The following is a 57,671-nucleotide window of genomic DNA, read 5'->3' on the forward strand; positions in this document are numbered from 1 at the left end:
GCTAGCCTCGTAATCAGTTCACCGGCCACTACCAACGTCTCTTTATTGGCCAATGCGATCTGTTTGCCTGCGTTGATCGCACTGATGGTAGGCAATAGCCCTGAGTAACCAACAAGGGCAGTCAGTACCACATCAATGGTCTCCATCTCCACTACCTGCGCCAACGCCTTCTCACCAGCATATACTTTTACGTAATGAGGCTCCAAAGCCTCTTTTAGTTGCCGATAATGGGTTTCATTGGCGATGACCACGGCATTGGGCTGAAACTCCAAGGCCTGCTGAATCAATAAATCTACATTATTTTGGGCCGTCAATACTTCTACCTCAAAATGCTCAGCATGGCTCTTGATCACCTCCAAAGCCTGTGTACCAATACTACCGGTAGAACCCAATAGGGCCACGCGTTTTTTACTTGACATTGATGTCTTGTTTCTCCTCTATCTCTATAAGCTGACAAATTTACAAGCTTCAAAGACTTTTCCTTGGTTTTTTTGCCACTTTTTCAGCCTTGATACGTTTGGCACTTTTTTGGACGAGTACTATAGCTAAAACCATCTGTCTTCAAAAAGGTTATCTATTTTACATATCAATGTGATTTTGACAGATATCAACGACGATAATAGCATAGTTTCCACTGCCAAAAAATCCCCTCGATGGATTTATTAAAAATTGTTAAATGGGTGACCAGAAACAGGATTTAAACGTAAATTGATCAAAAAACATTTCGTCTCATGCAAAAAAGCTTAACCACTTTCATGCTGGCCTTTGTAGCCGGACTGCTTGGCGCTTGGGCCTACCAGCAGTTTTTTTATCCCCATCTATCTATTGCCGAAGTGCAAAAAAGCCATCAGGAGTCATTTTCCCACCAGGTCAATAACTTCACAGAATCAAGCCCCTCCCCGACGAAGGCCACGGAGTCCCCACTCCCTATTTCCTTTGTAGAAGCTTCCGAGCGGAGTACCGAATCGGTGGTATTTATCAAAAACTTCTCCGGAACAGACTATCGACGATATAGTATGTTTGACTTCTTCTTTGGGCCTCAAGGCGGGTCAGGACAGCGTGTGAGCACGGGATCTGGGGTCATCTTTAGTAAAGACGGCTATATCATCACCAACAACCATGTCGTCGAAGATGCCGAAACCCTCGAAGTGATCCACCATAAAAAAACGTACAAAGCCAAACTCATCGGCACTGACCCAAACACGGACATCGCGGTGCTTAAAATCGACGCAGAGAATCTTCCAGCCATCGAAAAGGGAAGTAGCCGTGATCTCAAAATCGGCGAATGGGTCATTGCCGTAGGCAATCCATTTAACCTTACCTCCACCGTCACAGCTGGCATTGTATCTGCAAAAGAACGACAAATCAACATACTAGGAGGTGATTTCCCGTTGGAATCCTTTATTCAGACAGATGCGGCCATCAATCCGGGCAATTCCGGTGGAGCACTCGTTAATGTCAAAGGAGAGCTTGTAGGCATCAATACCGCCATTCTCTCCAAGACAGGCACCTACACCGGCTATGGTTTTGCTGTCCCCGTCGACATCGCTGCCAAAATCGCCAATGATCTCATCAATTACGGGGAGGTACAAAAAGCCATTCCGGGAGTAGGAACAGAAGAGATCACCCCTGAAATAGCTGAGGAAATGAACCTCAATTCCCTGGATGGAGTCATTGTCAACCATGTCATCCGTAACGGTGCGGCTGAAAAAGCAGGCTTAGAAATCGGTGACGTCATTATCGGCATCGACGACACCGAAATCAAGGGGAAAGGCAGTTTTGAAGAAGCCCTTTCCTACCATTATCCCGGAGATCAAGTGACCTTGTATTACCTACGTGACAATCAGCAAAAGAACGCCGACATCACCCTCCAAAATCTCCACGGAGGCACTGGTGTCATCGAAAAGGCTTTTTATTCTTCCACACTGCTGGGCGCAAAACTGGAAGCTGTCAATACGGTGGACAAAGATCGTTATGAAATCGACTATGGCGTAAAAATCACCGCACTTACACGTGGATACCTCAGTGAACTGGGATTGGGCAACGGCTTTATCCTGACAGAGGTAAATGGAGAGCCGGCCGAAGAGCCGGATGAAATCGGCACTTTTCTGGAAGAATACAGCGGAAGGCTCGTCTTAGAAGGAATCACCCCACGAGGCAGGGTATTCAGACAATCCTATAGCGTAAGATGACCTTAATTTAGACAGAAATTAAATTTGGAAAGCACCGGAAAAATCGGTGCTTTCTTTGTTAGATTTTTGTAGATTTAGAAAAAGGACACCCGCTATGAAAACACAACCATTATCCTGTGAACAATGCTTTGGAAACTTTCAGGAATCACTTACTGAATTGCAAGAAGTGATCGAAGAGATCAACCTAAAAGGCATCAGTCAAAAAAACGAACAGCACTTACACCGGTCATTTGAGTTAACGCACGAACTCGCCCTTAATGCCATGACTGCATTTTTTAAGCAACAGGGCAGGCCGTCATACAGTGGATCCCGGGACATCACACTCGACGCCTTCAATGAAGAACTCATCGATGATGGCAAAGGCTGGCTGGACATGATCATCTGCCGGATCAAAGCCACCCCTGTCTACACTGAAGATGTACAGAACAAGGTCACACAGAACATTCTGAAAAATTACATTCATCTATTCGAAAATTTCGAAAAAAAAATGAACATGACACTTAACCTATAGCATAAAGACAAATATTATCATTTTTTTTCAGTCGACCTGTAGCGCTTTTATTATGGTTGCCGTCTAGGGGATAAATGGATTTTTAACCTAACCACATTTAGCCATGAAACAGCCTTTACTCCCAGCAGCAGCCATGCTTCGAACACTGCTTTTGTTTGCGATCATACTTGGCTTTAATTCTTGCCAAGATCAGGTAGAAAGCACCTACACTTATCAAGCAAAAATTCCTGTATCCATAAAGACCGAGGTATTCAGGAGCAGCTATGTCGGGCCTGTCGCCCCAAAAGACATCAACAAGACCGGTAAGATTTATGTTTTTGACGACTACTTGTTTATCAATGAGCCCAACAATGGGATCCACGTCATAGACAATTCGGACCCTGCCAATCCCAACAACATCAGTTTTATAGAAATCCCTGGAGCTGCAGACTTGGCCATCAATGACAACATCCTCTATGCAGACAGCTATATTGATCTACTCTCCTTTGACATTTCAGACCCCCGTGACATTTCTCTTGTAAACCGTGAAGAAGACGTCTTTACCAATTATTATACTAATCATGAAGAGGGATTGTTTACTATCCTAAAAGACACGGTCATCACCTCAGAAGAACCCATCAGAACTTGGGATGGAGGAGGAATATGGCTAGATGCCATGAATTTCTCTAGTGCAGAAGCTGGTGGTGGGCAGGGAAATTACGGCCAAGGAGGCTCCATGGCCAGGTTCACCCTTGCCAATGGCCACTTGTACACCGTGGATGACTACGATCTTCGCCTCTTTGACATCAGCGAAAAAGCAGATCCAGAATTTGTCAAACAGATCCAATTGGGCTGGGGAATCGAAACTATTTTCCCTTTTAAAGACAAACTTTTTATCGGCTCCACTACTGGCATGCATATTTATGATATATCGGTACCTGCAACCCCTCAGCAGCTCTCTGTTTATTCGCACATTACCAGCTGTGACCCCGTAGTCGCCAATGATGACTACGCCTTCGTTACACTACGGTCTGGTAATTTTTGCCAGCAGGGTGTAAACCTATTGGAAGTACTGGACATCTCTGACCCATCACTGCCAAAACTGCTAAAATCCTACCCCATGGACAATCCTCACGGCCTTGGATTAGCGGAAGATTACCTGTATGTCTGTGAAGGAGAATACGGGCTGAAGAGTTTTAATGTATCAGATGTCCTTAAAATCGATCAAAACCAATTGGAACACCTCCAAGGGCTGAACGCCATCGACCTGATTCCTGGACCAAAATCACTGATCGTCATTGGCAGTAAGGTCATAACCCAATACGACTACAGCACTCCCAGCAAACTCAAACAACTGAGTTCCATTTCGATCGAATAAACTACTTTCACTGCTTAACATGCACAATATGAAATTGACTTTTACAGCTTTTAGTTGGATTGTTTTGACTGTGGTGATGATACTTTTTGTAGAAGGAAGTGCCTATGGACAGGCACTTCCTTATGTTAACCACACAGAAATTGGCGTGCTCCAAAACAACCAGGCCATCGGTCCACACACTTCATTTACACTCCAGACATTTAATGGTGTCAGAGCGAACCAGTGGCTGAGCTTGGGATTCACCACTGGTGTGGATAGCTACCAACAAACCGAGATCATACCGTTTGCGCTAGGAGCAAGAGGAGAGTTACTATCCAAAACCACTTTCTCAACACTGTTTGGGCTCGATATCGGTATGGGGACGGCATTATTCGAAAAGGACACCGACACGGCTTGGACGGAAGGCGGGTTCCTTATCAATCCAATGATAGGCCTATTGATAAAAACTGATAAAAACACCAAACTGAGCCTTTCTGTTGGCTACAAAAGACAGGTCATCTCCGAATTCACTGGCGTACTTGCCCCCACCAATACATCTGGCGAAAATGGACTACCCCCCGGATACCACTCCCTTAATCAGGATAAATTCACTTTCAACAGAGCCTCTATCAGATTGGGAGTATTTTTCTAATTAGTTGGTGGGTAAAAAGTCACAGGTTATTTTTGAGGGATAATTTGAAGTAATTTATGTCATGCCCATTTACGCAATGTAATCGGGCCATCCCTACAATTTTAACATTCCATGATAAAACGCTCCCTATTCTTGGCATTTGCCCTGCTGCTGGCATGGGCCTGCTCAAGTCCCAAGAATGAAAAAAGCAATCCTGAACTCCAAGAAATCAAGCTTGACTATGCCGTAGGCTTCCGTCTTTATCAAGGAGATGGGTATAAAGTGATCGAAGTCACCAAGGGCTTTCCAGGAAACCACCAGCCTTTCAGGTACCTGGTAAAAGAGGATTCAACCATTGACGTCCCCGAAGGGAGCTATGATGCCATCATTAGCACCTCTGTCCAGAAAATTATCCTGACCTCCACCACCCAGGTCCCTCACTTGGATGCGCTTGGGCTAACCAAACGACTCATTGCTTTCCCAAACCTTGAACTGGTTTCTTCAGCTCCGGTTCGTAAACGTATTGATGCAGGACAAGTCGAAGAATTGGGCAGTGGAGCCAACTACAACACCGAAAAAATCATTGACATCTCCCCTGACTTGCTGATGATTTCGACGCTAGGAGACAATCTCAAGGACCTACAACTGCTCACCAAGGCCGATATCCCCACCGTCATCAATGGCGACTACGTCGAACAGCATCCTTTGGGAAGGGCGGAATGGATCAAGTTTACCGGAGCCCTCACCGGCACCTACCAAGAAGCAGAAACACATTTTGATAATATAAAAAACAATTATCTCTCCCTGAAAGAAAAAGTCCAAAACGCTTCTTTTACTTCCCTCCCGACCGTACTGAGCGGAAACATGTACCGGGACATTTGGTACGCTCCCGCAGGCAATAACTGGGGCGCCATCTTTCTGGAAGACGCAGGGGCCGACTATGTTTTTAAGGACCAAGAAAGCACGGGAAGCCTCCAACTCAACTACGAAGTAGTGCTGGACAAAGGACTGAATGCAGCTATTTGGATCAGCACGGCTGAATTTGGCACTTTGCAGCAAATGAAAGAAGCTGATTCCCGCTATACCCAGTTTAAGGCATTCGAAACCGGAAACGTCTATACTTTTGCCAACACTAGGGGAGCCACGGGCGGATTGGAATACTTTGAATTGGGCTACACCCGCCCAGACATCATTCTCAAAGACCTGATAAAAATCTTCCATCCTAGTCTAATCCCCGAATACAAGCCTTATTTTTACCAAAAGCTAAACTAAACAGCGCCTTTGGACAAAAAGCCCATTCATACCGTCATAAAAATACTGCTATCGATCGGATTGCTTCTGTTGCTATTTCTGGTCAATATCAGTATTGGTTCCGTACACATCCCCATTGGCGATGTATTGGATGCATTGACAGGTGGCGATATGGTGAAGGCAAGCTGGCAGACCATTCTCTTCCAATACCGGATACCAAAAGCCTTCACCGCCCTGATCGCCGGTGTAGGTCTTTCTGTCAGCGGTCTCCAAATGCAGTCGTTTTTCAGGAACCCCTTGGCAGGCCCTTACGTCCTGGGGATCAGCTCTGGTGCCGGATTAGGCGTGGCCCTGTTGATCCTAGGGGGAAGTGCCTTTGGTTGGTCCCTTACCAATAGCACGGGAACTTATCTATCTTGGGGCATCTGGGGAGTGATCATTGCCGGCAGCGTGGGAGCCATCTTGATACTTTTATTGATGAGCTTTACCGCTTGGAAGGTAAAAAACAGCGCTACCCTGCTGATCATTGGGCTGATGTTTGGGAGTGCTTCGGGCGCCATTGTGAGTGTACTCTCTTATTTTGGCAATGCGGAAGATCTTAAGCTTTTCACCATTTGGTCCATGGGAAGTCTTGGAGGGATCAGCGGGGGACAGCTCCAGGTCTTTGCAGGTGTCGCACTTCTGGGCATGATCCCAGTCCTCCTCCAAATCAAATCCTATAATGCCATGCTGATGGGCGAGCGCTATGCCAAGAGCATGGGAATCAACATCAATGCGCTGCGATGGACCATGATCCTGAGCACAGGCATCTTAGCAGGAAGCGCCACGGCCTTTTGTGGCCCTATAGCCTTTATCGGCATTGCGGTGCCTCACCTGGCCAGAATTCTCTTCAGAACCAGTGACCACAAAGTCCTCTTCCCCGCCACCGCACTGATCGGCGCAGCCTTTTTACTCGTCAGTGACGCCATCAGTCAATTGCCCGGTTTTGCAGAAACCTTGCCTGTAAACATTATCACCTCGCTTTTTGGAGCACCATTGGTGATCTGGTTGATTTTAAAACGAAATTTTATCAGCGATTTTTGATGGATGTCCCACAATACATATTGGAAGGAAAAGGTGTCAGCATTGGATACCACAAAGGAAAACAAGCGGTCAAGGTGGGAGAATCCCTGTCTTTTCAGCTTTCTAAAGGCAAACTCAACTGCCTGCTAGGACCTAATGGAGTGGGAAAATCCACCTTGGTAAAAACCATCATGGGGCACCTCCCCAGTATGGCCGGGGAAATCATATTTTCAGGAATACCCTTGCATGAACAACACCCACGTCAGCTTGCCCAAAAAATCAGTGTCGTCCTAACGGACAAAATCACTGCCGGCAACCTCACCGTCACACAACTGGTCGCATTGGGGCGCACACCATTTACCAATTGGCTGGGAAAACTATCTGCGGAGGACAAGCGCATCATCTCCGAAGCCATGCGGGCCACCAAGATTTACTACCTGAAAGATCAGCTGATCAGTGAAATCAGTGATGGGCAGCTTCAGAAAGTGATGATAGCGCGGGCCCTTGCCCAAGACGGCCAGTTGATCATCTTGGATGAGCCTACCGCCCATCTGGACCTGATCAACCGGTACGAGATCATGCACCTCTTACGCGACATCACTCAGCAGCAAGGAAAATCCATCTTGGTCGTCACACACGACCTGGAAATCGCCATCGAAACAGCCGACCATCTTTGGATCATGCAGTGCGGCGAGCCACTGACCACGGGAACCCCAGAAGACCTGATCATTTCCGGCAAAATCAACCTGCTTACTACCGGATCAGGCCTTACTTTTGACCCCACCTTGGGAAAAATCCGCCCAGCTGCTTCACAAGACCACACCAATATTCATGGCCCCGACCACTTGGTCCAATGGCTGAAACTTGCCTTGCAAAAAAGTGGAACGTCACTGCCTGAAGGCTCATCTATCGAAGCATCAGACGGTCCTCCCACTTTCAGCGTCAAGAGCCAGGGTTCGGAGGAAAAATTTCATGACATTCTTTCAGTGGTTTCATGGCTAAATCAACACTGAAGCAAGAAGAGAAAATGATTTTCTTATCGTCTTATTACTAGTATTTTAAACGACAATACCATTAACCCTATCTTTTTTATAGGGTTTTATTTTTCCTGAAACATTTTTCCTTTATATTTGTCATACTAATAATTGCGATGACAAAAGAACAATTTAGTCAATATTCGTTTTTGCTGGACAGGACAGCCAGAAGGGTCAAACAATATGCCCAGCAAAAATTCAAGTATGGGGATTTTGACGTGACGGTGGATCAGTGGTTAGTACTCAAGCACTTGGCGGAAAACGAAGCCTTGAGCCAAACGGAATTGGCCACGTTGGTATTTAAGGATCAACCTACCCTTACGAGAATCATTGATATACTGTGTAAAAAGGGCTATGTCCAGCGGGTACAGCATCCCGGTGATCGAAGGAGTTTTCACCTATTGCTCACCACCAATGGGGAAGAAAAAGTATCCGAACTAAAACCCAAGATAAGTGGAATCCGGGAAAAAGCCTGGGAAAACTTAGGGCAGAAGGACTTTGAGGAATTCAAAAGAATCCTCAATACCATCTACAGTAATTTAGAATAGTTTTAAATAAAACATGGAATTACCTGTTTTCCTCTTTATATTTGCACGGAAAAGCGATCAATTCCAATTCACTTAAGGAAAGTAACTACATATTTATACCATGATAACAACTGACATTTGCATCGTCGGAGCAGGACCTGTAGGATTATTCACTGTATTTGAAGCAGGTTTGTTGAAAATGCGTTGTCACCTGATCGACGCATTGCCACAGGTAGGAGGACAGCTCTCTGAAATATATCCGCAAAAACCAATTTATGATATTCCTGGCTACCCAGAGGTAAAGGCTCAGGAATTGGTCGACAATCTGATGAAACAAATCGAACCGTTCAATCCCAGTTTCACCTTAGGTGAGCGCGTGGATTACCTTGCCAAGCAGGATGACGGCTCATTTGTGATCACCACCAGCGACAAGACCAAAGTGCACGCACAGGTGATAGTCATAGCAGGTGGACTAGGCTGTTTCGAACCGAGAAAGCCCGTCTTGGAAAACCTGGAGAACTTTGAAGGTAAAGGCATCACCTACATGGTCAAAGACCCCGAGCAGTTCCGAGACAAAAAAGTCATCCTTGCCGGTGGTGGAGATTCTGCATTGGACTGGACAATCTTCCTTTCCGACGTAGCCGAAAAGGTAACATTGGTACACAGAAACGAGACATTCCGTGGAGCCCCTGACTCTGCCGCCAAGGTGTTTGACATGGCCAATAACGGAAAAATCGATCTTATCCTAAGCTCCAACCTGACCAAAATCGCAGGAAATGGCCACCTACAGAGCGTGTCCATGAAAAACAAAGCCAAGGAAGAAATCACCGTAGATGCCGATTACTTAATTCCATTGTTCGGTTTAAGTCCAAAATTAGGGCCAATTGCCGAATGGGGACTGAATATCGACAAAAACGCTATTGAAGTAGACACCACAGATTACTCCACCAACGTGGAAAGAATCTATGCTGTTGGCGACATCAATACCTATGAGAACAAGCTCAAACTGATCCTTTGTGGCTTTCATGAAGCGGCCTTGATGTGCCACAGTGCATTCAAATATGTGTACCCAGATCAAAAATTAAGCTTTAAATATACAACCGTTAATGGCGTAAATGCATTTTAATTATAAATTTGCGGTATGGTAACATTTGAAGTAGAAGATCACGACGGCAACCGTCAGCCGATAGAGGCTCCGGATGATATGGGGCTGAGCTTAATGGAAGTACTGAAAGCTTCCGAATATCCTGTTTTGGCCACTTGTGGCGGCATGGCACTCTGTGCCACCTGTCACGTGGAAGTCCTCGAGGGAAAAGATGGCCTTGGCGACGCAACCGACCCGGAACTCGACCAACTGGAAGGTCTGCCGGAGATGTACGACACCAGCAGGCTTGCTTGCCAAATCAGGATAAGCGACGAACTGGAAGGTGCCGTCTTCAAACTTAGAGGAGAAGATCAGTAACCAATATTCAAATAATATTAAAAGGCGAACCTTAAATCAAAGGTTCGCCTTTTTTATTAATCCTTTCTTTTCATGTAGAAACAGGAAAGGACGGATCAGGCAATATTTCCGAGGGAGATAATTGCTGCTAAAACAATGTGATTATTCTTGATGTTTACCATGGGCGTTGTCCATGACTAAGGATGCTACGCCCTTTCAGGGCTTTTTTATACTACTTGGCTTTTCCAGTTTAACCCGGATTATGCGTTAGGAATCGTAGTGAGAGCTGAAATTGCAAGAAAATCAGTTAGTTTGGAGGCATTAGCGTAGCACCGCTACGGTTATGCCAAAAACTAAAGTGAAACGGCTGATTTTGAAGCAGTTTAAGGTCGCAACAGATAGGCTAACGCATATTCCGGGTTAAAGAAAAAACTTTGCTGTTCGGGATTTGTAATCCCGAACCGATATAATGGGGATTTGAAATCCCCCTAGGCCTTTTGTAAAGAGCACAAACATCAATAAGAACACAGATTTACAGCGACTTACATGCATTACCCTGACAGCGATGATCTACCGTCAAGTGGAGAAGAATGACGAAGCGATCACATTTTCAAAAGAAAGATGGTTTGACCCGAAAGGGCTAATAACCTCAGCTCGATTATAAAACCGTTTCCGTACAGTGGTCGGAACATGCACTGCGAGGCTTAAGGGGAGATTTGAGGGGTGGAAGCCGTGGCAGTCTTCGTATTTGGGGATTGCCACACCCTTTTCCAACCCACATCCTTCTAAAAAGGGTTCGCAATGACGCTTTTTATACTAAAAACAAGTCGAGCTCAGGCTAATACACTTTCCTATTTAGAAAACAGCCTGTACTCATAACCGATCGTAACCGCCCAATAATCACCTTTGTATTCATGACGAAAACCTGAATAGACCTGCTCATCATATTTCACTTCCTTAAACTCCCTCACGACCAACGGATCTCCTGGGTTAAACCCATACATAGCATCTAAGGTAAGTTTGCCATTTGATCCCAGCTTATAAAACAAGCCCAGTTCCGGTCGGATAAACACACTAACTTTCCGCTCCACATAGGTACCTCCATCCACCTCCATTACCACAAAAGGCTCACCTGTTTCGCCATCAAAAACCATAGCAAATGGGTTCGTTATATATTTATGATCACTCGCCTCTATTAAGTTTATCGGTAAGCTCACCCCGAGTTTTACCCCTAGTTTATCACTTAACCCAAACTCTTTAGCAGTCATGGGACTGATAGACCAGATAGGCATAGAGAAACCACTTCCCAACCCAAACCCTTCGCTTTCAGGCTCATAACAAAGCATTGAATTCCGGGAAACGAACCCTAGCCCTAAGCCGCAGGAAAAGTCTTTCGACATGTAACGGTTTGCATATACTTCGAAAGCCCAGCTTTCTGCACTTGAAGATTCTGACCTTAAAAAGTCGGGACCTGAAACATTATTCCAATCGGAATAGAATCTACCAATCCGCCCCCCAAATGAAATATCCTGAGCGAAAGCATTTTGCATTAATGCTACCAACAAAACCATCAAACATACTAAACATTGCTTTTTCATAGTTTCTTATTTTATAAAATCAATACCCATCTCTTATTTCATCGAATCTTGGTGCACTAAACGATCCATCGACCAACTGAAATTTATACTCTGTCATTAATAGTGTTTTAGCCAATCCTCTTGTACTTTCATATAGCCTGATTGTCAAACCATTAGTTTCGACAGCATATTCTCTGTACCCATCTAATTCTCCATCTTTACACCTCTTTTTGATTTTATAATAACAATTCAGCTCCATATTGGTTTTATGGCTAAAATACACCCCACTACTTGATTTCTTCATATGCTTCATTTCAGTCATTAGTGAAAAGTATATGCCAGCCTTCTGATAAACAAGTTGTCCTTTAAACCTAAATTCCCCATCTCCTGAATTGTAATTTTTCACAATGGAGATTCTTTCCCCATCAGCCTTCCTATCACTACAGAATAACATTGTCCTAGCATTAACAGAAGCTTCAGCACCTTCTTCTAAAAGGCTCAACACATCATCATCAAAACTAAAAAGCTTCACTTCGGTAGCATCATAATCTCCCCTGATTACCCGGTCCCTTATTGAGAAATTATCGGTCACTGCTACGATTCGATTTTCAAAATCCAGGCAAAATAAGTTTTCTCCGATGATGACCGTACCGTCTTCATCCAGTATGTCCAACAACTTGGAACCGTCATACTCTTCCAGACAGGCTTTCCCTTGGTCTGAAAGCCTACTTAGTACAGCTCCTTTCTTGTTTTTGGCATCTAATACCCTTGCAAGGGTATTGAATTCCGGAAGTTCTGGTCTATCTTCTTTTTCAAAAAAACCATCATATGCGTCCACCGAGGCAAACACCAATGTGCCGTCATTTGCCTCCATAGGTGACTTATCGGTACTCGTTTCAGAATCTATTGGCTCCTGTCCATGGTCTTGACAAGCAGTCCCTAATCCAACCACTAAGGCAAAAACAAATACTCTTTGGACATTGCTCCAATGTCCCATCTTAACATGTAATTTCATAAAAGTCTTGATCTTAAAAAGTTAAACATCTACCTAAATAACTGCTTTTAAACGTCAATTTCAACCACGAAAAAAAGGAGGTACGCAAAAACAGGTATAATTCACGTGATACAAGAAGTATTCAACTAAATCAATAAAATATTACCAAAAAAACACTAAACATGACAAAAATCACATTCATACAAGGAGTATTTACGGTTTCATCAACCGTTCTACCATACGAATAGCCGCCTTTGGCAGAACCGTTCCTGGCCCGAATATCTCCATCACTCCTGCTTTTATTAAAAAATCGTAATCATGGGGTGGAATAACACCTCCAGCCACCACTAAGATATCCGGTCGCCCCAGGGTCTTGAGTGCTTTGATCAGTTGGGGAATAAGCACCTTATGCCCCCCGGCCAGTGAAGAGGCGCCTACCAAATGAACGTCGTTTTCCACTGCTTGCCTCGCCACCTCTTCAGGGGTCTGAAACAGCGGACCGATATCCACATCAAAGCCCATATCGGCCATCCCGGAAGCGATCACTTTGGCCCCACGGTCATGGCCATCCTGTCCCATTTTAGCCACCAGAATCCGAGGCCTTCTTCCCTCCATTTCATCAAATTTGGCCGTCAGAACCCAGGCCTCCTTAAACAATTCACTGTTTTGGGATGCTGAAGAATACACTCCAGAAACGACTTGGTTTTTTGCTTGATGACGTCCAAAAGCTTTTTCCATGGCCATTGATATTTCTCCTAAGGTAGCGCTTTTCCGGGCAGCTTCCACGGCCAGTTCCAGCAAATTCCCGGTACCGGATTCCGCTGCCTTGGTGATGGCTTCAAGGCTTGCGGCTACCGCTTCACTGTCGCGATCTGCCTTCAGTTGCCTAAGCCTTAAGAGCTGCCGATCCAAAACCATTTCATTGTCCACCTCAAGAATATCGAAATCCTCATTTTCTCCTACCACAAACCTGTTTACACCGACGATAACTTCTTTTCCCTGATCAATCTTTGCTTGCCTACGTGCGGCAGCCTCCTCTATCTTACGTTTTGGCAGCCCTGCCTCAATGGCCTTGGCCATACCGCCCATGTCCTCCACTTCCTGAATATGCCTCCAAGCCTTTGCCACCAGTTCTTCTGTCTTTTGCTCCAGCAAAAAGCTTCCCCCCAACGGATCCACCACCCTTCGCAGACCATATTCATCGCGCAGAATCACTTGTGTATTTCGCGCAATACGAGCTGAAAAATCAGTTGGCAACGCAAAGGCTTCATCAAATGCATTGGTGTGCAAGGACTGGGTGTGCCCCAGCACTGCAGCCATTGCCTCCACTGTGGTTCTGGCTACATTATTATAGGCATCTTGCTCGGTCAGCGACCAGCCCGAAGTCTGACAGTGGGCACGCAGCTTGAGGGATTTGGGGTTCGCTGGCTGAAATCCCTTCATGAGTTTCGCCCAGAGCAACCTTCCTGCTCTAAGTTTGGCAATTTCAGTAAAATGATCCATTCCGATCCCCCAAAAAAAGGATAAACGCGGTGCAAAATCATCAATCTCCAAACCTGATTTCAGGCCTGTCCTTACGTATTCGAGACCATCCGCCAGCGTATAGGCGAGCTCCAATTCCGGAGTAGCTCCCGCTTCAAGCATATGATAGCCAGAGATAGAAATAGAATTGAATTGGGGCATGTTTTTGGCCGTATAGGCAAAGATATCAGCAATAATTCGAAGTGATGGTACCGGAGGATAGATATACGTATTGCGCACCATAAACTCTTTTAGGATGTCATTTTGGATAGTTCCTTTCAGCTGCTCCGGCCTGACGCCCTGCTCTTCTGCGGCCACGATATAAAAAGCCATGATCGGGATCACTGCGCCATTCATGGTCATGGACACGGACATTTTATCCAGTGGGATACCGTCAAAAAGCACCTTCATATCCCTCACCGAGTCGATGGCCACACCTGCCTTTCCTACATCTCCCTGCACCCTGGGATGGTCGGAATCATAGCCCCGATGTGTGGCGAGGTCAAAAGCAACCGAAAGTCCCTTTTGTCCCGCTTTAAGGTTTCTTTTATAAAACGCGTTGGAATCTTCAGCAGTGGAAAAACCTGCATACTGCCTCAGGGTCCAAGGACGGGTACGGTACATGGTACTGTAGGGTCCCCTCAAAAATGGCGGAATCCCGGCCACATACTCAGTATGAAAAGGAGCTGCTTTCTCCGACTTCTCCTGCCTAGTGGCTTTTAGTTGGGATAATCCAGTTAAGTCAGGCCTCATTGTTCATTGGTTTTAGGTCCTTTATTCAAGTGAGGGAACACCTTCCACCACCCTCCGTCCTCTTCTAGCTGAACCAACGTTTTCTCTACCTTTTGTAGTAGGGTTTCGATCAAATACTCCAAATAGTACGAACCATCGACTGCATCACCCAGCTTATCAAAATGGCTTTCATATCGCAACAGATTGGAGACATTGGCTGCTGTCCTGCGGGAAAACACAGCAGAAGCATCTTCGCTGTGCCCCTTCACCCAAAGTGCATCACTACCTCCCAAAATCACCAACATGGCCTCTAAAGTATTTCTGACCATGTTGTTTTCACTATCCTTGTCATCGTGGTTGTCATCACTTGTACTGGCAAAAACATACAGCGCGTGCGATACATCCTCGACTTCATACAACAGAAGTAACTTCCGGAACATTATCCTCAGTACTTTTATCTTTGCCAAGTGCAAGAAGAAATCATTTCCTGCCGCAACAAAAACGAAAAAGTTATCCAGGGCCTCCTCCACTTCCTCTCCCTCGTTGGTCAGTACATCTAGCACTTCGATCATTACTCCTAACCCGTATGTAATCTCTTGGGTAATATTAAATTGGGGGCGTTGATAGCATGAAAAATCAATGCATACGCCCCTATATTCTGGATAGTCCTTGGTCAAGGCATAAAGTGATGACATCTCCTTCGCCACCTCCTCTCTTGCTTCTTTTCGTGATAAGCTCATCACCAAAACATCCCACAGCACCCCTCCACGTAGCTTGGACTTCTCTGAAACAGTGGCATCAGCCCATTGTAAAAACCGCTGAACCACTTTTACCGCATGTTTTTTGGGCTTTAACCATATTGTTAAAAAATCGGGTTTTACTTCTCGCAACAACACACCCAAGTCTCCTTCACCAGACCAGTGCATGACCACACCATCAATTCCAAATGCTAACACCTTCCCAATCACTTCAGGAGGATCCTTGTCCAAATCAATATAAGAGATATTTTCCCAGAGCCCGGGACGGAACATAGAGGAATTGGGTAAGGCTGACATACTGTTTTGCTCACTGTCCTCGGCAGTAAAAAAAGGCGGAATCACCAAACCTTCAAATTCATCATTGGAGATCAACTCCTCATAATCACCAGCGCCGGTTTCTTTCAGTGCCTGTCTGATCCAGCCTTTTTTAGAAGAGGGTGGATATCCATAAAAGTGTTCATCGGTCATATCTGGGTGCCACTTGGGCGATATATCGGTTAATACCTACCCTAAAAATAAGGATTTCGGTCAAAATTCCTATTCATTTTTTCATCCAATAACTTCCTAAGCTCTTTACAATTAAGTGTTCCTATTCCCATAATATTTTTGTATATTCCAAATTAGAATCCAGACTGGACAAAGGACCAACTCCTTACCAGAAATCCTGTAACTAGAGGAAGAAATATCGATGGCAGCAATGGTTTTGTCTGCCCTGAAAATTACTTTTCCAAATTTGTAGCAGGAACATGACTTAAAAACAGGCAATCGTACTCACAAAAAAACAATATGCACAATGACCTTAACAGAAAACTCTAGCTAAGTCAAGCAATTTTCGATTTTTAATTTAGATATATTTTCCCCAAATTTGTTGCCCTTCAATGGTGAAGCGGAGCATCTATAATTCTTTCTTGTAACCTATTATAAATGAATTCAGAGGCCAAAGCAGTATGGGACGAGTGTTTGCGTATCATCCAAGAACACGTGAACGAACAAAGCTTCTCCACTTGGTTTAAACCCATAAACCCGGTGAGATTGGACGGTTCTGTACTTACCATTCAGGTACCCAGTCAATTTTTCTATGAGTGGCTGGAGGATAATTATGTGCAGGTGTTAAAGCTTGCCATCAAAAATATCCTAGGCCCAAATGGCAAGCTGGAATACGCTGTGGTAGTGGACAGGGGAAACTCCCAAAACCAACCTTATGTGGTCAGCTATCCACAAGGCAATATCAATCCTAACAAGAAGAAAAACGAAAAACAGGTAAAGGAAGAGCGGAGAAGTCCTTTTGAAATGCAATCACTGGACGCCCAAGCGCTCCTAAACTCCAACCTTAACCCGAACTATTCCTTCAACTCTTACATCGAAGGAGACTGTAACCGTTTGGCCCGTTCGGCAGGCTATGCCGTAGCCACCAAGCCTGGAGTAACCTCCTTCAACCCGCTGATGATTTATGGCGGTGTTGGCCTTGGCAAGACCCACTTGATCCAAGCCATAGGCAATGAAATCAAAAATGGACCTGAAGACAAGTTTGTCCTCTATGTCTCTTCAGAAAAATTTGTCAATCAGTTCATGGACTCCATCAAGGATGGAAATGTAAAGAGCTTTACCAATTTTTACATGCAGGTGGATGTATTGATCATCGATGACATCCAGTTTTTGGCGGGCAAGGACAGGACACAGGAGATGTTCTTTCACATCTTTAACCACCTCCACCAAAGCAAAAAGCAGATCATCATGACTTCCGACTGTCCGCCCAGAGACCTAAAAGGTCTTGAAGAGCGATTGCTTTCCCGCTTCAAATGGGGATTGACAGCAGATCTGCACATGCCGGATTTTGAAACGAGGGTGGCCATTATCAAAAGAAAAATGCAATCTGAAGGAATCTACATACCTGATGATGTCATCGAATACCTGGCCTACACCGTGGACACCAATATCCGGGAACTGGAAGGTGTTTTGATCTCGTTGATTGCCCACGCCTCGCTTAACCGGGTGGAAATTGATCTGGGACTGGCCAAGACGATCATGAAAAACATCGTCAAGGACATCGAAACAGAGGTAGGCATTGACTTTATCCAAAAAACGGTATCGGACTATTACGGCATCAAGCTAGATGACCTAAAAGCCAAAACCCGTAAAAAAGAAATTGTGGTGGCCAGACAAGTAGCCATGTACTTTTCCAAAGAATTTACCAACCACTCCCTAAAGTCTATTGGCTACCATTTTGGAGGACGTGACCACAGTACCGTCATACACGCTGTCCAAACGGTCAATGACCTGATGGAAACAGATACTTCCTTCCGAAACGCTATCAATGAACAGCGCAAAAAATTCAAAATGAGGTCCTACTAATTCGTAGGATCTTTCTTTTGCCCTGGCATCCAAACGATTCCCTCCAGCTCCTCCAAGGGAAAACGTAGCTCGGTCAATCCCATGGAATATGGACCGATCTCGTAACTATTGTACACCATTACGAATTCATCGCCTTCGTATCCCATGGCTGCTGGCAAAAAGAACTTCCCATCATCCAGAAAAAACCTTCCATCTTCCTTTAAGCTCACTTGGGAATCCACTTCATGGAATCCCCTAAAAGCTATTTTGGCTTTTTGCAACAGTGCCGGCTGGTCCAACACCAGGTCATCATTTTTCAGTAGACGGGGTGCTTCCAGGTCAATGTTCATAAACAAAACCGTATAATTGGGGTGAGCCCCTCCCGTAAAACTGCTATTGGTAAACATCAGTGAAATTGCCTCACTGTTTTCAAACACTACTTCACCATCCGTTTTCAAAAACCAAGACAGCGAAGTTGCTGGATATTCCCTGGCCATGTCCTTAAACCCCTCCAAAAACATCTCAGCGGCTACCTCCACACTATCGGTTTGGGGCGAAGCTTCACCCCACTGGAGATACATTAACAGCTGCTCTTTCACATGCAGATTAAGCCAAGAAACCAATTTTCGGTCTTCCCCTGAAAACTGGGGGAAATTCATACCTACCTCCGCACAGGTACTGTCTTTGCCTACGCAGGCTTGACGCTGAATGGAAGCTTGCTTATGGACAAAGCCCCCCTGTTCTTGGCTTTCACTATTATTTTTATTACAGCTTACAAGGCCAAATATCACTAGCCCGATCACCAGAAAATGCTTAAACATACTATCTGTTTTTTGATGATAATTTTTTAAAGAACTCCTCTACCAAACCTCTTGCCACAGCGGCTGGGGAAGTCTCTGCCTGCCGAACTTCATCCAGGGATTTTACCATTTTTTCTTTCACCGTTGGATTCTGATAAAACTGCCGCTCCAAAGCCTGCTGAACATGGGCATAAAACCAATAAGCGCGCTGATTCGACCGATTTTGCTCCAGAAAGCCCGACTGCTGGATCAGGGCAAAATAATCATCTGTAGCTTTCCATATTTCCCCAAAACCACTTCCCTCCAAACTAGAAGCCAACATCACCTTACCCTGCCCATGGATTGCTTCTTGGTGTAAAAGATGAAGGGCACTCTCCAGTTCTTTTTGTGTTTGCTTGGCCTTCTCCAAGTTAGAACGGTCAGCTTTATTAACGACAATGGCATCCACCATTTCCATCATCCCTCTCTTTACTCCTTGAAGCTCATCCCCCGATTCCGGCTGCACCAAAAGCATAAAAAAATCCACCATTTCCTTCACCTGCACTTCAGACTGCCCCACGCCGATGGTCTCTACAATGACCACCTCATAGCCTGCCGCTTCGCATAGCAGCATTGCCTCCCTGGTAAAAGCCGAAACTCCTCCTTGATGACCACTTCCTGGAGACGGACGGATAAAGGCCTTTTCAGTTTTGGAAAGCTGCTCCATTCGGGTCTTGTCCCCCAAGATACTTCCTCCTGACTTGGCACTTGAAGGATCCACACTCAATACGGCTAGCCGGTGGTCCATTTTTATAATCTTTTGCCCAAGCTGCTCTATAAAAGTGCTTTTACCTACGCCTGGCGCCCCCGTTATACCTATCCGCTTAGCGTTTCCTGTATGGGGCAGCAGCAAGTTGATGACTTGGTCTGCTACAGCCCGGTCTGCCTCCAGCCTGCTTTCTACCAAGGTAATCGCCCTACTCAGCATCGCACGGTCTCCTGACAAAACCCCGTCCACGTAAGTGGCTGCATTCCATCTATTTTGCTTGTTTTCAGGCATTACTGTCAACGGGTTTTAGCGGTTACCTAAAAGGATACTTGCTGAAGTGCTCTTCTCCCATTGCCTTTTTTTCATACTTTCCGATGCAGAAAGGATTCAGTGAAGCGTCAAAGTAAGGTGATTGGGCATTGATTTTTTCAGGCGCATTGGCAATATCCTCAAAAAAATACACCTGGGTATTACCGTATTTCGTGTGGGGCATCAGCTTACCGTATTGCTCCATTTCATGCCAAAGGGTATCCGATACCACCACGGCATAGATGCGCTTAATTGGCCCGGTATTATTTTCATTTCTGTACACTGCCACTTCCTGAAACTCCATTTCCAAATCATCGACACCGGGCTGGGTGAACGTATCATTCACCATCCAAACCAGCAGCACCAGCACCAGAATTCCGATCAAATAATAAAGCTTTTTGGTGTTTTTCATAGTTAACGCTTATTCGTTGTCAAAAATCATTTGACATATCATTTTTATTGGCCATTCTCTTAAACCCTCCTAACCTTCCCGCCACAGCGCGGAAGATTTGTCTCATGTCTCAAGACTCATATCTCAAGACTCACATCTCAATACTTTTTCACTTTCCCCTTTCCTCTTCCTTAGTTTACCCTTAATTTAGGGGAAAAATTTGGATATGGTGTTCGAATATGTAAAAGCACTGCATATAATCTTTATTGTCACCTGGTTTGCGGGTTTGTTTTACATTGTAAGGCTTTTCATTTACCAAACGGAAGCATTGGAAAAATCCCCTGAGGAGCAAAAAATCCTTAAACCCCAATTGGACATCATGGCCAAAAGATTATGGCTGGGCATTACTTGGCCATCCGCTATCTTAACGCTGATTTTTGGAACTTGGACACTTACTTATCGTTTGGGATATTTGGAGCTTGGCTTTATGCATGCCAAACTGGGGTTTGTAGTCCTGCTGTACATTTATCACTTTATCTGCCACGGAATCTATAAAAACCTTCAAAACGGCATAGCCAAATGGAGCTCTACCAAGCTGCGGATATGGAATGAAGTAGCAACGGTTTTGCTCTTTGCCATTGTCTTCCTTATTGTTCTTAAGAGCCTCCTGAACATGCTTTGGGGGGTAACAGGACTCATCGGGCTAAGTATTCTTCTAATGCTCGCCATCAAATGGTACAAGAAAAAACGACAACAACATTAAAAAAAACCAACATCATGGTTAAACACAACCTTATCATACTTATTCTACTCAGCAGCATTCTGACCGTTTGGAATTGTACTTCCAAGTCCGAAAACCAAGAAGAACTTCCTTACCTAGGATTCAAGCAAGCTGAAGAAAAGACCGTCGATGGCAAAACCGTTACCGACACCCTTTACCACACCATTGCCCCTTTCTCCTTTACTGATCAGGATGGTGCCACCATTACCAATAGTGACGTGAAGGGCAAGGTCTACGTAGCAGACTTTTTCTTTACCAGCTGCCCCACCATTTGTCCCATCATGAAAACCCAGATGCTCAGGGTATATGATGCATTCAAGGACAATCCGGACTTCCAGATCTTAAGCCACTCCATAGACCCTACCCATGACACCGTGGCGGTGCTAAAGGACTATTCGGTAAAACTGGGGATAGAAGACGCTTCCACTTGGCACTTCCTTACGGGGGATCAAGAGAAGATTTTTGAAATTGGCCAAACAAGTTACCTGGCCACGGCCATGGAAGACAAAAACGAACCAGGTGGTTTCTTGCACAGTGGGGCATTTATCCTTATCGACCGTGAAGGACATATCCGTGGTGTCTATGATGGTACCAAAGAAGACCAAGTCGATGAATTGATGAAGGACATTCCTAAACTACTGCACAATGCTAAAGAACAGTCTTAAATGGCTACCAGTCAGGTGTTTTGTTCTCATCATCGCAGTGGTCGCCTGCAATGCCAAAAAGGAAAATAACGACGGACTTATTTCCCTAAATGAAATCGAAGACATCAAAACCCGCCAGTACGCCATCGAAGGCCAATTACTCTATGCCAACTACTGCGCAAACTGTCATCAAAAAGATGGCGCTGGGCTGGGCAAGCTCATTCCTCCCTTACAAAATGCTGATTTCATGTTAGCAGATACTGGCAGAACCATTCGCCTTATCAAGCATGGCATCAAAGGAGAAATCACCGTAAACGGCGTCAACTACAACCAACCAATGCCGGGGAATCCCCAACTGACCAACTTGGAAATTGCCGAAATTGCCACCTATATTTACACGGTCTTTGGAGGCCATGAAAAACGGGTGGAAGCCAGTGAGGTAAAAAAAAACCTAGAGACAACTAAAGAAACCGACTAAACGCTTCGCAGTGCCTGTTCCGACTCCTGTACGGAGATGGCTTCCTAATCGACCTCTGATTATTGCGCCGCTCAATAAGACTTAGCTTCTTCTAGTGCAGTGGTAATATCATCATTCACTTTGGTTACTTTCTCTTTTTGTTCTTGCAGGTATTCGATTACCTGCTCATTGGTCATACCTTCAAAATCCACCTTGTACTGGCGCATCCAGACAAACATCCCCTCATAGGCATCCTCCAGCCCCTTAGCTACCTCGTTCATTTCTTCCGCAATGGCTCCGTTAGCTACAGAATCGTCCAACAACATCTTCCCGGAAGACGTCATCAACCGACTTTGTTCTTCTTTCAACTTCCCCATCAACGGCATGACTTCGTCGTGAATCCCGATCACCTCGTCCTTTAGCTGCTTCACCTCTTTTTGGTGATTATCACAGGATACCAATAGACCAGTCACAAGAACCAATACAAACACATTTAATAACAACCTCATATACTTATTTTTTTATATTTAATCGAAACCATCAATAATCATAACAACAATAAAAAAACACTCAAAAACCATATATAGAATCATAAAAGTAACAATAAACAAATATAACCTATTATTATTCCTGCATATTTTTTTCCATTTGGTTTGATAACATCAAAATGGTCTTCATTGTAATAGTAAAACACGAATCAAAAACCTATTTTTACTTCTATAATTTGATTATACGCTTTCTTGCCAGTAGATTTTATTTCTCACTGACCACCCAGAATGAAATAAGGCTTTTCTGAGATTTCCGTGGTTTCAGTGAGAACCTATTCACTATTTCTATGATGACTGGTATCATTGCGGATACACATATTCTACAATTAGCAAACACCTAAATCAGCCGACTCTTTAAGAATACTCACAAAACTATCAATTATTCATCCCAAAAATGAAAATATGAAACCATTTTGTTATGCCATTGATAAAATCATCACTAGCGATAAGGCCAGTTTACACCCAATTGACATTGGACTGATCAGGGGATACGCGGTATTTGATTTTTTCAGGACGGTTAATTACCACCCCTTGTTCCTGGATGATTATCTTGATCGCTTCATTAAGTCTGCAGCCAAAGCCCACCTTACCCTTAAGGTAGGGAACGATGAACTCAAAGATATTATTATGGAACTAATCCATAAAAACGAGCTCAAACAAGGCGGAATCAGGATGGTTTTGTCCGGTGGAATTTCAGACAATCATTTCTCTCCTTCGGAAGGCAGCCTCTTTATATTTTGTGAGGAATTAATGATGCCATCAGATGAAAAATACAGCAAGGGTGTGCATCTATTGACCACAGAGTACATCCGCCCGATCCCCGAAATCAAAACCACTAATTATGCCCTCCCTGTCTTCTTAAGTGCAGACTGGAAAGCCAATGGCGCCGAAGATGTACTCTATCACGCCAATGGCATCATATCAGAAAGTTCGAGAAGCAATATCTTTATCGTAAAAAACGGCACCATCAGCACTCCAAAATCCAACATTCTACACGGAATCACCAGAAAAAACATCGTGGCACTTGTTCCTGACCTACAAATCCGTGACGTCACACTGCAAGAAGTCATGGAAGCCGACGAGGTATTCATGAGCAGTACGACCAAAAGAATTTTGCCCATTACTAAAATCGACCATCAAAACATCAGCAACGGCCAGGTAGGGACGCATACGAAAAAACTTATAGAAGCCTTTGAGAAAATGGAAAAAGAAAAAGCCCTTTGATCGGGCTTTTTCTTTTAGAGCACCAACTCTGCGTCGGTGAGAATATACATTAGTTTTTCGGGGTCTTTGGCATTTAGCTTGAGCGTTCCCTTGACCTTTACACGCTTAGATGTATACTCGATAGGATCAGCCATCATCACTTCCATGACCGTCTCAGGCCCTCCTGAGCCACAAAAGAAACACTCCGCCAAAGGCAATGAGGATAATATAATGTGCTCAGGCTTAAACATCCCCTCAAATGGAATGATATAACCCTCTGCCGAAATTTCTTTCCCTTCGAGCTCTTGAATATCATCGCTAAAAACCGGCAAGTACAACTCCCCATATTCATCCTCTCCCACTTCATAGGTCACACCTGTCAATGTCTTCCATACATTCGCATCTTGTGCCTTATTGATTCCGCAAACAGCCATCAGGACTACCGCTATTACACTAAATTTTAATTTCATGGTATTTTATTAATCTCTATGTTATTTCGTCAGTTGTTTGGCGATATCCGTCTTGTAAGCTCCCATGGCCGGGATCAATGACGCTACTATCCCTACAGCCACCGCATACACGACAATCCAAGCTTCTTCCTGCAGGAATACCCAAGCGGATATATTGCTCAATGCCCCCTGTTCTTGACCTATAACCAAGAACGATAGAAAAAGGTGCCCGATCATTATCCCTGCTACCGCTCCAAGGAACGTTAAAATAATCCCTTCTAAGACAATATGTACAAATAGCTGTACCTTGGAAGCACCAATGGTACGCATGACGGCCAAGTCATACTTGCGCTCCTTCAACGAATTGTACAGCGCAATAAAGATGCCCAGCCCAGCAATGAAAATAATGATAAAGGCAAGTCCCTTGATCAACTTGATCCCCACTCCCAGCAATTCAAACAAACGCGCTATCTCAAATGATGGAGAAGCTGCTTGAAGGGAGCTCCGACTATTGATAAAACGGGGAAGTTGGACTGCTGCCATTGGGCTCCTGTATTGAACCAAAAGCGTCGTCACTTCGCGATCCTCGTCCGTTTCTGGGAAGCCATGTTTAGCCACTTCTTTTTCCATGGCGGCATGATCATGCTCCTCCCCTTCATCATGGGTAAACCATACAGACTCCAAGGACGTAAGGATGAGTTTGTCCACCACCTTACCAGATGGAGCCAAGACTCCGCTTACGACATAGTGATGGTGGTCATGTTCATGACTACTGGTCCCGATTCCGTGTGAACCCATAAATTCATCTCCTACTTCCAGGTTTAGTTTTTTGGCTACCTCACTGCCCAGCACGACATCAAATGGACGCTTCCATCCCTGTCCACTATCAAATGTTGTCTGGTACAATTCCAAGTAATCATAATTGGTTCCTACGATTCTATATCCCTGATAATTATCTCCCAAGCTAAGTGGTATTACCTTCTTTATCAGGCGGTTTCTGGAGACGCCTTTGGCTTCTTTCAGATCGATGTTGCCCGTAGGGAAATCAATATGATAGACGCTGGACAAAATCAACTGTAGCGGACTGCCCTTGGCCCCGACTACTAGGTCAATACCCTTCGCATCCTTGCTCATTTGGTTTTCGAATTGATCCTGCATCAGCAGTAAAACCGTAATGATCGCCAGTCCCAATGCGAGCAAAAGAATATTAAGTCCTGTATTGAGCGGCTTGGACACCAAGTATTTCCAGCTGAGTTTTAGCATATTCATTGGTTACCTCCCATCATGATTTGGTTGGATACATGTTCTTTCACACGGTGGTCATGTGTCACGATGATCAATGCCGAATGCATTTTTTTTGCTTGTTCCTTTAATAAATGGATGACCATTTCTGCATTTTCATCGTCCAGACTGGCAGTAGGTTCATCTGCCAATACCACTTTGGGATTGTTTACCAAGGCCCGGGCGATGGACACCCGCTGGGCCTCGCCTTCGCTGAGTGCTGTTACTTTTGATGCTGCTTTGTGCGAAATGCCCAGATCCTGCAAAAGCCGGTCAATTAAGCCATGATCTGGTTTACCCGAAAAATACTGCGCTAACCGAAGATTTTCCTTAACGGTCAACGGGGCAAGGATATGGGGCTTTTGGAAGACCATTCCGATATTGGCTCCACGAAACTTGTCCAACGCTGCTCCTCTTAGGTCATAGATGGCGGTTTCATCTATTTCCACAGTCCCCTCAAATGGCCTCAACAGGCCTCCAAGGATATTTAATACCGTAGTTTTACCACTGCCCGACTTGCCCAACACCAAGAGTTCTTCGCCTCCTTCCAACGCTATGTCCGGAAAAGGTATTCGTGCCGCCTTATCGTAGTAAAACAAAATATTTTTCGCTAAAATCATATCAATCAATTGGTATTTTCACGGTAAAGGTAGACCCTTTGCCTGCTTTACTCTGAACAGTAATCTCTCCTTTCAGTACTTCCACACATTTCTTTACAATAGACAGGCCAAGCCCCGACCCTTCAGTAATCCCCACATTCTTTGCTCTAAAAAAACGATCAAACAACTGGGATTGTTCTTTTTCGGGGATACCAATACCATCATCTTGAATGGTCGCTACCATAATATCATCCTTTACTTTTACAGCAAACTCCACATGTCCTTTATTCTTCGAGTATTTCACCGCATTGCTGAGTAGGTTTTCAAAAACCTGATAGAGCAGATCTGTGTCCGACTTCAGCGTCTTGGGGACGTTTTCAAAAGTAGTGTCAATAGCTACATCCTTATCGTTATTGGCCTTGACCACATCGATGACCTCGTTAAAGAATGCTGCCGTAAAAAACCGAGATGGCTTATAGTCGATCTTATTGGCGTCTGCCTTACCAAAAAACAGCACGGATGTAAGTAAGTTGTTCAGGTTACGGACAGAGTTTTCAATTTTTCGGGAGTGTTTCATTAGCTTCCCTTTCATGGGATGGTCCTTCTCTGAGTAGATCTGTAGCAATTGGGCAGAGCTGAGAATGGATGTCAAGGGCGTCTTGAACCCATGGGAGACATTCTGGACGATCTTGGATTTCAACTCGCCGATTTCACGTTCTTTTTCCAGCGCCTTTTTCAGTTCTTTATTGGCCTCGTTAAGGTCTGCTGTCCGCTGCCGGACTTTCTCTTCCAGTTCATTATTGAGTTTTTGAAGCTCCTTTTCTTTTTTATCCTTAAAGATCGCCAGCTCTATCATCATGTTCAGTTCCCGGATATTAAAGGGCTTGATCACATAGGCGCTGGGATTGGTTCCCGCTATCTTCTGAAGCGTCTCTTCATCCGAACTGGCCGTAAGGTAGACAACAGGGACGTCAAATTTCTCATTGATGATTTCGGTTGTTTTGATCCCATCAAGCTCTCCGCCCAAGTTGATATCCATCATGACCAGCTCGGCAGGCTCTTCTTCCATGATATCCAATGCCTCTTCCCCCGTGGCTGCCACCCCGATGATTTCATGGTGGTTTTTCTCCAATGCTTTTTTCAACAACAATGCAGATACATTGTCATCTTCTACTATGAGAATCTTAAGTGCGAGCATAGCTATTCGTTAATAGTCAAAAAAGGTGACGTATATTCTTTCACAATAATAAGCATATTTTAATGGATAGGAAGAATTACCAAAACGGTAGTGCCTGCATTTTTTTTACTCTTGATCTCAATGGATCCTTTCAACAGTTCGATCAGGCTTTTGGTAATCGAAAGTCCCAACCCGGTTCCTTCAAACTGACGGTCATACCCGCCGCTCTCCTGCTCAAACGGCGCATAAATTTTTTGGACAAACTCTTCACTCATTCCAATACCATTATCATTTACTTCCAGCTGCAGCTGATCCTCCACCCTTTTAAGCGTGACCTTGATCAGTCCTTCATCGGAATATTTGATGGCATTGCCGACGATATTATTGACTATCATCTCAAAGTAGCGTTTGTCCACTTTCGTTATAAAAGGCTTAGTTTCAAAACGTGCTGTCAATAACAGGTTCTTTCGAATAGCCAGGGTCTTCAGTGGGATTAAAATATGCGACAGTAAATCATTTGCATTAACTTCCTCATAAGCTACTTCCATTTTGTTGGCCTCGATCTTGGCCATACTGAGAATACTGTTAATCGTGTTTAAAAGACGTTCGCCACTCTCCATAATAATCTCTAACTGCCCCACCAACGCATGATTTTCTTTATTCTGGAACATAATATTTTCCGTACTTCCCAATATCCCATTGAGCGGCGTTCTGATCTCGTGGCTCATATTGGACAGAAAATTTGTTTTTATCCGGTTAGCTTCCTCGGCACGTTCCTTGGCATCTTTCAGTCCCTCTTCGTATATCTTCTTGTCAGTAACATCCCTAAACACCATCAAAACAATATTATCGTCTTCTTCTGGGTTTACTTTGGTCACAAAAAGATCAATGTTCTTATCCCCATTATGAAAGGGCACATAGGCCTCCATCGAGCCACTTTGGCCCTCGGAAAGCAACTTCAGAACCAAATCCTTATGTTCATAAAAATACGCTGGCTTTCTAAAAAATTCCTTGACATGCCTTCCATTGTACAGGCGATCGGGATCCAATCCGGCCAGCTTGATCATAGACGGATTTACAGCGACTACACTGCCTTCTAGATTGAGAAGCATAAATCCGTCTTGGGAACTCTCCCATACATTCTTGAATTGGTCCTCTGCCGTTTTAATCTCTTGGTTTTTTTCATCGATGCTCTTTTGTAGGACCCCCCGCTGCTTAAACTGATTGATCAACACACTAAACCCAAAGCCCAACATCAACAAGAAAAGAATAACGACACTAATAAACCAAGACTGCAGGTACACCGGCTTGATGATAGAAAATGCCTCAGAAGTAGCGATTTCAGAAGCAAACTGACCTCCCAGACTGGCTTGTAATTTCAGCTGATAGTCTCCAGGCGGCAAGCTATTGAACTGCAATTTGTTCGTTCGGGGGTTTTGTAAGTGTTGCCACTCTTCATGAAAGCCCTCCAGTTTATAACTGACCGTAAAGTTGGCCAACTGCAAAAAACTGATCGCACTAAACTCAAACTCCACATTATTGAGTTCATAAGGAATCGTCCCCATGGACATCACACCTCCATCGTCCACTCCAAGGACTTTGGCACTGGTCACACTTACTTTCGGCTCCACAAAGGAAACCTCATCCTCTTCCGGCACAAAAACAGACAAGCCATTTTGGGTTCCAATATGAACACGGCCTGTTCCGTCAACGGAAAAGGCCCCTCTGTTCACCTCATTACCGGACAGTCCACTAAACTCATTAAAATTCCGAATAGTCCCATTTCCAATAATGGCCACACCTTCATCTGTCCCAACCCACAAATTCCCATTATGATCTTTCTCGATTGCATAAACGGGCCGATCTACACGTTGCCCATTGACGACATGATAGCTAAGCCCCTCATCACCAAAGAACTTCAACCCTTCATGGGTAGCCAATAAAAGCCCCTCATCGTACCGCATCCAATCATACCCACAAAAAACCATGACCTCATCTGCGGAATAAACGGTCCCTATCAACTCCTGCCAGTTACCAGCCATAATGACCATTTTTCCATCCTCCATAAAATCAATCTTTCGGATTTTATTTACTGGCATATCAAGTTTTTCTTTGAAGATATGTCCGGTGATTTCCTGCTGGAAATGCCGCTCTCCCCGTCTATTAATATCGCTGAGATAAACATGGTTACCTGCCACTATAAACAGGCTGTCACCTTTGGGCACCGCATGCATCACAAATGACTTGTCTGGCACTTGGACAAATGACACTTGCTTTCTTTTGGGATCGTATCTTCCAAGCCCTCTCATGGCCGATGCGATCCATACTGTTCCGTTTTGATCCCTATGAAGAGTGGTCACCCTATTTTTGGGTTCCCCCAACATTCCTTCGCCTCGTGACTCAAAAATCACTTCTCCGTTTTTCCAGTGCTGGATGCCATTATTGAACCCATAAAGCAGTTCACCTTTACCCAGGGGCAAAACAGCCGAAACCTCATGTTCAAGTAACCCTTCGGATTTGTCATAATTCTGAAAACGTAACGTAGGTAGATTCACCACACCCCGAACGGTACCGATCCAAATGATATTTTCACGGTCCACAAATGAGGTATTGATGTAAAAGGATTTTAATGCATCATAAGTGGAAATTTCCAAAATGGTACCACTATCAGGATTATACTTGAACAGTTGGGAGTTAAAAAAATAATAGACCTTTCCCTTCTTGACCTGAAGACCAAACTTCCTCCCAAGGTTATAGTCCACTTGAGAAAAACCACTGTCGATGATCGTGTCCACTTCAAGCAACTCTCCTCCAGAGGCCAAGAAGTTTTTACCCAAGTAATAGTATCTATCATCATCTTTACTATAGCGAATGACCCAAACCTGTCCCGGCAACTTATCACTGGCCATCTCTATTGGAATAAGTGTATTTTCCGCATAACGAACGATCTTATTATCCAACAGCAGCAGCATTTCTCCTTGGGTCGTACAAAAGGTGGACCGTAGCTTCCCCCATTCTTCCAGCTTGTACCCATGAAAATCCCATGCAAAAGAGCGTACATGAGACATCGCTAAAAAACCACTCCCTGAAAGAAGAAGTTGCTTCCCCTCACCTTTGCCCAAAACATGCAGCTGAAGTCCATCACCATTTATCCGAGACTTGATTTGATGTGGAATTTCATATACGGACCACGTCTTTTTTTCCAGTCTAAAAATTACAGGATTCCCCTTTGTAGCATACACCCACACTACTCCGTCCGGATCTATCTCAAAAGAAGCATCTTTCCCCAGCTTGTCGGCCACTTCCTCTGGCAGCCCATAGGTATTGATTCCGTCAGAATAATGAACCCCCCTGGCAGTAGCAAACCAAACCTTGCCGTTATTGTCCTGATCAATGGATAAGACAATTCCGGAAGGCAAATCCAATCCTTTGATTTGCTTGTTCATCTGAAAGGACTGGGCCATTATTGTTCCGTTCAGAAAAAATAAAACGAATAGGAAGATGTAGAATTTCGGCATAGTTCGAGTTCTAAGTTAGAAAAAGAATCCCATCAGATAAATTAAATTTGACATTGTTTCTTATTTCTTTTTGTACTAGCCCTTAATCTTTTATTTTTGTATCCAAACTTTAAAAATCGCATCATGAGTGTTTTAGTAAATAAAAATTCTAAAGTAATCGTTCAGGGCTTCACAGGATCTGAAGGTTCATTCCACGCACAGCAGATGATAGAATACGGCACTAATGTCGTAGGTGGTGTCACTCCGGCCAAAGGGGGAACTACTCATCTGGGAAAACCGGTTTTCAACTCCGTAGAAGAAGCTGTTAAAGCCACTGAAGCAGATACTTCCATTATTTTTGTCCCCCCTGCTTTTGCTGCTGACGCCATTATGGAAGCTGCTGATGCCGGCATTAAAGTGATCATCGCTATTACTGAGGGCATCCCTGTCAAGGACATGATGGTAGCCAAACCTTATATCAAGGAACGAGGCGCTACATTGATTGGCCCTAACTGCCCTGGTGTAATCACTCCAGGAGAAGCAAAAGTGGGCATTATGCCGGGTTTTGTCTTCAAAAAAGGACGAGTAGGCATTGTCTCCAAATCAGGAACGCTTACTTACGAAGCTGCTGACCAAATCGCCAAAGCTGGACTAGGAGTTTCTACGGCCATTGGCATCGGCGGTGACCCCATCATAGGCACCTCCACCAAAGACGCTGTTCAGCTGTTGATGGAAGACAGCGAAACAGACGCAATTGTCATGATCGGCGAAATCGGAGGCAACTACGAAGCAGAGGCTGCTACATGGGTAAAATCAAACGGAAACAAAAAGCCTGTTGTTGGTTTTATCGCTGGACAAACAGCACCTCCTGGCCGAAGGATGGGACATGCCGGCGCCATCATTGGTGGGGCTGATGATACAGCTGCTGCCAAAATGCGCATCATGAAAGAAAATGGTATACATGTAGCCGAATCTCCTGCCGAAATCGGTGAGGTGATGGCCAAGGCCTTGAATGTAGAAGCATAACCGCCTACATCTTATTCATAGAAGACACAAAAAGCATCCGCCAAGGCGGATGCTTTTTTAATGTGTAATCAGAAAGTGTTTGGTCTTTCAGGTGGCCATTTCCCTTACTAAGTGATTAGCTTCGGGTTTAATATTCAATATCCCTTAACCATCCGGTAATGCTAATTCGCTCTTTTTTGGTCGGCAAGACCTCATGTGGAATCTCGCCACTGAGAAACACCACCATTCTACCTCCCACTGGAAACACATCCATTTTCTCTTCCACTTCCCCACTTCCCGGCAAATACATCCTTAACGCCCCTCCATCTTCTCTTGTCCAGGTATCATTAAGGTATAGGATAGTAGTCACCACCCTATACTTTACATGTTGGAATTGATCCAGGTGACGTAAGTAAAAAGATCCTGGAGGGTACATGGCAAAGTGAGCCTCGAAGGACCGCAAACCAAGAAAACAACGTTGGTTAATCGCCCCTCTAATCGCCTCTATCTTTGCCCAATATTGCGACTGTAGTGGGGTAAGCACGGTATGATCCATCCAGCTCACTTTATCACTTCTGATTTCTGGTTGTATTTTAAAAGCATCTCCTTTACCGATGCCAGCATGCCTAAACTGCCCATGAGCCAAAATATCCTGTTGCTCTTGCAACAATTCCCTCCGGAAGTCCTCTGAAATAAAACCATCAATAACACACCATCCCTGCTCATAAAGGGCATTGGCTATAGCCTGATTTTCCATGCCATATATTTTTAGCTACAAATGTAGATGAATAAATTTCAAGAAAACCATAATTTTGCATGAAATTGGTTACTATACATGCAATACATAAACATAACATCCATAAGCAAAAAGTACCATGAAGTAAATCCCAACTAAACTCGCAATAGGCATTCGGAAATATCTCGTGGTCTTCAATAACATAGCATCGCTAAACTTCTGAATTCTGTGATAGTTAAGCCCGTCCCGAAAGTAGTTGGAAAAGGCCATAACGAAGCCTTAAAGTAAAATACGGATAAAGGAAGGCATGAAAACATGTCTTGCTCTATCTCCAATTGGTAAAAATTAAATCAAGATATGTTATTAAAATCTGACGATATAAAAAGAATTGAAATTGATTTTGATTCAGGAATGTTACCCCCACCATTCAGTCATGTATTCAAGTTGAAGATAAGTTTTGAAAAAGGATTCATCAACACTCAATTTACTGTGCACTACACTGACAGGGATGAGCTGACCGAGGACGAGATTTTTTCGGAAGGATTTACCCAAGACGATGATTATAGTTTTATTGGCGAGGTTCCCAAGGTCTGGGAGCAACCCTTAATATCCCTCTATGCCCAGACTAAATGGTCCAATAAACGGGAATTGGACGAAAACGGTGGCATCAAGGTCTTTGCTAAAGACACCCATGGAAAAATCTCCAGGAGCATTCCCATGAACCAGGAAGAGTGGCACATGCTCGCCCAAGAATTCATTCAGGCCATTTATGAAATCAACCAAAAAGAAGCCCCGCTCACCATTAGGTATAAATCCATCACGAAAGAAACCGTGGACGAATACGCATTAACGGTAAAATTTTCGGTACGAAAAGTAATTATTGAAAAAAACGGAGAAATTACCGAATGGAACTGGGACGAAAGTCGTCAGCTCCTTTCTTATATTTACCTGCCTGACTATGACTATGAGGTAGCCAGCGATAGCCCTCCCAAAAAACGTGGGCAATATATTGATTGCGGAGATGGTTTTTGGCACAAATTTGGCAAAGGTGTTAACAATCTCGATGAATCGTTTGATGCAGTTTCAAAAATTCAGGAGGGATTTGAAAACTTAAACCAAAAATAAAGATTTTTACAATGAGAACTTTAAAATCAGTACTTGCAATTGTATTGAGTACAACGGTATTGTTTAGTTGTGCAGACTGGAGCAGCACAGGAAAAGGAGCTGCCATCGGCGCTGGTGCCGGAGGTGCTTTAGGCGGCTTGATCGGAAACAACAAAGGCAACACAGCGGCTGGGGCAGTCATCGGGGCGGCCGTTGGCGGAGCAGCTGGTGCGGCCATTGGCAAGTACATGGACAAACAAGCCGAAGAAATGGAACAAATCGAAAATGCAGAAGTAGAAAGAGTGGGCGAAGGCATTCAAGTAACCTTCGATTCAGGTATTTTATATGGATTTGACTCTTATGAACTCACTCCCCAAGCGCAGGAAAATGTCATGGAAATGGCCAGGATATTAAATGAATATCCTGACACCAACATTATGATCGATGGCCATACAGATAGCAAGGGAAGCGAGGAATATAACCAGAAGCTTTCTGAACAAAGGGCATCCTCGGTAGCCAACTACCTCAAAATGCAAGGAATTGATTCATCGAGATTGACCACAGTAGGTCACGGCGAGTCCATGCCTGTGTCTTCTAACGACACCGACGCTGGAAGAGCAGAAAACAGACGTGTGGAAGTAGCCATTACCGCCAACGATGAATTGGTAGAAAAAGCTGAAAATGGAGAACTAGACAACATGTAATTCTTCGCAACATCCCAATTATAAAAAAACCATCCGCGGTAACGGATGGTTTTTTTTGTTCCTTGACAGGAAGCACTATTGCTTTCAAATAAACTTTAACCCAGAAAATGTATTAGCCCATCTATGCCACGGTCCACAGGTATTGCGATCTGTCCGCCGCGGCAGACGCTCAAATCTCCAAACTTACTGATTCTCTCGTGCTTTCAGCTCTTCCCGACACCCACCGAGACAGGCTCTAACGATTCCTAATGCATAAATCGCATTTAACCCAGAGTCCCAATAAGTAACCCTGCACCGAACCATAAAACAGCAGATACTTTTAGAGATTTTTTCTTCTATAAGGTCTAGATACTAACGTCCCACACGTGACTGCATTTCAGGGATCAAACCTTCATACTTTCTTAAAATCCTATCCCATTCCCTAAAAGCTTCATCAGTTTTGACAGAAGCTCCTCTTGCATTGGTGTATTCACTCACCAATTTTACTTTATATTCTAAAGGACTGGTATTACCGAGCTTCACGATGCACCTTGACCTCACTATCGAGCCATTAAAGTTTTGTGCCACCCAAGCAGTACGAAGGTATCCTGTTTCACGATCAGTAGTCTCTATTACATCAAAATAAGACGTCACAATCCTAGACACCAATTGCCAAGCTTCCAGCTCTTCTTTTGAGGGCTTGATACTAATGTCTACGTTGGCTATATCAGAACTGGAGGAAGCAGTATACGCTTCATCTACGGCAAGCTTGATATATTCACTTTTGTTGGGCTTGGGTTGGTTCTTTTGGTCACAAAAAGTCCGTTCCTCTACGACAAACCCCACTTTCTCAACCCGCACATTTATACAGGTACGCTTTTCGATTTTCAATTCTACGCTACCTGTACCGGCCAGCTGGCCATCCACATAGATAGTAGCATCTGGTTCAGAAGCAGATATTTTCACCTTCTTGTCGAAAGCCATCGACACGGATGCTGTCAAAACCAATAATGTCAGTAAAGTAGATAGTTTCTTCATAATAAAGTTTTATTGTTTTAGTTAATAACAAAGATCCTTGCGGACACAAGCACCTTACAGATGGTAATATTAAAACACTTTACTGTACTCTACAATACTCTAAAAGTAGTATATTTAATATTTACAATAAAAATATATATTTTATCAATATAATTATAAAAAACTAAACAACAACCGTTAAAAAATCATTTATAACCTAATTTAGGCAATTTAACGACAACAATAAATCATACACACCAAAAAAAAGGGATAAAAAAAACCGTGATCCACCAAGGCTCCTGATATATCCAACCAGTTTCCCCTAATAAATCACGGTTATAAAATATAAGCTATATCGCTCTTAACGATTATTTCGCATAATTGACAGCACGCATTTCCCTGATCACAGTCACTTTGATCTGTCCAGGATATTGCATTTCCTTTTCGATCTTTTGCGAAATGTCAAAAGACAGTTTACCTGCGGTAGTATCATCGACATTCTCTGCGTCCACCAAAACTCTCAACTCGCGTCCTGCCTGCATTGCAAAGCATTTATTCACCCCATCAAAGCTCAAAGCCAAGTCCTCAAGATCTTTCAAACGCTTGATATAGCTGTCCATGATTTCCCTTCTTGCCCCTGGGCGTGAACCGGAAATAGCATCGGAAGCTTGGACAATGGGAGAGACCATGGATGTCATCTCGATCTCATCGTGGTGAGCCCCGATGGCATTGCAAACCTCAGGATGCTCTTTGTATTTTTTAGCGAGCTCCATACCCAAAATTGCATGGGGCAGTTCTGCCTCTTCTGGGTAGACTTTACCGATATCATGTAGTAGTCCAGCCCTTTTGGCAAGCTTGGCGTTAAGGCCCATTTCAGCAGCCATGGTCGCACATAGTTTGGCCACTTCCCTGGAGTGCTGGAGCAAATTCTGGCCATAAGAAGAACGGAAACGCATCCTACCAACCATCCTGATCAATTCTGGGTGCAATCCATGCACGCCGAGATCGATACACGTCCTTTCGCCGATTTCGACAATCTCTTCTTCGATGTTCTTTTCGGTCTTGGCGACTACTTCCTCAATTCTGGCCGGGTGAATCCTTCCATCTTGAACCAATCTATGCAATGACAACCTTGCTATTTCCCTTCTCACAGGGTCAAAGCCTGAAATAATGATCGCTTCTGGGGTATCATCTACAACGATTTCGACACCAGTAGCGGATTCTAGCGCACGGATATTCCTACCTTCCCTACCGATGATTTTTCCTTTGATATCATCACTTTCGATATTGAAGATAGAAACGCAGTTTTCGACAGCATGCTCGGTAGCTGTTCGCTGAATGGTATCCAATACGATTTTCTTGGCTTGCTTGGTAGCAGATAATTTCGCTTGGTCCAAAATATCCTTGATATGAGAGGAAGCCTTGGTGTGTGCCTCGTCTTTCAGCATTACCACAAGCTGATCCCTTGCTTCTTCTTTGGTCAGCAGTGCTACTTTTTCCAAGTCAGAGATTCGCTGATTGGTCACACGATCCAGTTCATCCTTCTTCACTTGCACCGAATGAAGCTGGGCATTAAGGTTTTCCTTTTTGCTGTCCAGCTCAGCTTCCTTACGCTTGATCTGCTCCATTTCCTTAGAAAGGATCTGCTCACGTTGCTTCAGCTTACCTTCATTGGTAATAAGAATATTCTTTTTCTTATTTACCTCTTCTTCAAAATCGGCTTTCAGCTTTAGGTATTTCTCCTTTGCTTCCAGCATACGATCCTTTTTGATGGATTCGGCTGTAATTTCGGCTTCTCTAACGATGCCTTTCGCCTTTTCCTGTGCTTCTTGTTCTAGCTTTTGATTGTTTTTCTTAAGAAAAAAACCAACTACTAGTGCCCCAATTGCCAGGCCGACAATGCCTGCTATTATTGTGTATATTACCATAGGTATTTTAGGTTAATAAAAGACCTACCGGTATCCATAGAACCTCGTCTGGAGCACGAAGAATAAAATAATTACAATATGGAATTCAATTGGTTGTTGATACTTGAAAGTGCGGCAGTGATCTGTTCACTGTCTTCTGTATTCACCTCATTTACTTCCATGGCTTCTACCATGCAGTCAAAGGCCACCATCGCTAACAGGTCCTGCCTGTCATCTAAACCAAATTCTTCTCTATATCTTTTCAGCTTATCATTAATCAGTTTACCGGCCCGTCTGATTTTCGCTTCATCCTCCGCCTTCACTTTCATAGGGTATTCCCTATCTCCTATTTTTATTCTTATCGAAAGCGTATCCATAACTATTCAGACAGGTAAGTAATGATCTTGTCGATCTCTTTTATATAATTATCTATTCTATTCCGTAATTCAGCAGACGCAATATTTTCTACCGGTATGTTGTTTACAATTTTACTAATTTTAATTTGATTTTTAAAATGATCCAATGAAGTCTCCTTTTCTTGCAACTCACGCTGCAAGGCTCCCAGCTGTTCCTCCAAAGACTGCTTTTCCAGTTCTATTTGTTCGATTTTTTTGGTAACCTTATTGGCAAGCTGCTGTAGCTGTTGGAGTTCCTCGTGAATCATCTTATCATTTTCTAATCAAAGCCCCAATTTCCTTCTCGAATGACTTCATCAGCCTATTCATGGACTGGTCAATAATTTTATCTGTAAGGGTTTTTGTATTATCCTGTAGGTAAAAACTCAGCGCATAGGCTTTTTTACCAGCCTCGATCTTATCTCCTTGATATACATCAAATACGCCTATATGCTTCAAAAGCTTCCCCCCTGCTTTCTCTGCCACTTTCCTCACAGCGTCAAAATACACCGCCTTATCGATCACTAGCGACAAATCCCTTCGTACTTCCGGAAATTTCGAGATCTCTTTGTACTGCTTCAGCCCTTTGGCCTTCTGCTGCAAGAAGTCCCAACGAAGCTCTGCGAAAAGCACTTCTTGCTTTACATCTGCCAATTTGGTAATTTTTGGGGACAAAAGTCCTACTTTACCAATTTCCTTTTGCCCAAGCTTCAGCTGGAGGGCATAATCAAACGGTGACTCATGGACAATCTCCACTTCTGGCATACGGACATTTAGCTTGTCCAACAACCTTTCTACCACAGTATATAGATCGGGAAATGCAACTTTCTTCGCAGGCTCTAGCCAACTCTCCGCAGCCTTACTGCCCGTCAGAAGTATGGAAAGATGCTTTTCTTCCCGGTACCCATCAGCCTCCTTAAAATAGGCTGTACCAAACTCAAAAAACTTCAGATCTGTCTGTCGCCTATTGATATTGTGCGCTAGTACCTCCAATCCGGTGAACAACAGACTTTGCCGCATTACACCAAGGTCTTCACTGAGTTTATTGAAAATCTCTACATTTTCCTCTGCCTTAAGGAACCCTGCTTTCTCGGAGTAGCTTGGCTTGGTGAGGGAATTGGTCATGATCTCGAAATATCCCATACCTGTCAACAACTCTGAAACCCGGTATTGGAGCTTATTGGTATCCTTCGCCGGGTGCTCAGCCAAAAACCCTGCCTGGTAGGTTTCTGAAAGTGTGACATTTTCAAAGCCATAAATACGCAATACCTCTTCGATGATGTCCGCCTCACGTGTCACATCCACACGATAAGGTTTGACAATGGCCGTGAATCCTTCTTCTGACGGCTCACTGACATTGATTTCCAGATTTTCCAGAATCTCATGGACGGTTTCCTTTGGTATATGTTTTCCTATCAGCCGATCGATGTGGGCATATTTTACCTTCACCTCAAAATCAGCCACTGGCTCAGGATAAAGGTCGGCAATCTCGGAAGTAATCTCTCCTCCGGCAATATCCTTGATCAGCAGTGCGGCTTTCTTTAGTGCCAACACTGGCATATTAGGATCAGTACCTCGCTCAAACCTGAATGAAGCATCTGTTTTCAGCCCATGGAGCAAGCTTCCCCTCCTGATCACGTCCGGAGAGAAATAAGCACTCTCTAGGAAAATGGACGTGGTACCGTCACTGACTCCGGATCCTTGCCCACCAAAAACGCCCGCAATACAAAGGCCTCCCTCATCATCACAAATCATCAGCTCTTCACCCGTAAGCTTTCGCTCTTTTTCATCCAGCGTAACGAACGTAGTGCCTTTGGGAAGTTTCTTGACAAGAATCTTGTCATTATTCACCTTATCCAAATCAAAAGCGTGAAGCGGTTGACCAAGGTCATGCAAAATGAAATTGGTAATATCCACCACATTGTTGATAGGCTCTAGCCCGAGGGCTTTCAGGTAGTTTTGCAGCCACTCTGGCGACGGGCCCACTTTAATATTGGAAATGGTCAACCCCGCATAACGCGGGCAATCCGCGGCATCCTCGACCGTAATTTGTACTGGACGTGAAGTATTATCTACTTGAAATCCACTAACATCGGGCTGTTGCAGATTTCCCTTAAGCAAGGCCTTCAGATCACGTGCTACGCCCAAATGGGAAGCGGCATCCGCTCTATTTGGCGTTAAGCCGATCTCGACTATGTCCGTAGTATACAGGTCAAAATACTCACTTGCCGCTGTACCGTTGGGCAAATCGGTATCCAACACCATAATCCCGTCATGGCTCTGGCCAAGCCCCAGCTCGTCTTCGGCGCAGATCATGCCCTGCGAAACTTCTCCTCTGATCTTTGCCTTTTTAATGGTAAAGGCCTCTCCTTCATTTGGAGAAAGCGCTGCCCCAACAGTAGCTACCACTACTTTTTGGCCTTGGGCGACATTCGGAGCTCCACAAACGATAGGAACCACTTCTCCTCCCACATCCACTGTGGTCTTCTTTAGACGATCTGCATTCGGGTGCTGTTCACAGGTGATCACTTCACCAATTACCACACCCCGCAAACCGCCCGGAATAGATTCAAATCGCTCCACTCCCTCCACTTCCAGCCCAGACTGGGTGAGTAGTTCAGCAATTTTTTCCGTGCTTTCTTCGAATGGAATATAATCTTTTAGTCTATTGACAGAAATTTTCATGTATTCGGAATGATTTCTCTAAATTAAAGAGCAAATTTAAGATAATTGCCAATGCCAAAAAGCTTATTTCAAGTAATTTTTCTCCCCTGCTGTGATCGGCACACTCAGAATGTTTTCTTTTGGGGGAATCGGACAGGCAAAATCAGGGTTATAGGCACAATATGGATTATAAGCCAGATTAAAATCGATAGTAATACTATTCATCCCATCTTGGCGTAGATTCAAGTATCTCCCCCCGCCATAGGTACTTTCCCCACTGGTCTCATCGGCAAAAGGCAGAAAAAAGTTTTTGGGATCGGGCTCATCGACCGCCTGCAAAAGCAACAGCCTACAAGACTCCCCTCCCAGCTCAAAGTCCGCATAACTATGCTTCACATAAGACTCCAGCGTCCCATCGGTCATAGGAATCTCCAAGACTTGACGTTCCTGAAGAGGCACGAGACGAGCTCGTACCTTGTACTTTTCATCAATCGGAAAACAAGAAAGCGAATCAAATCCCAGCTTCTGCTTATCAGTCAGCGGAGACTCTTCATTGTACCTCAAAAATTTATATTGGCGCTCTCGTTCACTGACAACTGTTTCACGGTAATCCCCTGTACTTTGGCCTCCAAAAAACATATACCCAACTGCCAAGAGCACCACTACGCCCACCATCCCAAGTACTATTTGATTTTGTTTCATTTATGGTTCGATCATTGATTCATCTGCGAAGCTAAAATAACCAACATCTGTGAAAATCAAATGATCAATGACCGGCAACTCTAATTTCTTTCCCAAATCTACCAATCTTTTTGTCAGCCTTTCATCAGATTCGGAGGGCTTCTTGGTTCCCGAAGGATGATTATGCACCAAAACAAGCGCAGATGCCCCATGCTCCAATGCCGCTTTAAAAACAAGTTTTGGGTCCACCACAGTCCCGCTCGTGCCCCCTTTACTGATCAAGGATTTTCGAATGACACAATTGGCCCGATTCAGGAGCAAGGCGTAGAAATACTCTACCTGTTCATCCATCAATTCGGCACGCATGATTTCATACACCTCTTTCGAACAAGTGATCTTTGGCCGTTTAGGCAGCTCCATCACCTTCCTTCTCCTGCCCAACTCCAAAGCACTGACTATCGCAATGGCCTTAGCCTCACCGATGCCTTTGAATTTTTGGAGATCCCTGACCGACAAGCGTGCCAATGCCGCCAAGTCATGACCTACACTTGCCAGGATATATTTTGACAGGTCCACAGCACTCATCGACGGGGTACCCGAACCAATCAAAATAGCGATCAGTTCGGCATCCGAAAGTGTAGCCTTCCCTTTCAACTGCAATTTTTCGCGCGGGCGGTCTTCTTCTGCCAGGGCGGAGATCTTTATAGATTGATAAATTTCCATTGATAAAAAAAATAATGACACAAAACCGTAATCAACCTGCATTTTGCATGAAACATGTATTAGCTCACCTATTACAAACTGATTCTCAATGCATAAACCGAGTTTAATTTATCGAAAAAAATCTCTCCGAAACAATGTCTTTTCCATTATCCACCCCTAGCCACTAATAAAAAGTGCATCACACCTAATATTGGTAGTATGGATAAGGCTATACATAATATATCCGCAATGATACCAGTAATCACAGAGATATGAAATAGGTCCTCACAGAAACCACGGAAATCTCAGAAAAGCGTTGTTTCATTCTGGGTTTTCTGTGCGTTCGGCGAGAAATAAAAACTACTGGCAAGAAAGCGTATAATCAAATAAGGCTAGAAATAAAAAAAGCCTTGCCGCTTTGCGACAAGGCTTTGTAAAAATCCTTTACCCGTGCACTAATTATCCCAGTGCGTTAACAAATCTAGCCAAGTTCGACTTCTTGTTGGCCGCATTGTTTTTGTGGATAATATTTTTCTTCGCAAGTTTATCGATCATAGAAGAAACTTTCTTGAACAACTCCTGAGCTTCCACCTTGTCAGTAGTATGTTTCAATTTCTTAATGAAAGTCCTTGTAGTCTTAGCTTGATATTTGTTTCTCAAACGCTTGGCTTCGTTTGCACGAATTCTCTTAAGAGCTGATTTGTGATTTGCCATATCTTATTTTTGCTTAAATTTCTTTGTTTTTCGCCACTGTCCATTAATAGGAGTGCAAAGTTAACTGTTTTATTTTTAATCACAAAAGGATTAACAAACTATGCACTAGAAAGTTTTCAATTTAACGGAACTACTTCCGCAAAACTCCCATATCCAGCCGCAAATGTAATCATTTTCATTTTTCAATTCTCCATATTTTTAACTAAATTTCTACATGAAGCGAATATTACTTTTTACTTTTTCACTGTTTACCACGTTACATTGCTTTGGTTTTTGGGGATTTTATGCACACAAAAAGATCAATCGGCTAGCGGTTTTCTCCCTCCCATTGGAAATGATCGGATTCTATAAGGAAAACATTGCCTCTATCACAGAAAACGCCGTCAACCCGGACAAAAGAAGGTACGCTGTAAAAGGGGAAGCTGAAAAACACTATATAGATGCAGATATCTATGGAGACAGTGCAATATACACATTGCCAAGGTACTGGGACGATGCTGTGGAGATGTTCGGGGAGGACAGCCTTAGAAAATACGGCATAGCCCCTTGGAACGTTCATTTCGTGAAGACCAAACTCACGCAAGCCTTTAAAGATAAAAACACAACAGCAATTCTTCGCCTATCAGCTGACTTGGGCCATTACATTGGTGACATCAATGTTCCTCTACACACCACCGTAAATTACAATGGACAGCTTACTGGCCAAGAGGGCATCCATGGGTTTTGGGAAAGTCGAATCCCTGAGCTTTTGGCAGAGGACTTTGACCTGTTCGTCGGTAAAGCAGAATACATCCCAAACACGCAAATAGCCGCTTGGGAAGCTGTCATACGGGCCCACGAAGCATTGGACAGTGTACTACTTTTTGAGGAGCAGCTTAGCCGTGAGTTTAGCGATGACAAAAAATACAGCTTTGAAGAACGGGGATCCATCAACACCAAAGTCTATTCGAGGCCCTTTACTATTGCGTACAACAGCTTGCTTGATGGACAGGTGGAGCGCCAGATGAAGCACTCAATAAAAATGATTGCTGATTTTTGGTATACGGCGTGGGTGGACGCCGGACAGCCTGAACTGACACCGCTACTAAACCAAAAGATCCCCGCAGATCCATGGAAAAAATCTCCTCCGGAAAACAACGTCAAGGCCCGAGACCATGGATTCTAGCCCTTTCACAAAAAAAAGGTACAAGCATCGCCTCCATGGCCCACACTTGTACCCTTGCATCCCTACTTCGGATCCCATTTTTGGATCAATTGATTCCCATTCTCAAGCAGACTTCAGGTAAAAACGTATGCTATTGGCAATTCGGGTAAATGTATCCCTGAACTTATCTTCATCTTCTTCCAATAACGTCACCCGAAACCCTCTAAGGTTAGAACAAAACGAACTTACGGGCACCACACAGATCCCTTCAGATGCCAGGAGATTATACACAAATCGTTTATCGTGTGGCATATCATCTTCATTGAGCCATTGCGCTAGGTATCCCTTTACGCGTACGTCATCCACTGGAAGGTACTGGCGCTCATTGAGCATGGATTCATCAAAGACAATGGTGTTATAAAACGCTCCTTTGGTCTTATTGAACTTGATACCTGGAACATCCGAGAGCACCTCTTCCATAATCTGGCTCCTTTTGCCTATCCGGTCATTGGCGTTTTTCCGGTAGGGTATGTATTCGGGGTGGCTCATGATCTCCGGAATGGCCAACTGGGGCAGCATGGTGGAGCATACCTCGATCATTTTGGCATTTTCCAATGTCGTGCAGAGCTTGTTAAACTCCTCCGAGCCATTTTTATTATAAAACTCCATCCATCCACATCGTGAACCTGGCCAAGGAAACTCTTTGGAAATTCCCTTCAGGGATATCCCCGGAAGGTCTCCAATAACTTCAGAAAGCGAAATGGCCTCATGACCGTTATACGTGATATTTTGATAAATCTCATCTGCAATCAACAGCAAGTTAAACTCCCTGGCAATGGCCACAAACCGCTCCAACACCTCTCTCGGGTACACCATTCCGGTAGGATTGTCAGGATTGATGATCAAGAGGCCTACGATATTGGGGTTGTACTTCACCTTATTGTACAAGTCGTCCATGTCTGGATACCAACTGTTGTCAGGGTCCAACCTGTAGGTTATTGGAAAAGTATTGGCATGGGCTGCTTCAGCAGAACTATGAGTGGAATAAGCAGGAGAAGGGCCTATGATCCTGGCCGTGGGGATCAGAAACTGGTACAGCTTGGCAATGGCATCACCAAGGCCATTGAAAAACAAAATATCCTCTGCGGAAATTTGTACCCCATCACGCTCATTGTTAAGCCCTGCAAGGTACTGTCTCGTCTTTAACATCCCTTTGGAGTCAGAATAACCATAGGTCTTATCATCACTGACAAGATCCTTTACGATATCCTTCATCCATGCCGGAATGGTATTGCTCTTTTGGATGGGGTCACCGATGTTTTCCCAAGTGACCTCAAAACCCAAACTTTCTATAACCTTTGCTTTCTTTACGATTCCCCTGATTTCATAATTCAGTTCATCCGCCCCTGGGGCCAGCAAAATCTGTCTGATCATAACTCTCCCAATCAATAATGCATTTTAAAATTTTCGCCAAAGGTAGGGAAAATTAACTCCCCTACCTTGCTGTTTCGACAATAATATTTGGTGTTTTAACCAATAAACAAACTATAACAAACAGCAATTACTTTAACTTTTTGTATTTGATACGTTTTGGTTCTACATCACCAAGCCGTTTCTTTTTGTTTTCTTCGTAATCGGTAAAGTTACCTTCAAACCAATAAACTTGAGAATCTCCTTCAAACGCCAAGATATGCGTACAGATCCTATCCAAGAACCATCTGTCGTGGGAAATCACCACTGCACAGCCACCAAAATTCTCCAATGCTTCCTCCAGTGACCTCAGTGTATTGACATCCAGATCATTGGTAGGCTCATCGAGCAATAGCAGGTTGCCATTTTCCTTTAGCGTCATGGCCAAATGTACTCGGTTGCGCTCTCCTCCAGAAAGCACCCCTACTTTTTTCTCCTGATCCGATCCAGAAAAATTAAACTTGCTCACATAAGCCCTGGCATTCATCTCTTTATTGCCCAGCTTGATATTTTCATTCCCTTCAGAAATCGTCTGGTAAACGCTTTTGCTGGCATCCAGCAGATCATGTTCTTGGTCCACATATGCCAATTGAACAGTTTCTCCTACCTCAAAGCTGCCGGCATCAGGTTTTTCATTTCCTGTAATCAGCTTAAACAAGGTCGACTTACCGGCACCGTTAGGTCCGATGATGCCGACGATCCCTCCTTGTGGAAGGGCAAATGTCAAATCTTCAAAGAGCAACTTGTCACCATAGGACTTCGACACACCATTCACCTCGATCACCTTCGACCCCAATCTCGGCCCTGGCGGGATATACAGCTCCAGTTTGGACTCACGTTCCCTGGCGTCCTCTCCCACTAGTTTTTCATATGCATTTAGTCGGGCTTTTCCTTTGGCTTGCTTCGCCTTGGGAGTCATTTTGATCCATTCGAGCTCACGTTCTAATGTTTTCTGACGTTTGGATTCGGATTTTTCTTCTTGGGCTAGTCTCTTTTGCTTTTGGTCCAGCCAACTGCTATAGTTACCTTTCCACGGGATCCCTTCACCTCTGTCCAGCTCAAGTATCCATCCGGCCACATTGTCCAAGAAATAACGATCGTGGGTCACGGCGATTACAGTACCCTTATATTGCTTTAAGTGCAGTTCTAACCAGTGCACCGATTCAGCATCCAAGTGGTTAGTAGGCTCATCCAACAGAAGCACGTCCGGTTCTTGAAGCAAGAGACGACATAGGGCTACCCGGCGTTTTTCACCTCCAGAGAGGTTGCTCACAAGGGCATCACTCGGCGGAAGCCTCAGTGCATCCATGGCTTTATCAAGTACTACATCCAACTCCCAAGCATTGGCCGCGTCCAGTTTTTCCTGTACCTCACCCTGCTTTTCAATTAATTTGTTCATCGCATCCGGATCTTCCATTACCGCCGGATCCATGAATTTTTCATTAATGGCCTCAAACTCTTGGAGCAATCCCACCGTTTCTGAAACGGCCTCTTCCACTACTTCTTTGACGGTTTTTTCTGGATCAAGCTGCGGCTCTTGCTCAAGCATACCAACAGAATACCCTGAGGACCAAGCCAATTCACCCTGATACTCCTTATCTATGCCTGCAATAATTTTCAAAAGAGAACTTTTACCGGAACCATTCAGACCTAAAACACCAATCTTGGCCCCATAAAAAAAAGATAGATAAATATCTTTCAACACCTTCTTCTGAGGAGGGTAGATTTTGGACACCCCAGCCATTGAAAATATAATTTTCTCGTCACTCATGTTAATTTATTTTACCTTATGGTTATATTTATTAGGAACAAATATGGCAAATAATCACCTTCTTTAGGATAAATGCATCTTAATTAATTAATTTGCAGAAAACAAGAATTAGCCAACTTACCACCAACCTATTAAATCGAGATGGAGCATCCATACGGATACATAAAAGACGACAAAGTTTATTTAAAAGGTTTTTTGAATCAGGAGGACAGAGTGATTGGAGAGGTCAAGGAAAACGAAGCCTCTACGATCAAGTACTTTGAAGATCGGTTTGAACTAGCGAAGAAGAAAGTAGCAGACCTTAAGAAAGACATCGAAGAAAATCAAAACAAAGGGTCCTTTTTGATGAAGCTGGTTCACTTAAGGGAATCCTTGATGCAATATGATGCATTGGGGGATTTCGTTCCCCTGATTGATGAGCTTAACGAACGGGAAGAATACCTCAATGAAATCATCCAAGCCAATCGCGAAAGGAACCTGGAGATCAAACGGGAACTGATCGAAGAGGCCCAAGTATTGATGAACGACACTGACTGGAAGGCCACGTCAGAAAAGTTCAGGGACCTCAAGCTTCGCTGGATCAAAACAGGCCCAGTATCTCCTGAGCTGAGGGATGAGATCGAAGGATCCTTTAAGGAGACTACCGACACTTTTTTTGAAAACCGGAAAAACTACTTTGAAGGACTGGCCCTACAGGCCGAAGAGAACATCAAAGTGTATGAATCCCTTGTGGAACAAGCCAGGGAAGCATTTAACATGCAAGATGTAAAGCAAGCCTTCGAAATCAGTAAACGTATCCAAAAACAGTGGAAGGAGTCCGGAAAGGTACCTGCAGAAAAAAGGCAGCCGTTATGGGATGAGTTTTCGCGGTTAAACAACAAGATTTTTGGTCGCTTCAAGCGCACCATGCAAAACAAGCCTCGTCAGGGTGGGGGCGGGTACAATAGCCCTCCATCTCGTTTGCGGCCATTTGAAGTAGTAAAAAAAATAGAAAAGCTGGCCGAATCCATGAGGGATCTTTCTCTGGGTGAAACCACACCGGAAAAAATCTCCAGAGCAAAAAGGCTACAGGCGGAATGGAAATCACTCCCTCCTAAAAAACCTAGGGAAGCACAACAATATTCAAGATTGTTCGTCTTCTTTACTGATATTGTTTTTGAAAAATCTTTCCTTCATAAGCTTGCAAGATCCAAATTTGATAACTACTATGAAATGGACGAGCAGGAACAACGGCAAGTTAAAATCAATATCATGAAAGACCTGATCTCCCGAGATGAGAAAGAACTGGAAACGGTAAAAGAAAACTCGGAAAATTTCCGGTCACATGAAAGTGATTTTGAAACCATGTTATATAGAAAAATAAGTGCGTATAAAAGGAAGCTAGATGTAAAAAATCATATTCTAAAGGAACTTTCAAACAAATAGTAGGTTAAAGTTTTAAAAAATAAAAGATTTTATATTTTTGCTTCACCGTGTGCAGCGGAAAAACTTAAATTGTAGACATTATGTATTGGACGTTAGAATTAGCATCTTACTTGGAAGATGCCCCATGGCCAGCTACTAAAGATGAATTGATTGACTACGCTATTCGTACGGGAACTCCTCTTGAAGTAGTAGAGAATCTTCAGGAACTTGAGGACGATGGCGAGCCGTATGAAAATATCGAAGAAATCTGGCCTGATTATCCAACAAAAGACGACTTCTTCTTTAATGAAGATGAATATTAAAAAAAAGCCCTCCACAGGGCTTTTTCTTTTTCACACCCCTAGCACCGACTTCAGCTTTGTCATTCCACTTCGGCTTACAGGAATGGTATCACCTCTCCGCAAGCGAAGTACATTACCCTCTTTTTGATAAGGCTCCACACTGGTGATTTCCGCAATATTGACCAGATATGAGCGGTGCACCCTTACAAACTTTCTCGGATCAAGCACTGACTCCAAAAACTTAAGCGTGCGGTTCTTCAAGTACTTTTTTCCTTTTATATGGATATTCACAAAGTCATCATTGGCTTCAAAAAACGCCACCTCATTCACGGGGATCACCTTGATCTCCCCTTTCTCTTTCAGTACAATCCTACTCGCAAACTCCTCTTGGATCATTTGTCCTTTAGAAGCAAGTAGCTGCTGGACAGACGCTCCGCTTTCCTGAAGAGAAAACTTCTTTATTGCGGCCTCAAAACGGGACTGGGAAAAAGGCTTGAGCAAATAATCTACGGCATGATTATCAAAAGCCTTAACCGCATACTCATCAAAAGCAGTACTGAAAATCACCGCTGGCGGATGCTCAAGCAGCTCCAACATTTCAAAACCATTGATACGGGGCATCTGAACATCCAAGAATATCAAATCAGGTTCGTACTGGTGGATTGCCTTCAACCCCTGAAAACCGTCTTGACAAATGGCTACTACTTTAAAATCCGGAAACCCCTCAAGGTACTCCTCTACAAGCTGTGCCGCCAATGGCTCATCGTCAATTATTATCGTTTTGATCATAGGTCAAAGGGATGCTTAGGTTTACTTCAAATAACTCGGGAGATTGCTTGACCTTAAGCAGGTCATGACGGCCAAACAACAAATACATTCTTCTTTTAACGGATTCCAGTCCAAATCCCTCCCCATTGGAGTTGACCGCTTCTGGATCATAGGGGTTACTGATCATTATATTAAGAAAATTCCCTATTTTATTGACCAGGATTTTTATGCAGACCCTATCAGTCCGCCCATAAATACCGTGCTTAACGGCATTTTCCAACAGCGGTTGTATCAAAAGCGATGGCAACATCAATTTTTCTGTTTCTTCTTCTACAAAGAAGTCCACTTCTAATCGATGCCCAAACCTCACCTTTTCTATTTCCAAAAAAAGCTGCAAACACTTCATCTCTTCCCGAACACCTACCCACTCCATGGGATCTTTCCGAATGGTCCCTCTCAAAAATTCCGACAATTGCAGTATCATTTCACGGGCTTGTTCTGGCTTTCGTTTGACCAGGGCACTGACAGAATTCAGGCTATTGAACAAAAAATGGGGCTGGAGCTGCTGACGGAGATGGTACATCTCAGCCTCCTTGGACAACTTATCCATCATTTCTGTTCTTCTCCTAGCTTCCAGCTGATCTTCCAGCTGTCCTCCAACAATCAAAAACCCCGTATATGCCCCAAATAACATCAATACAAAAACTCCCCGAACATACCTTGATTCACGCAAAAAAGTCAAATACCCCCATTCCGACTCAAGCAGATGCTTTAACGCCAATTCTCCCGCAAGTACTATCACCACTCCCAAAAGGAGGGGCAATCCTACCCATAACCAAGAATTGCCTTTTTGGGGCTTATAAAACCTGAAAATATTCTCGAGCAGCATCCCCCCTGCAAAAACCAACAACACATACACTAAGCTATCGACTACACTATCCCCCAACCTCACTCCGTAAGCTGTCAACAGGAAGCTATTTACAGCCCCGAAACAAACAAGGACCAGCATGACCTTTAGCCAGCCATACGATGTTTTCAGCAGCCTGTTAACCATCTAATCTACCTTAATACGATTTGATATCCAGCCCCCCAAACAACACCGTTCCGGTGATGGTCAACACCTTGTTGGATTCCCCAGTTCCCTGTGGATACATCCGCTTGTCTTCTACTCCCGCAAAAATATTGGTCACCCCCATCTTCAGGTCCCAATGGGGCGGCATGAGTAACTTCACCCCGCCAAAAGCCACCTCAACACTAAGTACGGCGTTTTCGGAGAGGTCTGCTTGGGTAAGGTCAATTTCAGTTCCGCCAAAAATGGCAGACACCTTTCCTCCTTTAAAGTTTTTGGACAATATCCTCTTCTGTATACCACAGAATAGCGCCTGGGAATTAACAACATCAGCCTGCTCGGAAGAGGTCGCTGCACCAGCTGCTGGGTCCTCTCCGGACATAAAAGGTTCTCCCTTCTCCTGTCCTTTGCTTGGCCCGTAAGGTGTTTTTGGCTCAGGAGGACACCATCTTCCAAAGTTCTCTAAGGCCTTCCTGTTTTTAGTGGCCAGTAAAAATAGCCCCAACAGAATCAGCCCACCCGGCACCATGTATCTTTCCATCCCAAAAGGGATTTCCAGTTCGTTCTTTAAAAGAAAGAACCCTCCAAAAAGCAACATAAAAAAACCAAATCCACTTTGGAAATTGTGTTTTGAAAGTGTAATAAGACCTACAGCCACAAAAATCATCGGCCAACTAAAAATCCATTCCGGAACGACTACGCCCAACTGTCGCACAAGCAAGAACAGCCCGACAGCCAATACTATCAATCCGGTAGTGGTCCTGCCACCATCTCCGCGTCCATATTTATTTTTCATAGTGAAGGTAAATTAGTCCAAAATCCAATAATGCACTAAATCTACTTCAACTTAAAAAAATATCCACTAACATTTAGGTGGCAGACTATGAAAACTCGGTAAATGACCCGTTTTTAAAGGTAAACAGTGTCTCCACCATCGCAAAGGCTAATCCCCCTTTCTTCGATGGAGTAAAAATTGGGCATATTCCATATCTTCCGGGGTGGTAATCTTGATGTTCTCATAATTACCAGCGATAAGATACACCTGCCTTCCCTGATGCTCAAAAACCGTAGCATCATCTGTAAAATGATGAAGCTCCGTCACGTCAAATGCCTGCTTGATCATTTTTAGATCAAATGTTTGCGGGGTTTGTACCAAACGGAAATATTGTCTTTCTTGATAAAAGGATTTGTTTTCATCGGTAAGTTTCCGAATGGAGTCTTTTAGCGGGGTAACAGCAATGGCACTGCCATATTCTGCAGCTTTATCATAGCCCAAGCTTATCACCTCAGGAGAAACAAAAGGCCTGACACCATCGTGAATGGCCACCAACCCATCTTTCCAGCTGATGCTATTGAGTCCATTTTTTACCGACTGGAAACGTGACATGCCCCCAGCCACCACCTCATGCGGAACGGTAAAACCAAACTGCTGGCATAGCTCCTGCCAAAAAGAAAAGTCCACTTCCGGAATCACCAAGACAAGCTTGATCGATGGATCCAACTGATAAAAAACTTCCAAGGTCCACATCAACACTGGCTTTCCCCCTATCTCAAGATACTGTTTTGGTATCGGGGAGCCCATTCTGGCACCTCTCCCTCCTGCTACAATAATGGCTGCTCTGTTCATAAAACTCGTTTAGCTTTCGCCCGCAAAAGTAGTTAATAAAAAAAAGACACGTATAGACCACGTGTTAACGTTTGGTGAATTTTATATCAACAAAAAAGGCGCTTCGATGAGCGCCTTTTTTGTTATAGTATCAACATGGCGTCTCCATAGGAGAAGAACTTATATTTTTCCTTTATCGCCTCTTGGTAGGCCTTCATGATCAGGTCATACCCTCCAAAAGCCGCTGTCGTCATTAACAGTGTCGACTCAGGCAAATGAAAATTGGTAATCAGGGAGTTGGCGATTTTAAAATCATACGGAGGGATGATAAACTTATCTGTCCAACCACTGGATGGTTTAAGCCTGTTATTGGCCGTAACGGAAGACTCGACAGTCTTCAGGGAAGTAGTTCCTACCGCCACTACCCTTCTTTTGGCATCCAGTGCATCATTGACCAGATCAACGGTTTTTTCAGGAATATCATAATTTTCTGAATCCATTTTGTGCTTGGTAAGGTCTTCCACATCCACCTGACGGAATGTACCCAATCCAATATGAAGGGTAATAGGAGACACCTCCACTCCTTTGATTTCCAGCCTCTTCAGCAAATGAGGAGTAAAATGAAGTCCGGCAGTCGGTGCCGCCACAGCCCCCACATGCTCGGCATAGATCGTTTGATAACGCTCTCTGTCTTCCTCCTCTACTTTCCTGTCGATAAAATCCTTTAGTATGGGCGTTTCTCCCAGGGCATCTATGGTCTTGTAAAATTCTTCATCTGTACCATCAAACAAGAAACGTATCGTCCTTCCGCGTGACGTGGTATTATCGATGACTTCCGCCACCAAATCACTGTCGCCAAAATAAAGCTTGTTGCCAACACGAATCTTTCTGGCCGGATCGACGAGCACATCCCAAAGCCTAAGCTCTTGGTTCAGTTCCCTTAGCAAGAACACTTCGATCTTCGCACCAGTCTTTTCTTTATTCCCATAAAGTCGAGCAGGAAAGACCTTCGTGTTATTGGTCACGAAGACATCTCCTTCATCAAAATATTCAATAACGTCCTTGAAAATCCTGTGCTCTATCTTGCCAGTGTCTCTGTGCACCACCATCAGCCGGGATTCGTCCCTGTTGTCCGATGGATATAAAGAAATGAGTTTTTTAGGAACTTCGAATTTGAAATCTGATAATTTCATATGTATTTTTAAGAGAAATATGATGAATATTTTGATTTACGATTAGGTCGTAAAAACCGCAAAGTTAATAAGAATTATAGCGAATTCTATCTATATTGTCAAATAGTTTTTAAACAAAATTTTATCAGGTGATTATTTTCAAACTTATTTGGGAGAGTTTCCGGTTTGCATTGCAAGCTTTGCGGTCTAACCTGACACGGACGGTATTATCGCTCTTGGGTGTCACTATCGGGATTTTTGCCATTATTGCTGTTTTCACTTTGGTAGATTCCCTAGAGAAAAACATTAAATCCAGCTTTTCGTTCCTTGGCACCAATGTATTGCGCGTAGATCGCTTCCCTTTTTCCTCTGGGCCTGGCGAATATCCTTGGTGGAGGTACTTCAGAAGACCCCCTGGCAATTATAGTGAATTCGTATTTCTAAAGGACAGGCTCCAAAATGCGGAAGCCATCACTATCTCTGCCTCTTCCTCCGCCACCCTAAAAAGAGGAAGCAGCTCCTTTGAAGGAGCCAACTTGGAAGGAGTAGTTTTTGATCACAAAGAAGTATATGATGTACCAGTGGTGGATGGACGTTTTTTTACCGAACTGGAAATCACCGCCGCCAGAAATGTCACCGTCCTCGGCGCCAAAATCGCTAACGCCCTCTTCCCCGAAGGAGATGCCGTCGGCAAGGAGATGAAAATCAAAGGCCAAAAATTCGTAGTCATCGGGCTTCTGGAAGAAGAAGGCGAAGGACTATTTGACCTCCCCTCAAAAGACGATGCCTGTCTGATACCTTTTGGCTCTTTTGGGAAAATGTACTATCTGGGCAGATGGGGCGTAGAACCAACGATTGCCGCCAAAGGCATGGACAGTGACAAAGGGCTGATCGCCCTGGAAAATGAAATGACAGGATTACTCCGGGGCAAAAGAGGGCTTAAACCAACAGAAGAAGATAATTTCGCCCTGAACAAGTCCGAATTTATCCAAAATGCCATTGGTGCCATCTTCGATGTTATCAGCATTGCTGGAGCAGTGATCGGTGGCTTCTCCATTTTGGTAGGCGGGTTTGGCATCGCCAATATCATGTTCGTCTCCGTCCGCGAGCGAACCAATATCATCGGCATCCAAAAATCCCTAGGAGCCAAAAACTATTTCATTCTACTGCAATTCTTGTTTGAATCCACCTTCCTCAGCCTCTTTGGAGGACTTACAGGCTTACTGTTGGTATTTGCCATCACCTTCGTGCCCCTTGGCTCCTTGGAAATATTCATGTCCGCCAAAAACATGATCCTGGGCATCGGACTTTCCATGGTCATAGGCATGCTGTCGGGGGTTGTTCCCGCAGGAATTGCCGCAAGAATGGATCCTGTAGAAGCGATCAGAACGAATTGACCACTTCATCAATGCCTAATTGACATCATTTAAGGCAACACTATTGGCCCCTACCACCAAGAAAAGTCAACCTTTTTGATGTCAATCTGCTTGATATTCTTTCAACTATTCTTCATTAGCAATAAGAATTTCAGGCTGCAACATCACCACACCTGTACGGCCACGCCGAACGTGAGCCTTACATAACTCGCCTCCTTGAGGTAGTCCACATCGGCGTAAAGGCTAAGTCTTCTATGGATGGTATTGAGCAGGTAGTTTGCCCGTACCATCACACCGTAATCGGTGCGGTGGGAATTTACTTCTTTTTGATTTAGGATGGAATAATAAGTGGCTCCGGGACCTAGAAAGAGCTTGCCCCTACCCACATCAGGCACCTCAAACAGGTATGCACCGCTAAATTTCATACTCCAATCTTGATAATGAGCCGGGCTTCCCTCTCCCTTTTCTTCATAGGCTTTAAAATAATCAAACTCTACTCCTAACTGAAGCGGGTTTTTACCTAGAGGCAGATTATACCTAAGCCCCACCACTGTTCCCATGGCACCTTCTCTTGGATTATCCAGAAACTTTTCCTGGTGACTTACACCTCCGTGTACGAGCAAAGCTCGGTCGTATAGATGCTGGGCAGAAAGCCCATAACTCCACATGATCGCCAATAGGGCAAAAAGTAACTTTCTCATATTTTTTTTTATTATACGCTTTCTTGCCAGTAGATTTTATTTCTCACCAAAGGCACAGAACCCCCAGAATTAAATTAGGCTTTTCTGAGGTGAACCTATTTACTATTTCTGTGATTACTGACATCGTTGCGGATACACCTGTTTTTCTTAACTTATGTATAACCAGATGTAGTTTACAAAAAATTTTCTTTAGAACACAAAAATACGTAAAAAACACCGTAAAAAGGCAAAAAACAGTATTTTCAAGCCTTTTCACCACTATGGAAGTCGTGTACCTACGCTGTACTATCTCATCACCTCATTACCTGCATTCTATATACTATCTAAAAAAACATTTAACCCGGAATATGCATTAGCCTATCTGTTGCGACCTTAAACTGCTTCAAAATCAGCCGTTTCACTTTAGTTTTCGGCATAACCGTAGCGGTGCTACGCTAATGCCTCCAAACTAACTGATTTTCTTGCAATTTCAGCTCTCACTACGATTCCTAACACATAATCCGGGTTTAATCAGGACACAACAACCTGCATCTCTTATTTTTCAAACTGGACAAAAACAGGGTAATGGTCAGAAATCTCGTCAGTGATTTCGTCTTGTATAATCGTCGCAGAAACAAGCTTATCACCCAAAAAGGGATTGACCCAAATATAATCAATACGTTCAGTAGAAGTTCCCCCGTGGGACTTGGTCGGGTAGCTGGAAACCAACTTGTCGTTGGTAAGCAGAAAAGCATCCAAGTACCCCGCTTCTTGCACAATCCCCACCACAGGATAATCAAGCTGCCCTTGATTTAGGTTCCGGATGTTTTCGTTTTTGTCTTCGTCTTGCCTCATGCCATCGACCATTTCCTGGGTGTGGTAAGCAGAGTCTGCACTGGACAGGGAGTTAAAACCCCCCATGATCACAATTTTCTCATCCTGTGGCAATAAAGCTGCATGGGCTAGAATTTGCCGGATTTCATACTGGCGTTTTTGATAGAGAAAAGGAGAAAAGTGCACAACAAAAACATGATAATCCTTGATCTGGGCATAGAGGTATGCGTGCCACATATTGTCCACTACTTTCTGAACGTTTAGGATAGGGTATTTTGAAGAAAGTGCAACGGGATAACCTTGGATCTTGGACATTACCGCATAGGGATGCCCATACCCGGACGCAAAAGACTCGAGTCCTTTTTGTGTAAAATCGTTCATTTCCTGATACCCTATGACATCAGGCCCCAAGTCTTCAACCCATCGCTGATAGGAGGCTTTATACAAACTATCTTGCTGAAACCCCCTGAGCGTATTATATGAAAGCACCTTAAAACCCTCCTGAGCCATAGACGTTCCACTTGCTATAAACAACAACAAAAGACTGAAGGAGGCATTTCTGATCACAGTATCCAGATCCATAGGTATTAGTTTTTAATTAATTACGGTTTATTTCAGTAAGTTTTTTTCACTAATGCAGCTTTACAAGGGTCAAGCGTCACCTTCACATTATTTTCTTTAAGCCCGACTTATGCAAATCTAAAAATAAAAGGGCGTCCTGAATCTCCAAGACGCCCATTATTTTTAAGCTATTATTTTACGAAAACTGAACTCGTACTCATCGAGGTCATCAATCCTTTACTGCCTCTTCTTCTACCTCACCACCAAGGCCCGCTTTTGCCTTGATCTTGGTCTCAAGCTCTTCCATTAGCTCCGGATTGTCCAGCAGGAGGTTTTTCACGGCGTCACGCCCTTGGCCCAGCTTGTTTCCTTCATAGGAGAACCAAGACCCAGCTTTCTTCACGATCTCAAACTCCACTCCAAGATCAATGATCTCGCCTACTTTAGAGATCCCTTGACCGTACATAATGTCAAACTCCACCACCTTAAACGGAGGTGCCACTTTGTTTTTCACCACTTTTACTTTGGTACGGTTACCGAGGATATTGTCCGCGCTTTCTTTGATCTGGCCGATCCTTCTGATGTCCAGCCTGACAGAAGCATAGAACTTCAGCGCATTACCGCCGGTAGTGGTCTCTGGGCTACCAAACATCACACCGATCTTATCCCTCAGCTGATTGATAAAGATGCAGGAACAACCGGTCTTGTTAATGGCTCCGGTCAGCTTCCTAAGGGCTTGGGACATCAATCTCGCCTGTAGGCCCATCTTGCTATCACCCATTTCGCCTTCCAGCTCGCCTTTAGGCACCAAAGCTGCCACGGAGTCAATCACGATGATATCCAAGGCGCCTGAACGGATCAGATGCTCGGCGATTTCCAGTGCTTGTTCTCCGTTGTCAGGCTGGGAGATCAGCAGATTTTCTGTATCGATTCCCAGTTTTTCTGCGTAAGATTTATCAAAGGCGTGCTCGGCATCGATGATCGCAGCCATGCCTCCTTTTTTTTGCGCTTCGGCGATGCAGTGCATGGCCAATGTGGTCTTACCGGAAGATTCTGGCCCGTAAACCTCAATGACCCTGCCCCTTGGGATACCTCCTACACCCAATGCCATATCCAATCCGAGT

General features: G+C 44.0%; 55 protein-coding genes (2 of these 55 cut by a window edge). 22 read left to right on the forward strand and 33 right to left on the reverse strand.

The window, feature by feature from the left end; all coding sequences use genetic code 11:
- Positions 1 to 419 carry the 5' end (the start) of a 1-deoxy-D-xylulose-5-phosphate reductoisomerase gene (locus DN752_RS06495; RefSeq protein ID WP_112783194.1) on the reverse strand. 748 nt of this gene lie to the left of the window's left edge, so the window shows 419 of its 1,167 coding nt (coding positions 1-419); its start codon is at positions 417 to 419; its stop codon lies off the left edge, out of view.
- A gap of 312 nt (positions 420 to 731) precedes the next feature.
- Between DN752_RS06495 and DN752_RS06500 the strand changes: the two genes are divergently transcribed.
- From DN752_RS06500 to DN752_RS06545, 10 genes are all read left to right on the forward strand, one after another.
- The gene (locus DN752_RS06500) at positions 732 to 2,192 is read left to right on the forward strand and encodes a S1C family serine protease (protein ID WP_112783195.1); all 1,461 of its coding nucleotides are present in this window, start codon (positions 732 to 734) and stop codon (positions 2,190 to 2,192) included.
- 94 nt (positions 2,193 to 2,286) lie between these two features.
- Positions 2,287 to 2,703, forward strand: coding sequence for a nucleotidyltransferase substrate binding protein (locus tag DN752_RS06505; protein WP_112783196.1), 417 nt, complete (start codon positions 2,287 to 2,289; stop codon positions 2,701 to 2,703).
- 103 nt (positions 2,704 to 2,806) lie between these two features.
- A complete protein-coding gene (locus tag DN752_RS06510; protein WP_112783197.1) occupies positions 2,807 to 4,060 on the forward strand; it encodes an LVIVD repeat-containing protein in 1,254 nt (417 codons plus the stop codon).
- 28 nt (positions 4,061 to 4,088) lie between these two features.
- On the forward strand, positions 4,089 to 4,691 hold the full coding sequence (locus DN752_RS06515) for a hypothetical protein (protein ID WP_162633142.1): 603 nt from the start codon (positions 4,089 to 4,091) through the stop codon (positions 4,689 to 4,691).
- 111 nt (positions 4,692 to 4,802) lie between these two features.
- Complete coding sequence (locus DN752_RS06520) at positions 4,803 to 5,942, forward strand: ABC transporter substrate-binding protein (protein WP_112783199.1); 1,140 nt, start codon at positions 4,803 to 4,805, stop codon at positions 5,940 to 5,942.
- A 9-nt stretch (positions 5,943 to 5,951) separates the two neighbouring features.
- Complete coding sequence (locus DN752_RS06525) at positions 5,952 to 7,004, forward strand: iron ABC transporter permease (protein ID WP_245949478.1); 1,053 nt, start codon at positions 5,952 to 5,954, stop codon at positions 7,002 to 7,004.
- Positions 7,004 to 7,996: an ABC transporter ATP-binding protein gene (locus tag DN752_RS06530; protein WP_112783200.1), complete on the forward strand. Its 993-nt coding sequence runs from the start codon at positions 7,004 to 7,006 to the stop codon at positions 7,994 to 7,996. The genes DN752_RS06525 and DN752_RS06530 overlap by 1 nt, the downstream gene beginning before the upstream one ends.
- Positions 7,997 to 8,133: 137 nt before the next feature.
- Positions 8,134 to 8,565, forward strand: a complete 432-nt coding sequence (locus tag DN752_RS06535) for a MarR family winged helix-turn-helix transcriptional regulator (protein WP_112783201.1) — start codon at positions 8,134 to 8,136, stop codon at positions 8,563 to 8,565.
- Positions 8,566 to 8,665: 100 nt separating this feature from the next.
- Positions 8,666 to 9,670, forward strand: coding sequence for an NAD(P)/FAD-dependent oxidoreductase (locus DN752_RS06540; protein ID WP_112783202.1), 1,005 nt, complete (start codon positions 8,666 to 8,668; stop codon positions 9,668 to 9,670).
- 15 nt (positions 9,671 to 9,685) lie between these two features.
- Entirely contained in the window at positions 9,686 to 10,006 is a 321-nt protein-coding gene (locus tag DN752_RS06545; protein ID WP_112783203.1) for a 2Fe-2S iron-sulfur cluster-binding protein, read from the forward strand.
- An 830-nt stretch (positions 10,007 to 10,836) separates the two neighbouring features.
- On the opposite strand, the gene DN752_RS06550 is transcribed toward DN752_RS06545, so the two are convergent.
- From DN752_RS06550 to DN752_RS06570, 4 genes are all read right to left on the reverse strand, one after another.
- The gene (locus DN752_RS06550; protein ID WP_162633143.1) at positions 10,837 to 11,583 is read right to left on the reverse strand and encodes a hypothetical protein; all 747 of its coding nucleotides are present in this window, start codon (positions 11,581 to 11,583) and stop codon (positions 10,837 to 10,839) included.
- A 19-nt stretch (positions 11,584 to 11,602) separates the two neighbouring features.
- Entirely contained in the window at positions 11,603 to 12,577 is a 975-nt protein-coding gene (locus tag DN752_RS06555) for a hypothetical protein (RefSeq protein WP_162633144.1), read from the reverse strand.
- 192 nt (positions 12,578 to 12,769) lie between these two features.
- Positions 12,770 to 14,830, reverse strand: coding sequence for a methylmalonyl-CoA mutase (gene scpA / locus DN752_RS06565; protein WP_112783206.1), 2,061 nt, complete (start codon positions 14,828 to 14,830; stop codon positions 12,770 to 12,772).
- Positions 14,827 to 16,035: a methylmalonyl-CoA mutase family protein gene (locus DN752_RS06570; RefSeq protein ID WP_112783207.1), complete on the reverse strand. Its 1,209-nt coding sequence runs from the start codon at positions 16,033 to 16,035 to the stop codon at positions 14,827 to 14,829. Before DN752_RS06570 ends, scpA begins: the two co-directional genes overlap by 4 nt.
- Positions 16,036 to 16,491: 456 nt before the next feature.
- Between DN752_RS06570 and dnaA the strand changes: the two genes are divergently transcribed.
- Positions 16,492 to 17,919 (forward strand): chromosomal replication initiator protein DnaA, encoded by a 1,428-nt coding sequence (gene dnaA / locus DN752_RS06575; protein WP_112783208.1) that lies wholly within the window; start codon positions 16,492 to 16,494, stop codon positions 17,917 to 17,919.
- Here the strand turns inward: dnaA and DN752_RS06580 are convergent.
- Genes DN752_RS06580 through DN752_RS06590 form a run of 3 tightly spaced genes read right to left on the reverse strand, consistent with a single transcriptional unit; the run spans position 17,916 to position 20,167 of the window.
- Positions 17,916 to 18,719: a DUF3298 and DUF4163 domain-containing protein gene (locus DN752_RS06580; protein WP_112783209.1), complete on the reverse strand. Its 804-nt coding sequence runs from the start codon at positions 18,717 to 18,719 to the stop codon at positions 17,916 to 17,918. The genes dnaA and DN752_RS06580 overlap by 4 nt on opposite strands.
- A 1-nt stretch (position 18,720) precedes the next feature.
- Positions 18,721 to 19,737 carry a methylmalonyl Co-A mutase-associated GTPase MeaB gene (gene meaB / locus DN752_RS06585; protein ID WP_112783210.1) on the reverse strand — a complete coding sequence of 339 codons (1,017 nt, stop codon included), beginning with the start codon at positions 19,735 to 19,737 and terminating at the stop codon, positions 18,721 to 18,723.
- Positions 19,738 to 19,759: 22 nt separating this feature from the next.
- Positions 19,760 to 20,167 (reverse strand): hypothetical protein, encoded by a 408-nt coding sequence (locus DN752_RS06590; RefSeq protein ID WP_112783211.1) that lies wholly within the window; start codon positions 20,165 to 20,167, stop codon positions 19,760 to 19,762.
- A 205-nt stretch (positions 20,168 to 20,372) separates the two neighbouring features.
- Here DN752_RS06590 and DN752_RS06595 point away from each other — a divergent pair, with 205 nt between their 5' ends.
- The 3 genes from DN752_RS06595 to DN752_RS06605 are packed head-to-tail and all read left to right on the forward strand — an operon-like array spanning position 20,373 to position 22,049.
- Positions 20,373 to 20,909: a CopD family protein gene (locus DN752_RS06595; RefSeq protein ID WP_112783212.1), complete on the forward strand. Its 537-nt coding sequence runs from the start codon at positions 20,373 to 20,375 to the stop codon at positions 20,907 to 20,909.
- A 14-nt stretch (positions 20,910 to 20,923) separates the two neighbouring features.
- Positions 20,924 to 21,592 carry an SCO family protein gene (locus tag DN752_RS06600; protein WP_112786452.1) on the forward strand — a complete coding sequence of 223 codons (669 nt, stop codon included), beginning with the start codon at positions 20,924 to 20,926 and terminating at the stop codon, positions 21,590 to 21,592.
- Positions 21,573 to 22,049, forward strand: coding sequence for a c-type cytochrome (locus DN752_RS06605; protein ID WP_112783213.1), 477 nt, complete (start codon positions 21,573 to 21,575; stop codon positions 22,047 to 22,049). The genes DN752_RS06600 and DN752_RS06605 overlap by 20 nt, the downstream gene beginning before the upstream one ends.
- A 71-nt stretch (positions 22,050 to 22,120) precedes the next feature.
- On the opposite strand, the gene DN752_RS06610 is transcribed toward DN752_RS06605, so the two are convergent.
- Positions 22,121 to 22,537 carry a hypothetical protein gene (locus DN752_RS06610; protein ID WP_245949479.1) on the reverse strand — a complete coding sequence of 139 codons (417 nt, stop codon included), beginning with the start codon at positions 22,535 to 22,537 and terminating at the stop codon, positions 22,121 to 22,123.
- A 441-nt stretch (positions 22,538 to 22,978) separates the two neighbouring features.
- Here DN752_RS06610 and DN752_RS06615 point away from each other — a divergent pair, with 441 nt between their 5' ends.
- A complete protein-coding gene (locus DN752_RS06615) occupies positions 22,979 to 23,800 on the forward strand; it encodes an aminotransferase class IV (protein WP_112783214.1) in 822 nt (273 codons plus the stop codon).
- 14 nt (positions 23,801 to 23,814) lie between these two features.
- Here the strand turns inward: DN752_RS06615 and DN752_RS06620 are convergent, their stop codons facing one another.
- The 5 genes from DN752_RS06620 to DN752_RS06640 are packed head-to-tail and all read right to left on the reverse strand — an operon-like array spanning position 23,815 to position 30,749.
- Complete coding sequence (locus tag DN752_RS06620; RefSeq protein WP_112783215.1) at positions 23,815 to 24,249, reverse strand: hypothetical protein; 435 nt, start codon at positions 24,247 to 24,249, stop codon at positions 23,815 to 23,817.
- A 21-nt stretch (positions 24,250 to 24,270) separates the two neighbouring features.
- Positions 24,271 to 25,497, reverse strand: coding sequence for an ABC transporter permease (locus DN752_RS06625; RefSeq protein WP_112783216.1), 1,227 nt, complete (start codon positions 25,495 to 25,497; stop codon positions 24,271 to 24,273).
- Complete coding sequence (locus DN752_RS06630; protein ID WP_112783217.1) at positions 25,494 to 26,129, reverse strand: ABC transporter ATP-binding protein; 636 nt, start codon at positions 26,127 to 26,129, stop codon at positions 25,494 to 25,496. The genes DN752_RS06625 and DN752_RS06630 overlap by 4 nt, the downstream gene beginning before the upstream one ends.
- A 1-nt stretch (position 26,130) precedes the next feature.
- Positions 26,131 to 27,306 (reverse strand): hybrid sensor histidine kinase/response regulator, encoded by a 1,176-nt coding sequence (locus tag DN752_RS06635; protein WP_112783218.1) that lies wholly within the window; start codon positions 27,304 to 27,306, stop codon positions 26,131 to 26,133.
- A 59-nt stretch (positions 27,307 to 27,365) separates the two neighbouring features.
- A complete protein-coding gene (locus DN752_RS06640) occupies positions 27,366 to 30,749 on the reverse strand; it encodes an ATP-binding protein (RefSeq protein WP_245949480.1) in 3,384 nt (1,127 codons plus the stop codon).
- A 177-nt stretch (positions 30,750 to 30,926) separates the two neighbouring features.
- Between DN752_RS06640 and sucD the strand changes: the two genes are divergently transcribed.
- Positions 30,927 to 31,808, forward strand: a complete 882-nt coding sequence (gene sucD, locus DN752_RS06645) for a succinate--CoA ligase subunit alpha (protein WP_112783220.1) — start codon at positions 30,927 to 30,929, stop codon at positions 31,806 to 31,808.
- Between the two features lie 127 nt (positions 31,809 to 31,935).
- On the opposite strand, the gene DN752_RS06650 is transcribed toward sucD, so the two are convergent.
- Entirely contained in the window at positions 31,936 to 32,544 is a 609-nt protein-coding gene (locus DN752_RS06650) for a 2OG-Fe(II) oxygenase (protein WP_112783221.1), read from the reverse strand.
- 336 nt (positions 32,545 to 32,880) lie between these two features.
- Here DN752_RS06650 and DN752_RS06655 point away from each other — a divergent pair, with 336 nt between their 5' ends.
- Complete coding sequence (locus DN752_RS06655) at positions 32,881 to 33,648, forward strand: hypothetical protein (RefSeq protein ID WP_112783222.1); 768 nt, start codon at positions 32,881 to 32,883, stop codon at positions 33,646 to 33,648.
- Positions 33,649 to 33,659: 11 nt separating this feature from the next.
- Positions 33,660 to 34,331: an OmpA family protein gene (locus tag DN752_RS06660; protein WP_112783223.1), complete on the forward strand. Its 672-nt coding sequence runs from the start codon at positions 33,660 to 33,662 to the stop codon at positions 34,329 to 34,331.
- Between the two features lie 351 nt (positions 34,332 to 34,682).
- Here the strand turns inward: DN752_RS06660 and DN752_RS06665 are convergent, their stop codons facing one another.
- From DN752_RS06665 to rpsT, 8 genes are all read right to left on the reverse strand, one after another.
- The gene (locus tag DN752_RS06665) at positions 34,683 to 35,348 is read right to left on the reverse strand and encodes a hypothetical protein (protein WP_162633145.1); all 666 of its coding nucleotides are present in this window, start codon (positions 35,346 to 35,348) and stop codon (positions 34,683 to 34,685) included.
- 347 nt (positions 35,349 to 35,695) lie between these two features.
- Positions 35,696 to 37,255, reverse strand: a complete 1,560-nt coding sequence (rny, locus tag DN752_RS06670; RefSeq protein ID WP_394337167.1) for a ribonuclease Y — start codon at positions 37,253 to 37,255, stop codon at positions 35,696 to 35,698.
- A 71-nt stretch (positions 37,256 to 37,326) separates the two neighbouring features.
- Positions 37,327 to 37,611 (reverse strand): cell division protein ZapA, encoded by a 285-nt coding sequence (locus tag DN752_RS06675; protein ID WP_112783226.1) that lies wholly within the window; start codon positions 37,609 to 37,611, stop codon positions 37,327 to 37,329.
- Positions 37,612 to 37,613: 2 nt separating this feature from the next.
- Entirely contained in the window at positions 37,614 to 37,898 is a 285-nt protein-coding gene (locus tag DN752_RS06680; protein ID WP_112783227.1) for a DUF3450 domain-containing protein, read from the reverse strand.
- A gap of 4 nt (positions 37,899 to 37,902) precedes the next feature.
- On the reverse strand, positions 37,903 to 40,314 hold the full coding sequence (gene pheT / locus DN752_RS06685) for a phenylalanine--tRNA ligase subunit beta (RefSeq protein ID WP_112783228.1): 2,412 nt from the start codon (positions 40,312 to 40,314) through the stop codon (positions 37,903 to 37,905).
- 63 nt (positions 40,315 to 40,377) lie between these two features.
- Positions 40,378 to 40,995 (reverse strand): DUF1684 domain-containing protein, encoded by a 618-nt coding sequence (locus DN752_RS06690; RefSeq protein ID WP_112783229.1) that lies wholly within the window; start codon positions 40,993 to 40,995, stop codon positions 40,378 to 40,380.
- Positions 40,996 to 41,697 (reverse strand): RadC family protein, encoded by a 702-nt coding sequence (radC, locus tag DN752_RS06695; RefSeq protein ID WP_112783230.1) that lies wholly within the window; start codon positions 41,695 to 41,697, stop codon positions 40,996 to 40,998.
- A gap of 438 nt (positions 41,698 to 42,135) precedes the next feature.
- Entirely contained in the window at positions 42,136 to 42,390 is a 255-nt protein-coding gene (rpsT, locus tag DN752_RS06700) for a 30S ribosomal protein S20 (RefSeq protein WP_112783231.1), read from the reverse strand.
- Positions 42,391 to 42,604: 214 nt separating this feature from the next.
- Between rpsT and DN752_RS06705 the strand changes: the two genes are divergently transcribed.
- Positions 42,605 to 43,555 (forward strand): zinc dependent phospholipase C family protein, encoded by a 951-nt coding sequence (locus DN752_RS06705; RefSeq protein ID WP_112783232.1) that lies wholly within the window; start codon positions 42,605 to 42,607, stop codon positions 43,553 to 43,555.
- A 102-nt stretch (positions 43,556 to 43,657) separates the two neighbouring features.
- On the opposite strand, the gene DN752_RS06710 is transcribed toward DN752_RS06705, so the two are convergent.
- Both DN752_RS06710 and ettA read right to left on the reverse strand, forming a co-directional pair.
- Positions 43,658 to 44,965, reverse strand: a complete 1,308-nt coding sequence (locus DN752_RS06710) for a pyridoxal phosphate-dependent aminotransferase (protein ID WP_112786454.1) — start codon at positions 44,963 to 44,965, stop codon at positions 43,658 to 43,660.
- 130 nt (positions 44,966 to 45,095) lie between these two features.
- Positions 45,096 to 46,775, reverse strand: coding sequence for an energy-dependent translational throttle protein EttA (gene ettA, locus DN752_RS06715; protein WP_112783233.1), 1,680 nt, complete (start codon positions 46,773 to 46,775; stop codon positions 45,096 to 45,098).
- Positions 46,776 to 46,916: 141 nt separating this feature from the next.
- Between ettA and DN752_RS06720 the strand changes: the two genes are divergently transcribed.
- Positions 46,917 to 48,200, forward strand: coding sequence for a DUF349 domain-containing protein (locus DN752_RS06720; RefSeq protein WP_112783234.1), 1,284 nt, complete (start codon positions 46,917 to 46,919; stop codon positions 48,198 to 48,200).
- Positions 48,201 to 48,280: 80 nt separating this feature from the next.
- Positions 48,281 to 48,502 carry a DUF2795 domain-containing protein gene (locus DN752_RS06725; protein ID WP_015263907.1) on the forward strand — a complete coding sequence of 74 codons (222 nt, stop codon included), beginning with the start codon at positions 48,281 to 48,283 and terminating at the stop codon, positions 48,500 to 48,502.
- Positions 48,503 to 48,532: 30 nt separating this feature from the next.
- On the opposite strand, the gene DN752_RS06730 is transcribed toward DN752_RS06725, so the two are convergent.
- From DN752_RS06730 to queA, 5 genes are all read right to left on the reverse strand, one after another.
- Positions 48,533 to 49,270, reverse strand: coding sequence for a LytR/AlgR family response regulator transcription factor (locus DN752_RS06730; protein ID WP_112783235.1), 738 nt, complete (start codon positions 49,268 to 49,270; stop codon positions 48,533 to 48,535).
- A complete protein-coding gene (locus tag DN752_RS06735; protein ID WP_112783236.1) occupies positions 49,248 to 50,303 on the reverse strand; it encodes a sensor histidine kinase in 1,056 nt (351 codons plus the stop codon). Before DN752_RS06735 ends, DN752_RS06730 begins: the two co-directional genes overlap by 23 nt.
- A 10-nt stretch (positions 50,304 to 50,313) precedes the next feature.
- Complete coding sequence (locus tag DN752_RS06740) at positions 50,314 to 51,114, reverse strand: LiaF transmembrane domain-containing protein (RefSeq protein WP_112783237.1); 801 nt, start codon at positions 51,112 to 51,114, stop codon at positions 50,314 to 50,316.
- A gap of 147 nt (positions 51,115 to 51,261) precedes the next feature.
- On the reverse strand, positions 51,262 to 51,945 hold the full coding sequence (locus DN752_RS06745) for a 2-C-methyl-D-erythritol 4-phosphate cytidylyltransferase (protein ID WP_112783238.1): 684 nt from the start codon (positions 51,943 to 51,945) through the stop codon (positions 51,262 to 51,264).
- Positions 51,946 to 52,067: 122 nt separating this feature from the next.
- Positions 52,068 to 53,117: a tRNA preQ1(34) S-adenosylmethionine ribosyltransferase-isomerase QueA gene (queA, locus tag DN752_RS06750; RefSeq protein ID WP_112783239.1), complete on the reverse strand. Its 1,050-nt coding sequence runs from the start codon at positions 53,115 to 53,117 to the stop codon at positions 52,068 to 52,070.
- Between the two features lie 128 nt (positions 53,118 to 53,245).
- Between queA and DN752_RS06755 the strand changes: the two genes are divergently transcribed.
- Positions 53,246 to 54,493, forward strand: a complete 1,248-nt coding sequence (locus DN752_RS06755) for an ABC transporter permease (RefSeq protein WP_112783240.1) — start codon at positions 53,246 to 53,248, stop codon at positions 54,491 to 54,493.
- Positions 54,494 to 54,636: 143 nt separating this feature from the next.
- Here the strand turns inward: DN752_RS06755 and DN752_RS06760 are convergent, their stop codons facing one another.
- The 3 genes from DN752_RS06760 to recA form a co-directional block, all read right to left on the reverse strand.
- Complete coding sequence (locus DN752_RS06760) at positions 54,637 to 55,173, reverse strand: hypothetical protein (protein ID WP_162633146.1); 537 nt, start codon at positions 55,171 to 55,173, stop codon at positions 54,637 to 54,639.
- A gap of 534 nt (positions 55,174 to 55,707) precedes the next feature.
- Positions 55,708 to 56,568, reverse strand: coding sequence for an endonuclease/exonuclease/phosphatase family protein (locus DN752_RS06765; RefSeq protein WP_112783242.1), 861 nt, complete (start codon positions 56,566 to 56,568; stop codon positions 55,708 to 55,710).
- A 208-nt stretch (positions 56,569 to 56,776) separates the two neighbouring features.
- A protein-coding gene (gene recA / locus DN752_RS06770; RefSeq protein WP_112783243.1) for a recombinase RecA crosses the window boundary here: on the reverse strand, positions 56,777 to 57,671 show its 3' portion. 134 nt of this gene lie beyond the right edge of the window; 895 of the gene's 1,029 nt are visible here — the last part of the coding sequence; the start codon falls outside the window, past its right edge; its stop codon occupies positions 56,777 to 56,779.

It is taken from the genome of Echinicola strongylocentroti (assembly GCF_003260975.1).
Classification (GTDB): domain Bacteria; phylum Bacteroidota; class Bacteroidia; order Cytophagales; family Cyclobacteriaceae; genus Echinicola; species Echinicola strongylocentroti.

Coding starts and splice junctions, on each gene's coding strand:
- DN752_RS06500 (WP_112783195.1), top strand. CDS start 732: ATGCAAAAAAGCTTAACCACTTTCATGCTGGCCTTTGTAGCCGGACTG.
- DN752_RS06505 (WP_112783196.1), top strand. CDS start 2,287: ATGAAAACACAACCATTATCCTGTGAACAATGCTTTGGAAACTTTCAG.
- DN752_RS06510 (WP_112783197.1), top strand. CDS start 2,807: ATGAAACAGCCTTTACTCCCAGCAGCAGCCATGCTTCGAACACTGCTT.
- DN752_RS06515 (WP_162633142.1), top strand. CDS start 4,089: ATGAAATTGACTTTTACAGCTTTTAGTTGGATTGTTTTGACTGTGGTG.
- DN752_RS06520 (WP_112783199.1), top strand. CDS start 4,803: ATGATAAAACGCTCCCTATTCTTGGCATTTGCCCTGCTGCTGGCATGG.
- DN752_RS06530 (WP_112783200.1), top strand. CDS start 7,004: ATGGATGTCCCACAATACATATTGGAAGGAAAAGGTGTCAGCATTGGA.
- DN752_RS06535 (WP_112783201.1), top strand. CDS start 8,134: ATGACAAAAGAACAATTTAGTCAATATTCGTTTTTGCTGGACAGGACA.
- DN752_RS06540 (WP_112783202.1), top strand. CDS start 8,666: ATGATAACAACTGACATTTGCATCGTCGGAGCAGGACCTGTAGGATTA.
- DN752_RS06545 (WP_112783203.1), top strand. CDS start 9,686: ATGGTAACATTTGAAGTAGAAGATCACGACGGCAACCGTCAGCCGATA.
- DN752_RS06550 (WP_162633143.1), bottom strand. CDS start 11,583: ATGAAAAAGCAATGTTTAGTATGTTTGATGGTTTTGTTGGTAGCATTA.
- DN752_RS06555 (WP_162633144.1), bottom strand. CDS start 12,577: ATGAAATTACATGTTAAGATGGGACATTGGAGCAATGTCCAAAGAGTA.
- scpA (WP_112783206.1), bottom strand. CDS start 14,830: ATGAGGCCTGACTTAACTGGATTATCCCAACTAAAAGCCACTAGGCAG.
- DN752_RS06570 (WP_112783207.1), bottom strand. CDS start 16,035: ATGACCGATGAACACTTTTATGGATATCCACCCTCTTCTAAAAAAGGC.
- dnaA (WP_112783208.1), top strand. CDS start 16,492: ATGAATTCAGAGGCCAAAGCAGTATGGGACGAGTGTTTGCGTATCATC.
- DN752_RS06580 (WP_112783209.1), bottom strand. CDS start 18,719: ATGTTTAAGCATTTTCTGGTGATCGGGCTAGTGATATTTGGCCTTGTA.
- meaB (WP_112783210.1), bottom strand. CDS start 19,737: ATGCCTGAAAACAAGCAAAATAGATGGAATGCAGCCACTTACGTGGAC.
- DN752_RS06590 (WP_112783211.1), bottom strand. CDS start 20,167: ATGAAAAACACCAAAAAGCTTTATTATTTGATCGGAATTCTGGTGCTG.
- DN752_RS06595 (WP_112783212.1), top strand. CDS start 20,373: ATGGTGTTCGAATATGTAAAAGCACTGCATATAATCTTTATTGTCACC.
- DN752_RS06600 (WP_112786452.1), top strand. CDS start 20,924: ATGGTTAAACACAACCTTATCATACTTATTCTACTCAGCAGCATTCTG.
- DN752_RS06605 (WP_112783213.1), top strand. CDS start 21,573: ATGCTAAAGAACAGTCTTAAATGGCTACCAGTCAGGTGTTTTGTTCTC.
- DN752_RS06610 (WP_245949479.1), bottom strand. CDS start 22,537: ATGAGGTTGTTATTAAATGTGTTTGTATTGGTTCTTGTGACTGGTCTA.
- DN752_RS06615 (WP_112783214.1), top strand. CDS start 22,979: ATGAAACCATTTTGTTATGCCATTGATAAAATCATCACTAGCGATAAG.
- DN752_RS06620 (WP_112783215.1), bottom strand. CDS start 24,249: ATGAAATTAAAATTTAGTGTAATAGCGGTAGTCCTGATGGCTGTTTGC.
- DN752_RS06625 (WP_112783216.1), bottom strand. CDS start 25,497: ATGAATATGCTAAAACTCAGCTGGAAATACTTGGTGTCCAAGCCGCTC.
- DN752_RS06630 (WP_112783217.1), bottom strand. CDS start 26,129: ATGATTTTAGCGAAAAATATTTTGTTTTACTACGATAAGGCGGCACGA.
- DN752_RS06635 (WP_112783218.1), bottom strand. CDS start 27,306: ATGCTCGCACTTAAGATTCTCATAGTAGAAGATGACAATGTATCTGCA.
- DN752_RS06640 (WP_245949480.1), bottom strand. CDS start 30,749: ATGGCCCAGTCCTTTCAGATGAACAAGCAAATCAAAGGATTGGATTTG.
- sucD (WP_112783220.1), top strand. CDS start 30,927: ATGAGTGTTTTAGTAAATAAAAATTCTAAAGTAATCGTTCAGGGCTTC.
- DN752_RS06650 (WP_112783221.1), bottom strand. CDS start 32,544: ATGGAAAATCAGGCTATAGCCAATGCCCTTTATGAGCAGGGATGGTGT.
- DN752_RS06655 (WP_112783222.1), top strand. CDS start 32,881: ATGTTATTAAAATCTGACGATATAAAAAGAATTGAAATTGATTTTGAT.
- DN752_RS06660 (WP_112783223.1), top strand. CDS start 33,660: ATGAGAACTTTAAAATCAGTACTTGCAATTGTATTGAGTACAACGGTA.
- DN752_RS06665 (WP_162633145.1), bottom strand. CDS start 35,348: ATGAAGAAACTATCTACTTTACTGACATTATTGGTTTTGACAGCATCC.
- rny (WP_394337167.1), bottom strand. CDS start 37,255: ATGGTAATATACACAATAATAGCAGGCATTGTCGGCCTGGCAATTGGG.
- DN752_RS06675 (WP_112783226.1), bottom strand. CDS start 37,611: ATGGATACGCTTTCGATAAGAATAAAAATAGGAGATAGGGAATACCCT.
- DN752_RS06680 (WP_112783227.1), bottom strand. CDS start 37,898: ATGATTCACGAGGAACTCCAACAGCTACAGCAGCTTGCCAATAAGGTT.
- pheT (WP_112783228.1), bottom strand. CDS start 40,314: ATGAAAATTTCTGTCAATAGACTAAAAGATTATATTCCATTCGAAGAA.
- DN752_RS06690 (WP_112783229.1), bottom strand. CDS start 40,995: ATGAAACAAAATCAAATAGTACTTGGGATGGTGGGCGTAGTGGTGCTC.
- radC (WP_112783230.1), bottom strand. CDS start 41,697: ATGGAAATTTATCAATCTATAAAGATCTCCGCCCTGGCAGAAGAAGAC.
- rpsT (WP_112783231.1), bottom strand. CDS start 42,390: ATGGCAAATCACAAATCAGCTCTTAAGAGAATTCGTGCAAACGAAGCC.
- DN752_RS06705 (WP_112783232.1), top strand. CDS start 42,605: ATGAAGCGAATATTACTTTTTACTTTTTCACTGTTTACCACGTTACAT.
- ettA (WP_112783233.1), bottom strand. CDS start 46,775: ATGAGTGACGAGAAAATTATATTTTCAATGGCTGGGGTGTCCAAAATC.
- DN752_RS06720 (WP_112783234.1), top strand. CDS start 46,917: ATGGAGCATCCATACGGATACATAAAAGACGACAAAGTTTATTTAAAA.
- DN752_RS06725 (WP_015263907.1), top strand. CDS start 48,281: ATGTATTGGACGTTAGAATTAGCATCTTACTTGGAAGATGCCCCATGG.
- DN752_RS06730 (WP_112783235.1), bottom strand. CDS start 49,270: ATGATCAAAACGATAATAATTGACGATGAGCCATTGGCGGCACAGCTT.
- DN752_RS06735 (WP_112783236.1), bottom strand. CDS start 50,303: ATGGTTAACAGGCTGCTGAAAACATCGTATGGCTGGCTAAAGGTCATG.
- DN752_RS06740 (WP_112783237.1), bottom strand. CDS start 51,114: ATGAAAAATAAATATGGACGCGGAGATGGTGGCAGGACCACTACCGGA.
- DN752_RS06745 (WP_112783238.1), bottom strand. CDS start 51,945: ATGAACAGAGCAGCCATTATTGTAGCAGGAGGGAGAGGTGCCAGAATG.
- queA (WP_112783239.1), bottom strand. CDS start 53,117: ATGAAATTATCAGATTTCAAATTCGAAGTTCCTAAAAAACTCATTTCT.
- DN752_RS06760 (WP_162633146.1), bottom strand. CDS start 55,173: ATGAGAAAGTTACTTTTTGCCCTATTGGCGATCATGTGGAGTTATGGG.
- DN752_RS06765 (WP_112783242.1), bottom strand. CDS start 56,568: ATGGATCTGGATACTGTGATCAGAAATGCCTCCTTCAGTCTTTTGTTG.